45 protein-coding genes and 1 pseudogene (2 of these 46 cut by a window edge) are annotated in these 57671 nt (G+C 38.7%); 6 read left to right on the top strand and 40 right to left on the bottom strand.

Going from position 1 to position 57671, the window contains the following annotated elements:
* From GCWU000282_RS15330 to GCWU000282_RS15305, 6 genes are all read right to left on the bottom strand, one after another.
* Positions 1 to 731 carry the 5' portion of an ATP-binding protein gene (locus tag GCWU000282_RS15330; protein WP_023356110.1) on the bottom strand. Its footprint begins 658 nt before the window's first position, so the window shows 731 of its 1389 coding nt (coding positions 1–731); its start codon is at positions 729 to 731; the stop codon falls past the left edge of the window.
* 192 nt (positions 732 to 923) lie between these two features.
* On the bottom strand, positions 924 to 1103 hold the full coding sequence (locus tag GCWU000282_RS16745; RefSeq protein WP_156913167.1) for a hypothetical protein: 180 nt from the start codon (positions 1101 to 1103) through the stop codon (positions 924 to 926).
* Positions 1104 to 1236: 133 nt separating this feature from the next.
* Positions 1237 to 1587, bottom strand: a complete 351-nt coding sequence (locus GCWU000282_RS15320; RefSeq protein ID WP_023356108.1) for a hypothetical protein — start codon at positions 1585 to 1587, stop codon at positions 1237 to 1239.
* A 383-nt stretch (positions 1588 to 1970) separates the two neighbouring features.
* Complete coding sequence (locus GCWU000282_RS15315; RefSeq protein ID WP_023356106.1) at positions 1971 to 2282, bottom strand: hypothetical protein; 312 nt, start codon at positions 2280 to 2282, stop codon at positions 1971 to 1973.
* A 269-nt stretch (positions 2283 to 2551) separates the two neighbouring features.
* Positions 2552 to 3277, bottom strand: coding sequence for a hypothetical protein (locus GCWU000282_RS15310; RefSeq protein ID WP_023356104.1), 726 nt, complete (start codon positions 3275 to 3277; stop codon positions 2552 to 2554).
* A gap of 161 nt (positions 3278 to 3438) precedes the next feature.
* A complete protein-coding gene (locus GCWU000282_RS15305; protein WP_023356103.1) occupies positions 3439 to 4077 on the bottom strand; it encodes a hypothetical protein in 639 nt (212 codons plus the stop codon).
* 465 nt (positions 4078 to 4542) lie between these two features.
* Between GCWU000282_RS15305 and GCWU000282_RS16125 the strand changes: the two genes are divergently transcribed.
* The 3 genes from GCWU000282_RS16125 to GCWU000282_RS16740 all read left to right on the top strand — a co-directional run bounded on the left by GCWU000282_RS16125 (position 4543) and on the right by GCWU000282_RS16740 (position 6916).
* Entirely contained in the window at positions 4543 to 4965 is a 423-nt protein-coding gene (locus tag GCWU000282_RS16125) for a DUF4282 domain-containing protein (RefSeq protein ID WP_023356102.1), read from the top strand.
* 134 nt (positions 4966 to 5099) lie between these two features.
* Positions 5100 to 5726, top strand: a complete 627-nt coding sequence (locus tag GCWU000282_RS15295) for a GNAT family N-acetyltransferase (protein WP_023356101.1) — start codon at positions 5100 to 5102, stop codon at positions 5724 to 5726.
* Between the two features lie 347 nt (positions 5727 to 6073).
* Positions 6074 to 6916 (top strand): DUF6892 domain-containing protein, encoded by an 843-nt coding sequence (locus tag GCWU000282_RS16740; RefSeq protein WP_023356100.1) that lies wholly within the window; start codon positions 6074 to 6076, stop codon positions 6914 to 6916.
* 278 nt (positions 6917 to 7194) lie between these two features.
* Here GCWU000282_RS16740 and galE read toward each other — a convergent pair whose 3' ends face one another.
* From galE to GCWU000282_RS15250, 9 genes are all read right to left on the bottom strand, one after another.
* Positions 7195 to 8211 (bottom strand): UDP-glucose 4-epimerase GalE, encoded by a 1017-nt coding sequence (galE, locus tag GCWU000282_RS15285; protein WP_023356098.1) that lies wholly within the window; start codon positions 8209 to 8211, stop codon positions 7195 to 7197.
* 20 nt (positions 8212 to 8231) lie between these two features.
* On the bottom strand, positions 8232 to 8717 hold the full coding sequence (locus GCWU000282_RS15280; protein ID WP_023356097.1) for a DUF5721 family protein: 486 nt from the start codon (positions 8715 to 8717) through the stop codon (positions 8232 to 8234).
* A 226-nt stretch (positions 8718 to 8943) separates the two neighbouring features.
* Positions 8944 to 14721: an endo-alpha-N-acetylgalactosaminidase family protein gene (locus GCWU000282_RS15275; protein ID WP_169730278.1), complete on the bottom strand. Its 5778-nt coding sequence runs from the start codon at positions 14719 to 14721 to the stop codon at positions 8944 to 8946.
* Positions 14722 to 14861: 140 nt separating this feature from the next.
* Positions 14862 to 15914 (bottom strand): phosphotransferase enzyme family protein, encoded by a 1053-nt coding sequence (locus GCWU000282_RS15270; protein WP_035041422.1) that lies wholly within the window; start codon positions 15912 to 15914, stop codon positions 14862 to 14864.
* A gap of 26 nt (positions 15915 to 15940) precedes the next feature.
* On the bottom strand, positions 15941 to 18094 hold the full coding sequence (gene gnpA / locus GCWU000282_RS15265; protein ID WP_035041420.1) for a 1,3-beta-galactosyl-N-acetylhexosamine phosphorylase: 2154 nt from the start codon (positions 18092 to 18094) through the stop codon (positions 15941 to 15943).
* 37 nt (positions 18095 to 18131) lie between these two features.
* Entirely contained in the window at positions 18132 to 18299 is a 168-nt protein-coding gene (locus GCWU000282_RS16865) for a DUF6903 family protein (protein WP_023356093.1), read from the bottom strand.
* A gap of 10 nt (positions 18300 to 18309) precedes the next feature.
* On the bottom strand, positions 18310 to 19176 hold the full coding sequence (locus tag GCWU000282_RS15260; RefSeq protein WP_023356092.1) for a carbohydrate ABC transporter permease: 867 nt from the start codon (positions 19174 to 19176) through the stop codon (positions 18310 to 18312).
* A gap of 17 nt (positions 19177 to 19193) precedes the next feature.
* Positions 19194 to 20084: a carbohydrate ABC transporter permease gene (locus GCWU000282_RS15255; RefSeq protein ID WP_023356091.1), complete on the bottom strand. Its 891-nt coding sequence runs from the start codon at positions 20082 to 20084 to the stop codon at positions 19194 to 19196.
* A 59-nt stretch (positions 20085 to 20143) separates the two neighbouring features.
* Entirely contained in the window at positions 20144 to 21604 is a 1461-nt protein-coding gene (locus tag GCWU000282_RS15250; RefSeq protein WP_023356090.1) for a carbohydrate ABC transporter substrate-binding protein, read from the bottom strand.
* Between the two features lie 204 nt (positions 21605 to 21808).
* On the opposite strand from GCWU000282_RS15250, the gene GCWU000282_RS15245 reads away from it, so the two are divergent.
* Positions 21809 to 22627 (top strand): helix-turn-helix domain-containing protein, encoded by an 819-nt coding sequence (locus GCWU000282_RS15245; RefSeq protein ID WP_023356089.1) that lies wholly within the window; start codon positions 21809 to 21811, stop codon positions 22625 to 22627.
* A gap of 102 nt (positions 22628 to 22729) precedes the next feature.
* On the opposite strand, the gene GCWU000282_RS15240 is transcribed toward GCWU000282_RS15245, so the two are convergent.
* The 6 genes from GCWU000282_RS15240 to GCWU000282_RS15215 all read right to left on the bottom strand — a co-directional run bounded on the left by GCWU000282_RS15240 (position 22730) and on the right by GCWU000282_RS15215 (position 29176).
* A complete protein-coding gene (locus tag GCWU000282_RS15240; RefSeq protein ID WP_023356088.1) occupies positions 22730 to 23332 on the bottom strand; it encodes a hypothetical protein in 603 nt (200 codons plus the stop codon).
* Between the two features lie 108 nt (positions 23333 to 23440).
* Positions 23441 to 24364, bottom strand: coding sequence for a nucleotidyltransferase family protein (locus GCWU000282_RS15235; protein WP_023356087.1), 924 nt, complete (start codon positions 24362 to 24364; stop codon positions 23441 to 23443).
* Between the two features lie 2 nt (positions 24365 to 24366).
* Positions 24367 to 25029, bottom strand: coding sequence for a YigZ family protein (locus GCWU000282_RS15230; RefSeq protein ID WP_035041465.1), 663 nt, complete (start codon positions 25027 to 25029; stop codon positions 24367 to 24369).
* Between the two features lie 19 nt (positions 25030 to 25048).
* Complete coding sequence (locus GCWU000282_RS15225) at positions 25049 to 27706, bottom strand: transglycosylase domain-containing protein (RefSeq protein WP_023356085.1); 2658 nt, start codon at positions 27704 to 27706, stop codon at positions 25049 to 25051.
* A gap of 26 nt (positions 27707 to 27732) precedes the next feature.
* Positions 27733 to 28623 carry a LysR family transcriptional regulator gene (locus tag GCWU000282_RS15220; protein ID WP_023356084.1) on the bottom strand — a complete coding sequence of 297 codons (891 nt, stop codon included), beginning with the start codon at positions 28621 to 28623 and terminating at the stop codon, positions 27733 to 27735.
* Between the two features lie 28 nt (positions 28624 to 28651).
* A complete protein-coding gene (locus tag GCWU000282_RS15215; protein WP_023356083.1) occupies positions 28652 to 29176 on the bottom strand; it encodes a flavodoxin in 525 nt (174 codons plus the stop codon).
* 283 nt (positions 29177 to 29459) lie between these two features.
* Here GCWU000282_RS15215 and GCWU000282_RS15210 point away from each other — a divergent pair, with 283 nt between their 5' ends.
* The gene (locus tag GCWU000282_RS15210) at positions 29460 to 30968 is read left to right on the top strand and encodes a C69 family dipeptidase (RefSeq protein WP_023356082.1); all 1509 of its coding nucleotides are present in this window, start codon (positions 29460 to 29462) and stop codon (positions 30966 to 30968) included.
* 158 nt (positions 30969 to 31126) lie between these two features.
* On the opposite strand, the gene GCWU000282_RS15205 is transcribed toward GCWU000282_RS15210, so the two are convergent.
* From GCWU000282_RS15205 to GCWU000282_RS16735, 18 genes and pseudogenes are all read right to left on the bottom strand, one after another.
* Complete coding sequence (locus GCWU000282_RS15205) at positions 31127 to 32974, bottom strand: sensor histidine kinase (protein ID WP_023356080.1); 1848 nt, start codon at positions 32972 to 32974, stop codon at positions 31127 to 31129.
* Positions 32971 to 34029: a response regulator transcription factor gene (locus GCWU000282_RS15200; RefSeq protein WP_169730277.1), complete on the bottom strand. Its 1059-nt coding sequence runs from the start codon at positions 34027 to 34029 to the stop codon at positions 32971 to 32973. The genes GCWU000282_RS15205 and GCWU000282_RS15200 overlap by 4 nt, the downstream gene beginning before the upstream one ends.
* 188 nt (positions 34030 to 34217) lie before the next feature.
* Entirely contained in the window at positions 34218 to 35789 is a 1572-nt protein-coding gene (locus GCWU000282_RS15195; protein ID WP_035041415.1) for an ABC transporter substrate-binding protein, read from the bottom strand.
* A gap of 43 nt (positions 35790 to 35832) precedes the next feature.
* The gene (locus GCWU000282_RS15190) at positions 35833 to 36720 is read right to left on the bottom strand and encodes a carbohydrate ABC transporter permease (RefSeq protein ID WP_023356077.1); all 888 of its coding nucleotides are present in this window, start codon (positions 36718 to 36720) and stop codon (positions 35833 to 35835) included.
* A 32-nt stretch (positions 36721 to 36752) separates the two neighbouring features.
* A complete protein-coding gene (locus GCWU000282_RS15185) occupies positions 36753 to 37664 on the bottom strand; it encodes an ABC transporter permease (protein WP_023356076.1) in 912 nt (303 codons plus the stop codon).
* Between the two features lie 185 nt (positions 37665 to 37849).
* Complete coding sequence (locus tag GCWU000282_RS15180) at positions 37850 to 41668, bottom strand: phosphoribosylformylglycinamidine synthase (RefSeq protein WP_023356074.1); 3819 nt, start codon at positions 41666 to 41668, stop codon at positions 37850 to 37852.
* A 157-nt stretch (positions 41669 to 41825) separates the two neighbouring features.
* Complete coding sequence (gene rpiB, locus GCWU000282_RS15175; RefSeq protein WP_023356073.1) at positions 41826 to 42281, bottom strand: ribose 5-phosphate isomerase B; 456 nt, start codon at positions 42279 to 42281, stop codon at positions 41826 to 41828.
* Positions 42282 to 42324: 43 nt separating this feature from the next.
* On the bottom strand, positions 42325 to 43251 hold the full coding sequence (alsK, locus tag GCWU000282_RS15170; protein ID WP_035041461.1) for an allose kinase: 927 nt from the start codon (positions 43249 to 43251) through the stop codon (positions 42325 to 42327).
* Positions 43252 to 43267: 16 nt separating this feature from the next.
* Entirely contained in the window at positions 43268 to 43951 is a 684-nt protein-coding gene (gene alsE, locus GCWU000282_RS15165) for a D-allulose 6-phosphate 3-epimerase (protein WP_023356071.1), read from the bottom strand.
* Positions 43952 to 43986: 35 nt separating this feature from the next.
* Positions 43987 to 44967 (bottom strand): D-allose ABC transporter permease, encoded by a 981-nt coding sequence (alsC, locus tag GCWU000282_RS15160; protein WP_023356070.1) that lies wholly within the window; start codon positions 44965 to 44967, stop codon positions 43987 to 43989.
* A 13-nt stretch (positions 44968 to 44980) separates the two neighbouring features.
* The gene (locus GCWU000282_RS15155) at positions 44981 to 46507 is read right to left on the bottom strand and encodes a sugar ABC transporter ATP-binding protein (protein ID WP_023356069.1); all 1527 of its coding nucleotides are present in this window, start codon (positions 46505 to 46507) and stop codon (positions 44981 to 44983) included.
* A 144-nt stretch (positions 46508 to 46651) separates the two neighbouring features.
* The gene (alsB, locus tag GCWU000282_RS15150; RefSeq protein WP_023356068.1) at positions 46652 to 47734 is read right to left on the bottom strand and encodes a D-allose transporter substrate-binding protein; all 1083 of its coding nucleotides are present in this window, start codon (positions 47732 to 47734) and stop codon (positions 46652 to 46654) included.
* A 168-nt stretch (positions 47735 to 47902) separates the two neighbouring features.
* Positions 47903 to 48919 (bottom strand): LacI family DNA-binding transcriptional regulator, encoded by a 1017-nt coding sequence (locus GCWU000282_RS15145; RefSeq protein ID WP_035041412.1) that lies wholly within the window; start codon positions 48917 to 48919, stop codon positions 47903 to 47905.
* A 252-nt stretch (positions 48920 to 49171) separates the two neighbouring features.
* Positions 49172 to 49475 (bottom strand): annotated as a pseudogene (locus GCWU000282_RS16475) (transposase).
* 247 nt (positions 49476 to 49722) lie between these two features.
* Positions 49723 to 49959, bottom strand: a complete 237-nt coding sequence (locus GCWU000282_RS15140) for a hypothetical protein (protein ID WP_035041410.1) — start codon at positions 49957 to 49959, stop codon at positions 49723 to 49725.
* A 101-nt stretch (positions 49960 to 50060) separates the two neighbouring features.
* The gene (locus tag GCWU000282_RS15135; RefSeq protein ID WP_023356065.1) at positions 50061 to 50627 is read right to left on the bottom strand and encodes a YgjV family protein; all 567 of its coding nucleotides are present in this window, start codon (positions 50625 to 50627) and stop codon (positions 50061 to 50063) included.
* A 195-nt stretch (positions 50628 to 50822) separates the two neighbouring features.
* Positions 50823 to 53018 carry a tyrosine-protein phosphatase gene (locus tag GCWU000282_RS16115; protein WP_051384216.1) on the bottom strand — a complete coding sequence of 732 codons (2196 nt, stop codon included), beginning with the start codon at positions 53016 to 53018 and terminating at the stop codon, positions 50823 to 50825.
* Positions 53019 to 53278: 260 nt separating this feature from the next.
* Entirely contained in the window at positions 53279 to 53431 is a 153-nt protein-coding gene (locus tag GCWU000282_RS16735; protein WP_156913166.1) for a hypothetical protein, read from the bottom strand.
* Positions 53432 to 54179: 748 nt separating this feature from the next.
* On the opposite strand from GCWU000282_RS16735, the gene GCWU000282_RS17315 reads away from it, so the two are divergent.
* Positions 54180 to 54302, top strand: coding sequence for a hypothetical protein (locus GCWU000282_RS17315; protein ID WP_023356063.1), 123 nt, complete (start codon positions 54180 to 54182; stop codon positions 54300 to 54302).
* A 124-nt stretch (positions 54303 to 54426) separates the two neighbouring features.
* On the opposite strand, the gene nifJ is transcribed toward GCWU000282_RS17315, so the two are convergent.
* Positions 54427 to 57671, bottom strand: partial view of a pyruvate:ferredoxin (flavodoxin) oxidoreductase gene (gene nifJ, locus GCWU000282_RS15125; RefSeq protein ID WP_023356062.1) — the 3' portion only. 295 nt of this gene lie beyond the right edge of the window; the window shows 3245 of its 3540 coding nt (coding positions 296–3540); its start codon lies off the right edge, out of view; the stop codon is at positions 54427 to 54429.

The raw sequence follows: 57671 nt of genomic DNA, 5'->3' as shown, positions 1-57671 counted from the left end.
ATGCTATTGTATACGTTAGGATCTCTAAGTTCTGCCCTAAGGAGATTTAATGGTTCTTCATTTAAATAAGCTCCTTTTTTTATGATATTTTTTGCAATGTTTTCTTCGATTGACAAATAGTCATCAAAAGCTTCCAGATATCTTGGAACTCCTCCAAGAATACCATATGCAATGAGTTTCTGTTCATAAGAATACTTAGGGTAAAACAGGCTACTCTCATAATAATCAAACGGAAGCACTTCAAGGCTTGATGTCTGCCTGTTGTGCAGAGGGCTCTTGTTTCCCATAATATCTGACTCCATAAAGCTTACAGAAGAACCGCAAAGTATCAAAAATATGTTTTTGTTATTCTTCCAAAAATGATCAATCACATGTTGCAATATTGATTTAATAGTAGGATTTTCTTCTGCTATAAATGGAAATTCATCAATTATTATTAGAGTTCTCACAGTTACCTTTTTGTCAATGTACTCAAATGCAGCCCTCCACCCCTCAAAGGAAGCAATAAAGGTTCCATCAAGTTTTAGCTGTACCATTTTGGAAAAATCCTGCAGGTTTAGTACATCATTTTTCTCCTGTGCAGGAAAAAAAACAGCATTTTTATCTTTTGCAAATTCCTGCAACAATGTTGTCTTTCCAATTCTCCTTCTGCCATACATAACAAGATACTCAAATTTATTACTTTCATACAAAGAATTAAGCATTTCTAACTCATTCCCACGCCCTATCATATAATTACCCCTTGTTTTCTTTAACTACTTATGGGTAGTCTACCTATGGGTAGTCTATCAATATTTTAGGCAAAAGTCAAATAAGTATTTCAATCCGGTATTCTTTTTCTCCTGACTCAGCATAGAGATTGAACTTATCAAAAGAATCCTCTTTCAATTATTGTATTTATAAATATAATTGTCACATTATTCTTATGGAAGAGTGGCATTTTTATCTATTACCTCTCGCCATTTCTTAGACTCTTCTGTTTCTATAATTGATGAAAAAATATCTTTATATGTATTTTCATAACCATCATTCTGACTACGTACTACCTCCCAATAGTTGCTATACAGCTTATTTACAGCTTCTTCATCAATTATAAGTTTCATAGCCTCTTTTCTTTCCTTATCATCCCATAAAACGGAGTAATTAAACTGTTTTACTTCCGGAAAGAATGATACTATTTGATAACTGATGGAGTGCTCACCCATAATGAAACATTATATTTCTTTGATATAAATTTTAATTCCAAGTCCATAAAGAATAATATCCATTCATATTACAAAAAACTTCACTCTTAGTACCGGTTAAATGATTGTAGAATACATACATACTTCCAAGTCGTTCTTCCTCTATCACATCATAACCACTATCTTTCATATATTTTATAAATACATCAGCAGATGGCTTGGCTAGTACAATCTTGGGGTCTTTATTTAATTCTATAATTTCCACATCACTAAATTTAATCTTAATCAACCCCTCAATTACAATAATAGGATTCCAAATTTGGAATTTTATTATACTCACTAATATTAATATAACAACAGGTGCAATTATAATTGGAAATCTCCTAGTTAACTTCTTTAGCATAATATTCCTCCATCCGTGCACTAATTCTTAGTACTGCAGCCCCTTACTTCATTATATTGTGGTTTAATCTTTCTTTTCAATTACAGAAAAAGTGGTTATGGTAATACCTGCAATTCCAATTATAAGAGAAACTACTTCCATTCTCGTAGAGCACAATTGAAACAAAATAGCAAAAAGTAGAACGCTTATTCCTAATAGACTTTTTTTCATGTTTCACCTACCTTATTTAACTAAATCAATCAAAACTATTGCTTCATATGTATTACGGTAGTTTACAACATCATCATTGGAATCACCTCCTTTAAATAGACCACTATTATCCTGTGATCGTTTTAAAGTAACTTTTATATTATGGGTCAGTTCTCAGACTATAAGTAACATCTTCAAAACTTGTTTTCTGATCCTTTTTGAGTACTATTTTTTGCTTCAACCGAAAATTCATCGGAGCTTAAGACTTTCTCTTCTTCCCTAAGCTTTTTGAGGTATTCTTTGTTTCTCTTTACATCTTCAATGTGCAGGCCTAATGCTATACACAAAAAAATTAAACCAAATATAAGAGACCATGTATTAATCCAAAAGAATCCTCTTTCGATTATTGTATTTATAAATATTATTATCAAAAGACAGCCCTGTATAATATAATAAATTATTGAGTCAGGGAGTCTTATACGTTTCAAAAATATACTCATTTTCATATAGTACCACTCCTATCTATTCAAAAATTTCTTATTTTCACAAAGTTAATTCCCACATCACTAAATTAAATCTTAATCAACCCTAAGAGTATTTTCTTTCAATCGGTGTTTTATATTTTTTGAGTCTGTATCCTTAAATGCAATCAACTTATTAAAATATATATTACGCTCTTTTAACCTTTTATTATTTTTCATAGTACTCTCACCCCACCCTATGATAGAAGTATACCCTAAACTTTTATTATTTCTAAGTTTAGGGTATTGATAACTTAAACTTTTATTATTTCTAAGTTTAGGGTATTAATTACTTTTTTACAGGCATCAAGACACTGTGAAACAAAATTAGCAAAATCCGAGATCCAATCAGGATAGTTTTTATTATTTAACTTTGATTCCATATCTATGGGCTCTGTCATTGTATTACCCGTTCCCATATCTTCAATATATAAAGCAGCTCCTATTTTCATCTCTTCCGATAACTCATTCCAACTCTTCTTTAAGATTTCTATATTCTTTTCAGTTGTATTTACCGTTGCGACATAGTCCGGATTAAGGTGTTCATTTATATAAATAGCAATGCTCTCGTACCCATCCGGTTCATTATTATTACACTTTCTGTCTAATTCTGCTTCTTCCTCTTCTGTATAATAAACCATCATTTCCATTTTACATAACACATTGTCTGTAGCTCTTTCTATAAGTTCTTCTTCAGACATATCTACATACATCTCTTTGTACAGCTTATATACATCTAAAAAATCAGATGAAAATTCACTTATTTTCTCCTTATCCAGGCTTGGATCGGAAGCCAGAGCTGTCTCCATAAATTTATCAACCTTATTTTGCAGTTCTAATCGCCCATCTTCTAATTGATTATCAGCATTCTTGTCTACAGTAATATTACCGGGTTTTGCAAATACATCTATGGGGAACATTATTATAGCTGCTGATACTATTAACCCTAAGCATACACCGAACATTTTATTTTTTAACATTCATTTTCCTCACTTTCAATCATAATTTTGTACTACAATTTCTCTTAAGAAATATAACACTCCTCGCTAACTACTTTTTATCAAGTTATCTCTGTTATGCACCTTTAAATTGCTATGCGTGAAAATGCAGCTCCTGTTTAACTTCTTAAAATCACAATATATCAGTGAACATAATCCGTAACCACAGTATCAAAATCATATGATAAATCTTTTTTCTTAAACCATAAATCAGGTACACCGCCTACCATCGACACTCTGACCCAAGCATCTTTTCGCTCTTCAATATCACAAGAAGCACTTACCGCTCCTTGTTCTTTCCCATTAACAGCATCATATCCTACTGCCTCATGAACTACTGCCTGATTTGCATTGTCCACAAAAGAAGATGGTTCAAAATTGAGCTTACTTTTTTCAACGCTTCCCCGAGTACGCGGAATATCACCGGATACTTTAGTAACTCTGCAAATCTCATCTTTCTCATCTATCACTACAACTATATCATTTTTCTTAAGAGAACAATCAACATCTTCATCCATATCCAGACGAACTGTATCTCCATCTGCATTTGTCGTTATCACATAAGGCTGTTTTAAGTTAACATCCTCTGTTAACATAGCGATTTTACCGTTAAACTCTTTGAATTCGGGTTTCTCTTGATTTGCCTGTGAACTCTCATGTGAGCTTAGATGTGAACTCTGATTAATTATGTCCTTCGAGGAAGTCTGTTCTGTATTCTCAGTTTTTGCACAAGCAGTCATGATAACTAACGCTAATACGATTAGACTTAAAATTTTTTTCATACTTAATCACTCCTTTCACATTTTAACTTAAGCAAGTAATCCCTCTTACTTGTCTGTAAATGATTCTGATGTCTCATAAAGCTCCACTCACTTAATATATAGAATATTTTTAATTTATATTATAATATTTATAAAAATAGTCAAAATTATGGTAACATTCTTACAAAATGCTTGTGGCTAATATATTTACCGATTATATATACTGTATCCCATTTCTTTGCATAAACTCAGATCATTAACTTAAATTTCTATTTTCCTAAAATAATAAATAAATATATATACTGTACTATTATCCCATCTTAGTGTATAATTTATTATATATTGATAATATGCTGTGTTTACCTATACTAAAGTACGCTTTTTATATAGGTGGCAAAAGTATACTATCTTATTCGCAACACACATTTATTATATGACCGTGTAATGTGAATAATATTAATTTTTTTGTTACGAGGAGGATTTATAATGGAAGAAAACAACAATCAGAATGAATTGCAGCAGCCAAGTGGGGCAAATCAGTCAAATGCCGGCGGAAACCAAAATAATAACGGTAATGACAATTTTAATCAGGCGTATGAGAAAATAGCTGAAGCTGCCAAGGATGGGGGAAAAACATTTTTCTCAAATATTTTGAATTTTGATGTTATGATTTCCACAAAGCTTATTAAGTTGCTTTATTTCTTAGCTCTTATAGGTGTTGTGATATCAGCTATTACAACTATGCTTTCACGCAACCCTTTTACAGGAACAAGTAACTTTGTTTGGGGACTTCTCATCCTTATATTCGGACCTATAGGTGTGAGAGTTTGGGCAGAGCTTATGGTAGTAATCTTTAATATCAATGACAATCTTGCCAAGATAAAGGATTACTTTTATAATAAAAAATAATTTTAAGGAGAGTGCTGTTTGAGAAAGTACAACACAAAGGAGATTGTAGGCTAACCGGGAGGTTTGTTTATAATCACAAGCCTCCCGCCAAAGTGCAGTTGAAGTCAACAATTTTCAGGAGGAAAAAATAAATAATGAATAAAAATGACTATATCATTCGTTTAGAGGAAAACAAAGACTACAGAGAAGTTGAGAACCTTATCAGGGAATCATTCTGGAACATTTACCGCCCCGGCTGTGGTGAGCATTATCTAATCCATGTACTTAGAGATGATCCTGCCTTTGTAAAGGAACTGGATTTTGTTATGGAAAAAGATGGCATTATCATAGGTCAAAATATGTTTATGAAAACCATAATCAAAGCTGATGACGGTAAGACAACAGAAGTCCTTACAATGGGACCTATTTGTATAGCACCCGGGCTTAAACGCAAGGGCTATGGTAAAATCTTACTGGATTATTCCTTGGAAATGGCCGCAAAACTTGGTTTTGGAGCTGTACTTTTTGAGGGCAATATCGATTTCTACGGTAAAAGCGGATTCGATTACGCAAAAAAGTTTGGAATAAGCTATAATGACCTGCCGGCCGATGCAGATACTTCTTTCTTTCTCTGCAAGGAACTTATTCCCGGATATCTTGATAATGTAACCGGTGCCTACCTTACACCACAGGGGTACGAGGTAGATGAAGCTGATATTGAAGAATTTGATAAAGGCTTTCCACCTAAAGAAAAATTAAAATTACCGGGACAGATATTCTAAATGAAATGGGGCTCCTCACTGTTTTAGTATGGTGGGGAGCTTTTTTAATTTTAACAACATCTAATACAGTAGCCTGAATAAACATAGGAAATGATTATAACCCTATGATTTGGCTCAAAGATAATTATAACTTTATTGTTAAACAGCATTAATAATGATATAGTATCAATAGATATATAATCAGATAAATTTTATACAACTTTATGATGGCAGTTTCGAATGATAAATTCTAAGCGAGCGCATTAGGCGAAGCGAAGCGGATGCCGGAGCGAAATGTTATCATTCGAAGCGTCAACTTAGTTTGAAAATCTAGGGTAACGACTTATAATTTACTAAGGAGGCAGTTTATGACAAAAGAAGAACGCGCTAAGAAATGGTTTTGTAATATACCTGATGCTGAATCCATAAGCTTAGAAACCAAAATGAATATATGTGATAAAGCAGCAAAAAGAATGATTATTATATTTTTCCTATTACTTGCTGCAGAATGTATTTTGTTGTTTATATTAAGTGATGGTAAAATTTTTGATCTCTTAGCAGATTTTCTTAATAGTATTTCAGACGGCAGTCCTACAAGAAATCATTACATAGTTATGGCACTTGCAGGAGGAATTGCCTGCCTACACATTATAGCCTTACCCCTAATTGTTGTTCTTATATACAAAAATAAATGTCTGCAAGCTGAAGCGGCTAAAGCTATAGACATAATGAAAAATACCGATACAGGAGGACAGAATATGACAAACTTTACTCAGAATAGTACGGAAGACTTTCTCCATTTTGACAATTTAAATTTTAAACTGGCTATTGTTCAAACATTGATGTATGACTTAAACCTTTTAGAGCCATCTTTTGACATTTATGATTTTGCCGACCAATACAAAGATGAAGAAATCGATACAGAAAGTTACACCATAATTGAGCCTGCACTCAACTATTTTAGAAACCTGCCAATTCCAAAAAAATTTGCACCGCAGGTAGAAACAATTTATATGGATGGCGGTAATGAGGTGTATATGAATATCATCCCTCAGTGGGATGGAGAAGATGGCTGCTTTGACTTAAATGAAGTAACTTTGACGGAACTGAGGCAATTTCCAAATCTTAAAAATGCAACTATTTTGAGCAGCAATTTTGACAAAATAAAAGAAACTTTTGATGCTGCTAATATTGAGGTAGAATTACTCTAACAGAGAATTCTCATGCTGCGTATTATTTTAAATAAATAGGGCTGTCTCACCAAGAAAAGATATATAAAACCCAAATTATTCACTTCATAGGTCACAGACCTCTTCTTCCGCACAGTCCGGTAGGATGAACTGTTTTCGTTCTGCAACTGTGGGGTGATATTACCAAACATCTGTAAAATATCGTGATTATGCCCTGTGGTTTGATTACGATATTTTACAAGATGTTTTGTGAATAATTCAGGCAAAATAAATTCTTTTACAACCAAAAGTTAAGGTATTTATCCTCTATATCCATCCGGATTCATAGACTGCCATCTCCAAGAGTCAGCACACATTCTCTCTATTCCGTACTCTGCCTTAAATCCCAGCTCCCTTTCAGCCTTAGAGCTGTCTGCATAACAAACAGGCACATCTCCGTCTCTTCTTGGCTTTATCTCATAAGCAAGCTCTTTGCCGCAAGCCTTCTCGAAAGCATGGAAAACTTCAAGTACGGAAATGCCGTTGCCGGTACCAAGGTTATATATTCTTACCGCAGGTTCTTCCTCAAACTTTTTAAGAGCAAGTACATGTCCCCTTGCAAGGTCTACTACATGGATATAATCTCTTAAGCAGGTTCCGTCCGCAGTATCATAATCATCTCCGAATATACCGAGCTTTGGAAGTTTTCCCACCGCTACCTGAGCTATATATGGCACAAGGTTATTAGGTATTCCCTTAGGATCCTCACCTATGAGTCCGCTTTCATGCGCTCCGATAGGATTGAAATATCTTAAAAGTATTACGCTGAAATCTTTGTCCGCAACGTGAAAATCCTTAAACATTTCTTCCTGCATCATCTTTGTTGCCCCATAAGGCGATGAAGCTGCTCCATGTGGCATATCCTCAGTAAGAGGGAGTTTCTCAGGCTCTCCGTATACAGTTGCGGAAGATGAAAATATAATATTCTTTACTCCGTGCTTTTTCATTGCCTCTACAAGTAAAAGTGTTCCCGTAAGGTTGTTATAATAATATTCAAGAGGCTTATGTACTGATTCTCCCACTGCTTTATAACCTGCAAAATGAATAACCGCATCTATCTTATTTTCTGCAAATATCTTATCCATGGCAGCACTGTCAAGCATGTCTGCCTCATAGAACTTGATGCTCTTTCCTGTAATCTTTTCTACTCTTTTGATGGACTCCATACTTGAGTTGTAGAAATTGTCAAAAACCACTACCTCATGTCCTGCATTAAGCAGCTCCACACAGGTATGGCTTCCGATATAACCTGCACCACCTGTAACCAATACTCTCATATTTCCCTCCTGTACTAAGATTACAGCATTTCTACCGCAATCTGATAATATTTCAGAAATTTGAGCAGATCTTCATCCCACAAATTTCCAAGTTCCTTACTTATTAGAAAATCTGTAACTGATACTCCCGTAACTATATTTACTTCATTATTTTCAAATTTAAGGTTAAAAAATAATCCATAATCTTTTTCTGCTGCGTCATTTACTCCAAGTTTAGCGGCTACCTTCTCTGTATTGGTTTCCGAAAGTCTGAACACCGCCTTCATAGTTAGCGGTATCCTGTCTCCCTTTACCAATAGAGAAACCTTATTACGAAGTTCTTTCCAGCTAAGATACCTTCCCGGGCTTTCACTGTCCTCATACCAGGCTTCATTTCTGACTCCGTCTATTGTAACTTTTGCAAAACTGCTTATCTCAAAAGATACAAGCAGAAAATTATCAAATACTTCTCCAATAAGAAGTTTATTCATAAAATTCTTAACATCTACAATCTTAAATGCTACCATTCATAACCCCGAGCTAAAAACAAACACAGCCCTTTCCTAAAATTAATATTCATAAAAACTGCTTAAATACAATTAAAATCTTACTAATCTATATTTTATCACTACAAGAACTTTATGTAAAGGTAGAAATATTGCTGACACATTGGTAGAAAGGAAGCCATACAGAACTTTCCTTAAGCCCCGTATGACTTCCCATAAACCTAAATTCTTAAATCAGGACTGTAACTTATTTCTTAAAAAACTTCTTTGCACCTTCTAAAGAGCTTATTACAGACTTTATATCAGCCATTTCTTTCTGTAACTTTTTAATTTTAGCCTCATTTTCAGCATTCTTGTTTGAAGCCTGTAGTTTCTTAAGCTGTTTATTAAGATTTGCAAGTTTCTTAAGAAGACTGTTAATATTGGTTATCTTATTCTTCTCTAAGAAAGAGATTGCGCGATTAACACTTTTCTTTATAGACAGGAAGGTCTTATCATTCTTAGCAGCTTTTCTGTAGTTCTTTAACTGCTTTACAATGTCAAACTTCTTGAAAGTTCCTTTCAGTAATGCCTTCAGCGCCTTGATCTCTGTCTTCACTTCCTTTAAAGCATTTAAGATACGTTTATCTTTTTTAAGAGTTTTTGCAGACTTGTCTGTATTTGCTGTTCCTTCTGCAGTTTTGTCCTCAGTTACCTCTACAGTATCAGAAGGTTTTTTAACATTTGGTTTTTCTTCATTTCCTTTTGAAGGCCCGGAAGGTCCGGAAGGTACAGAAGGTGTAGAAGGTACAGAAGGTGTTACATTTGTGTTTTTCTTATACTTTCCGTCTTCTAAATCTTTAAGTACCTTCTTAAGATTAGCCTCTGCAAGTAATATATCAAAGTGACTTGAATCTTTTTTGACCAAAACAGCCTTAGCCTCTTTGATTTTTTCCTCAAGAACAGCTACGTTGTTAGTAGTAGCCTTTTTCTTCTTGATATCTTCTGCCTTTGTTACCAGTTCTTCAAGTGCAGTTTTATCAGGCTTAGCTTCCTCTACTTCTTTCTTTGTTAAAATCCTTACTTCAGCAAGGGAAGCAAATCTATTAACTTCATCTGCCTTACCTCCGGTAGTACTCAATGGTTGAATTCTTACATTAGTTACATTTTCTTCGGCTGCAAAAGTCACTATATTCCAACCTGATGTATTAAAGTCAGAAGTTTTTACTGTCTTATAATTCGTTTCACCTTTCTTCTTTACCTGTATTTCAGCTTTTGCTATTCTTCCATTCTGGCTGCCACTTCTCTGTAAAAATCTTACTCCGGTTACAGTATCAGCTTCCTTAAGCTGTATATCAATCCATTTATTGGAAAGTCCTTCACTCTGTGGAGCATACCAATACGTATGCCATATTGTACTTTCATTATTATCTATAGCATACTCTGCCAAGCCTTCACCCGGTTCGCCCTTATGCTCACTTCCGGCAGTTGCTGTCATTCCATCTACTGATAAATCATTTGAGTCATCTTCCGGATCAACTTCAGTACTGCTACCGGATAATTCCTTTAACAGTGTATCTAAGTTATAATAAGCTGCATTTATACTCTTTTGACTCTTTCCGTCTTCCTTTAATGCAACTTCAGCCTTAGCTATTGCAATCTGTGCCCTCTTATAATTTGCAGCAGAAAGAACATCTTTTGTAAGTTCCTTTTTAGCCCTCTCAATAAGAGCTGTTAAGTCACTTTCCTGTATAACATCATCTACTCGTGTTATAACAAGATCATCAAGTACAAAATCCTGATAGCCACCAAAGTTAGCTGCTGCCCCGGATGTTCCTTGCAGGTCTGCTGCCTTACCTGTTGAATATATACCAAACCATGTCTGTCCGGACTCATCACCTACTATATCAGTCTCATATGTACCATCTGCATTCTCACCCATAGCCATAGCCAAAGGTTCAAGCTTTGAGTTTATTTCTCCACCTATTCCCTTTACAACTGCATAGATACCGTCACTTCCTGACTGATACTTAAAACTTACGTGATATTTCACTCCCGGTTCAAATCTAAAGTTCTGAGGTATGGTCTGAAAAGCTATTGCGTTTCTTCCTGTCAATCCATTTATCTTCACTGACCAGTCACCCTCAAGTACATCATCCATCTTCTTCACATCCCAGCCTGCCTGTGTGTAAGGTGCATGAAGCTCAGAAAGGTGGATTCTATTATCTTCTACATTTTCTATACCGCCTACAACAAATGGATATAAGCCTTGCACACTATGTTCAAAATCCTGTGTAAACTTTACCACTTCTCCGTTCTCATCAAAAGTTATATTGTCAGCATCACTTTCTACAACTCTTACATCATCAAAGTATGTATCTCCATCTCCATCAAGCTTTGATAGGGTCAACACAGCTTCACCCGAATTAGGAGCCTTAAAGAACACATACATATGCTGGAAGTAACTGCTTCCAGCTACTGTAGCACTCTTAGTATTATGTGTATATGCCTTTACATAGTTCTTCGCGATTGAGCGTATTGTATAATTCTCTGCAAGCTTCTTCGTTCCATCTGTTATACTTATTACTGCTTTAGAATCACTTCTGTTATCTACTCCAACAAGTACTGCATACTGTCTGCCCGGTGTAAGGTCTGTAAGCTTCTGGCTCATAGCAACTTCACCTGTAAGTTTCATCATAGGATTGCTGTACTGACTCTTTGCGATTTCAGCCTCTCCTGTACCTGCCTTTGTCCAACTATTAAAATTACCACTGTTAAATCCTGCATCTATAATGTGCATACCCTCACTCCATTTAACAGTCATATTGCCTTTGCTACCCTTGTAGATTACATAAGGCTGTTTTTCATCAGCAGTTATAGTTATCTTCCCATCTACTACAGGTATAGTCTGTTCATCTTTCTTGCCAAGGTCTGTAAGCTTATACAGCTTCACATCAGCTAAACCTTTCCAAGAATCAGGAAGCTCCCAGGTAGTCTCCCCTGCCTGATTATTAAAGTGATACAGTTTCTCATCAGCTTCTGCAACTCTCGCTCCTGTTGCCGAATTCCATACCCAAGGAAGCAAATAACTCTCAGTTCCCTTTCCTGTCTTTGTTTCAGGTTCTGCTCCTTTTGCAATTACCTTTCCATTTAATGTAATAGTTCTATTATAAAATTCAGAACTGCCAAAGGTGTCAGAATCCCTTTCAAGTACAAGAACATCACCACTATCATTTTTTAATGTAATTTTCTTATCAGGTTTATATGTGTATTCTACCTTATCATATTTCCGCTTAGAATAATTCCATTCCCATATATATGAATCATATGGCTTGCCATCTTCCCATTTTACTATCTTAAAATGCTGTATAAATTTTGTAGTAAGATTATGCTCATATAGATTCTGTATATAAGCATCATAATCATTTCTTCCCTGCCAGCCTTCAAAGTCCTTCATATTGTAGCCGCCAAGCAGAGGAGCAAATGCCGCACCGCCATACTCATGATAATTGGCTACCCAAGAGTCTTTTTGATGGTTACGAAGGAATCTCATAACCTCTGAGTTCTCACCTTTAGCTTTATAACCTCCGTAAGTAAGGTCAGCCGCCCAGTGCTGGAAGGTAGAATCATATTCATTGGTTGGTCCCCACTCTGTAGTCATTCTCCAGCCACGGTCATTAATTTCCTTAGAAAGCTTTCTGGTCTGCCAGGTATCATCATTTCCACCTGTAAGATTCCCCCAGATATCTACATATATGTAATCTAAGTTATCTCCTACCAAAGCTTTCAGTTTATCAAAACGCTCTTTTCTGTTTCCTGTAGCAAGGTCGTACACACTGTCAAGACCGACACCCTGATCTATCCAGTTCCAACCATAACGTAATCTTCCGTACTGATCTCTTCTTACCGATTCATCATTAAATGCTTTTGCCTCAGGATACATCTCACCACAGTTTATATGAATACCGAATCTTGCACCGAAATCTTTTCCCTTTTCCATAAGGGTATTCATATCCTTTGCACCACCGATACGTCTTCCTATATCGTAGTAATCAGGATGTCCCGAGTCATGTCCTTCATTTGCATATCCCTTTAATATAACGGACTGTCCAAGACCATCTGTATGCATTGCCACTCTCTTTACATTGTCAAGAGTTGTGAGGAAAGGATTCTGTGCCTGTCCGCCGAAATTCATAGCTATTCTGTGTGCCACAAGTTCAGGTACTTCTTCTGACTTAAACGGATTGTTCATAATGCTTCTGAAAGCTATGGCTCCATCCTGCCAGTCTACTGTTTTGTCATCATTCTCATCTCCTGTGATGACAATCTTCGTCTTAGGCATCTCTGTTTCGGTAACAACAAACACTCTTTTATGAGAATCTGTCACTTTTCTGTGGTAGTACCACTTTGTACTTGAAAGTGATAACGTCTTTTTCCCATCTGCCACACCTGATTCAGCCCAGATACGTGTATTGCTTGCTCCTCCTGCACTTATATATGATGCTTTATTTCTGCCATCATTTTCTGAGTTACTCCAAAGTCCTGCACTCATTCCGTCTGCAGAAATAAAGGCATACATAAAATCTCTATTATAACTATCCGGAATCTCTGTGAAGTCTTCATCACCATTGATTGTAGTATTGGATGACATAAGTGCACCCTTAAAGCTTAGATTCTCCTGACCCTCTCTTATGGATATAAGTCCATGGTTAGGTATCTCTATAGTCTCTATAGGGTTATCAGTATCATTCAGATTATTGGTTATCTCTGTAATCTCAAATGCAAGAGTATTCTTCTCTACTTTTAAGAAAGCTTTGATTACGGCATCAACCTCAGTTCCTTTTCTTACTTTTAAGATATAGTTGATGGTATTTCCGTTTATTTCAGAAGTCACATCAGCCTTCTTTACTCTTATATCTTTGCCGTTTATCTTTATTGTTCTTATCGGTTCCTGCTGACCGTAAAATACCTTATCTTTAAGATTTTCTTTTTTCATCAGGTATTTTACCACTCTTGGGAAGGTCTTATCTACTGTAACATCCATATCCTCAGATGATATGATATCTGTCTTTCCCTCGCCCGGATTTTCAAGTTTCACTGTCAAGTCTGAAACAGAACTATCATTTATATCAAGTTCTTTTTCTTCTGACTCATAACCATCCTTTGTAAACTTCAAGGTATATCTACCTTTCTGTAATTTCAGAGAAAATTCACCTGTTCCTGCTGCTGACTCAGTCTGCTTTTCGCCGTCTACAAAAATATTTGCTCCTGCTAAAGGATTATTATCATCATCAAGAACCTTTCCGCTTACTTCGTATTCCTTCAATACTGTAGCTTGCTGCCCTGTATACTTGATGTCTCTGAGAGTTACGTCTGTAACCTCATCATTGAATGAGCCTGCCTTTATTGCAATCTTATTACTTGCCCAAGAAGCGGTACTGCAATCTTCATTGTCAAATACTACGACATCATTTATTTTAACAGTAACCTTTTTATCAGCGGTCCAGCTTATATCTACTTTTGCCTCGCTTCCTTTGTTTGGTGAGGCTGTACGAGGCCATCCCTGGTAGTATTGACCATCTCCGCCTTTATATTTCTGCCAGAACCATCCAAACTGATCATAGCCTATAAACATTGCATTTCCCGGATCAGTGTATCCCAGATATATACCAAACCTTGAATTTTTTCTCTGAGTATTATTTTTAAGCTTAAATGAAAAATTCCCTTCCTCATTAAAGTTAAACTCATGAGGATTTACCGCAACCGCCGGAAAATTTTTATCAGCAGTTGTTCCGTTTCCGTTCTGTGTACCTGAGGCAAAATTAAGCTTATCTTTAACTCTCTCAAGCTTTTCACCGCCTTTTGTACACTGTTCATCTAACTTCCACTCATCATATACCCCGTCAAACACCTTTTTTTCTGAGCCCTGTCCTGCAGGAGTCTCTTCTGCATAAGCTGTATACAGATTTGAATTAAGCGGTGTGGATAAAAACACACCTGCAGCAAGAGCAAAACATAATGCTCTTTTCATCTTTTTAGATCTCATAATTCCAGCTTTCTCCTTTCTGTAATATAACAAAATCATCTCCTCACTGTGATTAACGCGCCTTTTAATTTCCTCCTTTCCTCATGGCAGTTAAACCTGTTACCCAAATTATTTACTCCATATATCAATTTGAGTTATATTTACAACTCCATTACTACCTTCTTCATTTCTTCCCACTTACTTTCCATATCAGCTACCAGCTTAAACTGAGTTCTTGCTCTGTCCAGATTATGTCCTTCTCTGTGAACCGCAAAATAATGATCTCCGTCCAGATAATCAGTCAGAAAACGCATTCCGCATTCAAAAGTCATTGTCTTTGCTCCAAGCGGCAAGTATTCTCTTTCTTCTTTGGTAAGATTAGGAAGTGCACTTACAAATCCCTTTGTATATATCTTAAATAAATCAAGACTCATGCTAACCTTTGACAAATCCTTTTCATCCTCTAAAGCTGTAGAAGCTCCAAACCTTATGGAATCACCATAATCATAAAGGCAGAGCCCCGGCATAACCGTATCAAGATCAATTACACAAAGATTTTTCCTTGTATTTTTATCAAGAAGTACATTATTTAACTTGGTATCATTGTGTGTAACCCTGTCAGGAAGCACCTTCTCATTTCTAAGGCGCTGTAAGGTACCCATTTCCTCTTCTCTGTCCAGACAAAACTTAATTTCTTTCTGAACCGATGCAGCCCTTCCCACAGGATCTTTTTCAAGCACTTCGTGAAATTTTTTAAACCTGCTCGGTGTATTATGAAAATCAGGTATAACCTCAACAAGCTTTTCTACCGGGAAATCCGACAGAGCCTGACCGAAACTTCCAAAAGCAACCGCACTTTCGTAAAAGTCATCATTATTTTCAGGAAGCTGTAAGCAGAGTGAATCTTCCACAAAGTCATAAGCACGCCAGTACTCACCGTCAATTTCAGCAAAAGGCTTGCCGTCAACTGTTTTTATTACACTTAACACTCTTCTTGGGTCTGTATACTTTTTCTTCAGATGCTCTGTTACAAGCATTATATTATTCATAAGCCCTGCTACATCAGGGAATATTTTATTATTAATTTTTTGTAGTATATATCTTTTACCTGTATCTGTAACTACTAAAAAAGTTGAATTGATATGCCCACTGCCATAAGGCTCCTTAGAAACTGCTTCTCCGTCAAACTTAAAAGCTTTTAAAACATCACTCATATTTTTTCCCTTTCCTAATTCTAATCTTAGATTTCGTACCATATTATCCGGTTTGCATCCATTTTTAGCTCAAATGACGAGCCATCTCCTTTGTAGACAGTTGTAGTCTGTGGTTCGTAAGTATTATTAACTACACAGTACTTTCCGCTGTTAAGGTAGGCATGTACTTCCACATTGTAATTTGAAGAAAACCATCTCTTAAGCTCAGTTTCAGCTCCTGCACTCCACATAATCGCCCTGTAAAGCAGTCTGCTGTTTTCAAAACTGTATTTCAAGCCGCTTATGTACACTGACCTGCCTTTCCCGAAACTATTTACCGCAAGCTGTACTTCTTTTTCTCTCTGCACAAGGATGTCTGTTCCCTCTAATGCATAAATATTCTTCTTACCCTCGCCAAAGTCTATCTCTTTTGTAACATCTTCAAGAATAAAATGCTTATGTTCTTCCCAGTTATACTTATCATATCCTAAGGTAAAGCCTCTTTCCTCTTCCACACCTAAAATATTAGCAAGCTGGAAAAAGCGTCCGTTTGCCTGATGCGCACTAGGCTCACCTACTCCGATAAAGCCTCCTCCGTTATATACAAACTCCGTAACAGCAGTGATTATATCAGGATTGGTCCAGTACTCACCACCGCCATGAGCAGTATCCGCATCACCTACATTTATAATAACATCTATACCAGAAAGAATATTTTTATCCTTAAGTATGTCTTCAAAACTGATGAATTTAACATCAAAAGGTGCACCGGATAATGCTTCTATTATTCCGTAATAAGAATAGTTCTGTTTCTGGTACAGTGCATGATGCACCATATGATTGCCCCATGCTCTCATCTTGCCCCAGCAGTTAAGTACAGCCACTCTTTTTAAGGAATGAGCCTTGCAACCCTTTATATTATCATAAAGTACTCTGAATTCGTCACATACGCTTTCCACATAGTCTACAAAGTCAGGGAACTGCATGGCAAGCTTTAAATAACCGCCATAGCCTATTCTATCTATCGGTTTTCTAAGTATTGCCCTTCTTGCTGTTACCCAGTTTTCTTTAGCTTCTTTGACCGGATTACCGCCCTCGTGGAAGGTGTCAGGGAAGAAATATGGAAGGAAACGCCCCTCAGTATATTTTACTCCCTCTATATCACTTATAAGTCTTAAAGTACAGCCGTTTCCCACACTTCCAACCACTGCGTCAAGCCCTATGGACTTAAATTCATCCATAAAAGGCTCAGTTCCGATCCAATGGTCACCAAGGAACATCATTGCCTCTTTACCGCACTCATGACAGATATCTACCATTTCTTTTGCAATCTTTGCTACTTCTCTTCTCTGAAATGCCTGAAAATCACTGAATTCCTTACTTGGTATCCTGTACTGATTATTGTAGTAACCCTGATCTATGATAAATTCAGGCCTGAAGCTGTATCCTGCTTCCTTTTCAAACTGTTCTAAAATATAAGGGCTTACCGAAGCTGAGTATCCGTACCAGTCCACATATCTCTCTCTTGCCATTTCATCAAAAATCAAGGTGAACTGGTGAAAAAACGTAGTAAATCTAAGCACATTTACATAAGGATGGTCTTCAATAAACTTACGAAGTCTGGTCATTGTGAATGCATGTGTTTTTGGTTGACGTACATCAAAAGTTATCTGATGCTCCACATCCTTCCAGTCATTTACCACTGCATTGTACATATGCACCGGATCCCACATTATGTATGCTAGGAAGCTGACTGTATATTCATGAAATTTAACTGTATTTACTTCTACGGTTGTAGTACTTTCATCATAGCTCCATTCATTAACCGGAACAACTTCTCCAGTAGTCCTGTCTATTACTTCCCACCATCTTTTAATATCATCCCTGCTGTTTGGAGTAAGCATATCAGGGTAAAGTCCCTTCATAAGATTTACCTTGAGCATCTCCTCTGTAGCAGTGTATCTCGGTGTCATCACATAGAGCTGCTGAATTTCATCGGGATTTGCCTTTGCCCAGGCATTATCTTTTCTGGTTGTGTAATATGTAGAATATACCTTTAATCCCTCATCCTTAAGTTCCTCGGGAAAATCCGTACCATCACAATCTCTTACCGCATCTGCCCCCCATTTTTTCGCAAGTTCTTTAGTTCCTTCAATTACATCCATGTCTGTAGGTATAGTCACCCTGCCCTTACCGTTCATTACTTTCTCCTTAAACTTATTTTTAATTAAACCCAAATTACCTGTATTTTCTGTTATATACAAACAGAACTGCAAGCAAACCTGCAAGTCCTATGATTTCATTTGTAAAGCCCACTATAGAAACATTTTTCTGCCCCGCTATAATCAAACTGACTGACAGAATAAAGCATATTACAAGAACTAAATTTATTATTTTTTCTTTCATTCTGTCCTCCTTAGCCTTTAAGTCCGCCTAAAGTCATACCCTCTGTAAGCCTTCTCTGAACCAGAATATAAAGTATCAGAGTAGGAAGCATAACTATAACCAAACCTGCATACATAATTCCATAGTTAGTAGCTGTCTTTTCTACCGCCATCAGATTCTTAAGTCCCATTGCCAGAGTTTCATGCTTATCCATAAGGGTGTAGGCTATGATATATTCATTCCAAAATGAAAGGAAGTTAAATAAAATAACCGTAATTATGCTTGGCTTGGCCATAGGTATCATTATCTTAAGCATTGTCTTAAAATGACTGCAACCGTCTATATAAGCCGCTTCCTCAAATCCTTTTGGCAAAGTTTTGAAATATGAACTTAACAGGTAGATTGTAAAAGGCAGAGCACTGGTAGCATAGATAAGTGCCAATATAAATCTGTTGTCTAAGAAAAATGTCACCTTCAGTGCCTTGTTGGCATCGCTTAGCATAAGAAAGATAGGTACAACTATATAGTTTATATTTACAAAAAGTCCTGCCATAAAGCCTATTTCAAGAACTTTCTTACCTTTGAAGAAGAATCTTGCCAGTACATAAGCAGCAGGAAGTGCAAGCACTAATAAAAGAACTATTCCTATAGCTGTTACAATAACCGAGTTAGCAAAAAACTCTCCCATTCCCGCATCATTAAAGGCTGTAATAAAGTTATCAAGATTAAGTGATTTAGGAAGAGCCCAAGGACTGATATCACCACCTAAGAACTCGGAATTTTTCTTAAAACTCGCCATAAAAACCCAGCCTACCGGAATAATAATCGAAACAGCAAGGCTTATAAGTGCTACATACACAAAAATCTGATATAAGGTTTTTGTTCCTATTCGTTTCATAGTTTCGCCCTCCTTTCCTAAAATTGATATACTTTTCTTTCAGTAATTTTATTCACAGTTCCCGCAAGCACAAATGAGAATATAAATACAGTAACACCTATAGCCATACCATATCCGTAAGCTCCGTTTCCGTAAGCCTGCTTATACATGTAGTTGAGGAATACCTCTGTCTTACCGTTTGGACCACCATCAGACATAATCTGTACAAAGAGAAAACTTAAGTTTATTGTACTTATTATATAGAAAGTAAGAGTAGTTCTTATACTTGTCCAGATAAGAGGAAGGGTAATCTGAAAAAACATACGGAATTCAGATGCACCGTCAAGGGAAGCCGCCTCATAAAAATCAGGCGGAATAGCTGCCATACTTGCCATATACATAACCATGTAATAGCCGATTGCCTGCCATACCAAGGCAAATATAACTGAATATATAACTATTCCCGGCTCTGCCATCCACTGTCTTGCAAGCCCGTCAAGATGAATGGCTTTAAGAAATGTATTTAAAAGTCCGCTTGAAGGATCATAGATAGCACCAAAAATACCGGCTATTACTACTATACTTAAGATATTAGGTATATAAAAAATTACCCTGAAAAAATTCTGTCCTATAAATTTTCCTCTCTGAAGTAGGGTAGCAAAAAGTACTGCCAAGAATACCGTACACAGAGTAACTATAACTATTATTAAGATGGAGTTCTGCATAGCCTGTATAAAGCTCTTGTCTCCAAATAAATCCTTAAAATTATCAAAACCTACAAAGGTCTGTTTATTGGTAATTCCTCCCATCCTGTACAGCGACATACGAAATACATTAAAAGTAGGAATAAATATAAATAAAATAACTAAAATCACAGCCGGCGTAAGACAAGCAGCTATAAACCGTCCCTCTGATTTTTTTCTGTTCATAAATCTCTCCCTAATAAAAAGCGGCAGGCTGTCACAGCCCGCCGTTAAATTCTAATTGGTTATCTGTCAAGATTTTCAAGTAATTTAGCCCAAGCTTCTACAAGCTGTGCCTGGTATTTCTCGGCTGTAAGCTCTCCTGTATTTAATGAATCAATAGCACCATAAACAGTAGCCTTCATATCAAAGCCGTTGATTGGCTTTGTTGTTGCCCATACACCGGCAACAGCCTCTGTACCGTCAGCACTTGTAAGTGTATAAGAATCTTTAACCGGACCTGCCTCAAGCTTATCGGAAGCACCCTTTACAGGGGAAATGATAGGAGCAGGAGTTTCTTCCTTGGTTTCTTTGTTTACGCTCTTGTTTGCAAGCATAAGTTCAACAACTTTATCTGAATACATAAATTTAATGAACTGCTTAGCAAGATCCATATTAGCAGCATCCTTTGGAATCCAAATCTGCTCTGTATATGTATATACGTGAGTTTTCTGATCTGCCGAGAACTTTGGCTGAGCCATCATAGCCCAGTGGAAATCCTTAGGTGTGGAAGCTGCCATCTCACCGATTACCCAGTTACCGTTTGGCATAAATAATGCTTTTCCGTCTATAACTGCCTGCTGGTTTTTCTTAAATCCGCCATCAGCATTTGCATTTGCTACTGTATCTGACCAGGTATAATCTTTAGAAGCAAGCTTAGCTATTGTATCAACCACCTGCTTACCTTCTTTGGATGTCCAAGTTGCGGGATCGTAATTAACTGCCTTATTGTAATACTCCATTCCGCCCGACTGAGCTAACATCTGATACATTGAGCAGTCAAAATATCCTGACGTAGGATAGGTGAAAAGCGCAATACCATCCTTCTTTGCCTGATCTCCGAGTGCAAAGAATTCGTCCCAGGTTGTCGGAAGTTTATATTTCTTACCTTCTCCGATAAGATCTGCATTATACCAAAAACCTGTAGGAACATAAGTCCAAGGTGCAAGATAAATCTTTCCGTCTGCATAAGGCTGAGCTGTAGCATTTTCTGTGATGCCCCCAACTAATCTGCTCTTAAGCTCATCATCAAATACATCTGTTATATCTGCAATCGCCTTCTCCTTTAACATGGTCTCTGTAAAACCGCTCTTCTGTCCCATGTTATAGTAGACTACGTCAGGAATATCTCCGTTCTGGAAGGACTTTGTAAGATCCTTGTCAAGCTCTGATGAAAGGTGAAGGTCAACAGTTGCTCCTGTTTCCGCTTCAAAAGCTGCTTTAATCTGATTCCAGATTTCTGCTCCGTTACCGCCTTCAAAAGCTGCAAGTTTGAGTGTGCCGCCTGTCTTTGTTTCAGACGCTGTTGAAGCTGACTTGGCAGATGAAGTTGTTGAAGCTGTAGATGCCTTCATAGATGAGGTTGAAGCAGCCTTACTTCCCGCTGACTTGCTTCCTGTACCCTCGGTCTTTGTGCCACAACCTGCAAGTGATGCACCAACCATTGTTAAACTTAGTGCTAATGCTAACATTCTTTTTATTTTCATATTTCCTCTCCTTTGTGAAATTTATTCAACTTATGCTGTAATTATATATATTGTTTTGTTTCTTTTCCACATTTATGTTGCTCATTTTTTTATATATATTGCTTTTTATTAAAAAATACCTTAAAATATATTATATGAATTTTTGAATTGTTGTAAATTCAGTACAGAGCTAATATAAAAAATATACCAAAAGAAAGAGAAACTATGGGATTTTCAAATTATAAAATAACTGATAAACCTTCAGATACTACTAAGAGCAACCTAATATATATAACTTATACAAAATACGAGAATGACTGGCCAAGCTTTATGCATACCCATCCTTTCACCGAACTTTTTTTAGTTACGGGAGGAGTGGGAGAATTCTATGTGGAAAATAATATCTATCCTCTAAAAAAGGGCGATTTTATTCTGGTAAATCCAAATGCCTCACATACAGAAAAGTCTGATGAGAAGAATCCTCTTGAATACATAGCGGTTGCCGTTGATAATTTTAGCCTAAATCTTACAGATACTAACCATCTTATGTTTAATTGTATAAGCAAGAATCCTAATATTATAAAATACATGGACTCAATGCTTGCTGAGCAGGAAGGCAACAAGGCATATTCAGACCACATTTGTCAAAATATACTGGAAATAATACTTATAGAAATCCTCAGAATAACCAAGTCGGATATAGATACCGAGCCTACCGTAAATGCCAGCAAAGAATGTTTCAAGTTAAAAAAATACATGGACTCAAACTATGCATCCAAAATAACCATAGATGACCTGGCGAAGCTGTCAAACCTTAATAAATACTATTTGATTCATTCTTTTAACAAATATTTCGGTTCCTCTCCTATTAATTACCTTTGCGGAATCCGTATCAGAGCCGCAAAGGAACTGCTTGAAAACAGCGATTACAGCATTTCACAAATATCTCAGTCTACCGGTTTCTCCTCACAGAGTTATTTTACCCAGTGTTTTATAAAAAGCTGCGGTTTATCACCAAAAGCATATCGCAACCGGACAAAATAGTGTATAAAGCACTAAGAGGCTGTCACACGCGATGGTGTTCAGCCTCTTTTGCCTTTGATGAGTTTTGAGATTTTAATGCTCTAATGCTTTTAATTTAAATCACTAAAATGCTCCCAGCTCTTTTAATTTCTTAAGGATCTCCTTACTGATTAAAACTGCCTCTTTTTTATCCCAGTTATAATACACATAATCTTTACCGTCAAAAATTATGCCTCCACAATATTTACCTACAGGGTCATTATAATACTTTATATATACCCTTTTTTCTCCGTTCCCCCCTGACATTAGCAAATCATTGTCAATATCCACCTTTTCTTTGCTTTCTGACAGTGTTTTCATTATATCAATTATTTCTTTTCCACTAATAAAATCGCCATAACCCGGTTCAAAAAAATAACCTTCTATTGCTGTTTTATCTACTGCATAATTTTTTTTCACATGTAGATAATTGTCCAAAAATGATCGTGCAACTACATAGTTATGTTCCGGATCCCCAACTACTTCATATATGGTAAAACCATTATCCGTACGACTTATGACTGTATTGGATTCTTTGTAAAACCCAGCTGTTTCTTCATATTCCTCACCATCTATATATAAAATTTGTCCTTGAAAATATGCATGTTTTCTACCAATACAGGTCACTAGCTTTATACACAATAGTATACACACAAAGATGATTCCAAACATAAGCATTTTCTTCATACACACCTCTTAGCCCTCGGCAGACTTTATTTTTGTAACATTTCCTTCAAATAAGGCTGAGGCACATCATTCTTATGCCTCAGCCTTATAAAATAATACATACAGATTTTAGCTCCAGAGTTTTTCAGAATAAACTCCGTCCTTTGTCAGCTTCTCTATAGCAGCCTTTACAGTAGGCTTATCTTCCTGATAGGTTACTCCGAACCATTTTGCATTAGTGCCGAAAACCTTCATATCAGCCTTATTTGCTGCAATCATATCGCTTATTACCTTTATATGGAAGAACTCTGCTTTGAGCGGATTGGATGAAATATTTCCGAGGAAATCCACAAAGCCTTTCTCAAGAGCTTCAAACACCTTAGGTGTGAGTCCCATCATATTCATAGAAGTTACTGCTTCAAGACTGAGCTCATGCTTTTCACCGCTTGCTGTAAAGCCTATGGCTCCTTCTCCGGACTTTTCCACATCAAGATGTTCCTCTATGGAAACCAGATAATTATTTTCATCTACGCTGCAGATACCTCTCGATACAGAGCCGTTGTCACTTAAGGTATTCTTAAGTAAATAACCTGCCATGCCAAAATGCGCCTTTCCATCGCTCTCATCAACATTAGCAAGGAAATCATGCATTATCTTGTAAGGCTCACTTCCATAGAAGTCATCAGCGTTGATTGCAAGGAATGGTTCATGTACAAATTCCTTTGCCGCAAGCAGAGCCTGACCTGTGCCCCAAGGTTTGGTACGTCCCTCAGGAACAGTGAAGCCTTCAGGAAGATTATCCATTTCCTGATATACATAGTGAACCGGAACTCCTGCTTTTTCTTCCAGCCTGTTGCCGATGATTTCCATAAAATCATCTTTAATGTCTTTTCTTATAATAATGACAACCTTGTTAAATCCTGCCTTTATAGCATCAAACACGCTATAATCCATGATTACTTCACCTTCGGGACCGAAAGCATCAAGCTGCTTAATGCCTCCATATCTGCTGCCCATTCCTGCTGCCATTACTACTAAAGTTACATCTTTCATAACTACCCCCTAGAATCTAAAATTACCTTTCCTGCTTCAGTATAAAAATTAACCTGTTCTTCTCTAACTACTGAAGATTCAGTAAGTGCTCCTGCTGTCATTTCGATTAATTCCTTATAAAATTTTCCCGAAACTTCTTCTGTGATTAAAACAGATATTTTTACCTTCTCCAAGTACTCAGTTTCATATATTATTATTCCAAGCTCCGCCAAAAGATGCTGAAGCTTTGGTAATAATCCGTAATCTATAACAAATTCGGTCAACTTTGCAGACACTACATCTACTACTGTAGAATTTTTCAGAACCTCTGCAGTTACTCCCGAATATGCTCTTACAAGTCCTCCCGTTCCAAGCTCAGTTCCGCCAAAATATCTTGTAACTATTACTATTACATCCGATAGACCTGCACCCGAAATCACATCAAGTATCGGTTTGCCCGCTGTTCCCGAAGGCTCTCCGTCATCGCTTGAATGTCTGATACCCTTGTCTGAATTTAGAATATAGGCCGAACAGCTATGCGAGGCATCATAATACTTTTTCTTGGTTTCCTTTATAAGTGCCTCCGCCTCCGCTTCAGACCTTACCTCAGCTATGTGGGCAATAAATCTCGATTTTTTTATTTCTGTTTCTGCAAAAGCATCTTTTTTTACTGTCTTATACGACACTTTCCACCTCTTTCCCTGCTTAGCCATCCGCACCGTCATCTGACGTTTCATCAGGATTACCCGGTTCAACAACAGGAGGTGTTTCCTCGGAACCGCCGGGTTCAACAGCAGACGGTGTTGCCACCCCCGGTGCAATATGCAGGCTGCACTTTGTCTGTGCTTTGCGGGTTAGAATATATGGTGTGTCAGCAGTATAATAATGCCTCTTCACCGTCTTTCCGTAAGCATCATTTTGGGTTACTGTCTCATTTTTAATAAGAAATACCTTGCTTATTACATTCGGACAATAAGGTCCTGCAGCCTCTCCCGTATCTTTACAAATATTTAATTTTACATGAACATCACAGCTTTCAGTAGGGACCGTTCCGGTTGCAAAATACTCCCGTCTTACGGTAGACCCTCCCGGCGCACTGTCACAAAGCCCGGGTACTGCCAGTTTTCCACATTTTGTACATATGGTTGCTGTTGTAATTGAATCAGGTATCTCAAAAGGCTTGGATTTTAATTTTTTCTTTAAATTTATCTGATCCATTATTGCCTTCCATATAGGATGATGTCTCAGTTCATAGCCCATCTGAGATGACTGCTCATCATATCCCATCCAAAGCGTGCAGGTGTAATATGGTGTAAAACCTGAAATCCACAAATCATAATCCCAACTTGAACTTCCTGTCTTGGCCGCCTGTCCCATATTTACATCGGCAAGCTTTGCCCTGTAAGCAGTTGCATCGGGACGAACAAGGGTATCATGCATTGCATCGGTAAGAAGGAAGGCTGTAGAATCTTTCATTACCTGTCTGGATGCCTTCTTATTCTCAAGCACCACATTTCCGTCATGGTCTAGTACCTTACTGTAAAAACTTGGCTTTATATATATTCCTTTGTTAGCTATGGCTGCATAAGCGCCGGTTATCTCAAGATTGGTCGCACCCTTGGACAATCCGCCCAAAGCCACAGCATAGCCGTTATCGGACTCTGTAAGTGTTGTTATTCCAAGCGCCTTAAGGTAAGCAAATGCCGGCTGCATTCCCATTGCTTCAAGAGCCTTAACCGTAACTATATTCATAGAGCGATATATTCCTCTTCTATAGGTGCTCAGGCCTTCATAGCTCTTGCCCCACCAGTTACGTACCTCTTTATTGGAATTCGGATAAAAATATTCTCCGTCATCCTGTACGCTGGCAAGGGTGTAACCTGCTGTATCAAGTGCAGGAAGATAAGTGGACAATACCTTAAATAACGAGCCCGGCTGTCTGGTTGAATCTGTTGCCCTATTAAGGGTGAGGTTACCCGTTTTTTGACCTCTGCCGCCTACTATGGCTGTTACCGCACCGGTCTTTTGATTCATAACAGTTACAGATACCTGAGGTTCTATGGTGTATTCAATCCTTTCACCTATTACCTCGCCTCCGTCTTTAAGCTTTTTCTTCTTAAACTTCTTTACATACTGGTCAGCACCTCCTTTTTGATTGAACATCATGCTGTCCAGTCCGAACATTTTCTGTACATGCCCCTCTGAATAGTTAATTGTCTTTCCTTCTTTATCCTGAATTGAAAGTGCGTAGGTAAGCTTCCATTTGTTAGGCATACCCGCAAACATTCTTTCATCAGCAATTACATCATTGCAGATTTTTTGGATGGTCGGATCCTGATAAGTGTATATTTTAAGACCGCCGGAATATAGATAATTATATGCCTGAGTAACAGTGTAGCCTTTTTCATTGCATAAGTCTTCGACCACCTGATTAATGGTAGCATCCACATAGTAGGAATTTACTGAGGTATCTACCTTTATTTCTTTATTTACAGCCTTTATTCTTGCATATACATCATCATTCTCGGCTTCTTTAAGTTCGTTTTCGGTAATGTATCCAAGCCTCAGCATATTGCTAAGAACCGCCTTACGTCTTGCTGCGTTTTCCTCCGGATGGGTAATAGGGTTATTACCTGTAGGATTCTTCGTAATTGCGGCTATTACGGAAGCTTCTGACAGTGTAAGTTCGTCAACATTTTTATTAAAATACCTGAGTGCGGCAGTCTGTACTCCGAGTGTATTCTGTCCGAGATTTATTGTATTCAGATAATATTCCAAAATCTGTTCCTTACTATAGATATTCTCAAGCTGAATCGCAAGATACTGCTCCTGTATCTTTCTTTCCACCGCAGCTACTAATGTTTCCTCTTCACCGCCCGCAAAGACCTGATTTTTTAATAACTGCTGTGTAAGCGTACTTGCACCCTGTTTTTTTGCACCCTTAGATAAAAGTGCAACAAAGCCCGCTCTGAACGCACCTCTGACATCTATACCTCCATGTTCATAAAAACGCTCATCTTCTATGGCTATGAAGGCCTCCTGAACAATTTTAGGTATATCTTCTAATTTCTTGTATATACGGTTTGCACCCGCACCGACAACTGTCCTTACTTTCTTTCCCTTCGCATTATATATATAGGTCTGAAAGCCCGTAGGGATAATATTTACTGAGTTTATTTCAGGTGCTTTATCAATTATGCCCTTAACAGTTCCGTAAACTATATATCCACCTGTTATAGCTACCGCTACTATCGCAACCATAAAAATTCTGACAACCCAGATAAGGACTTTTGACGTCAATTTTTTAGGAATTGAACCGTATTTTCTTCGTTTTTCTTCTATATCAAATCTGCTATAACTCATATATCTCCTTTTAAAAGCTCTTAAACCTACTCACTTTTCAAAAGATTTAAAAACTGAAATACCGACTCCGCAGTCTGCCCCATATCATTATAGCAGGCAGCTATACCGCGTTCAGGCAATGAGTCTTTCATCTTCAATACAAAAAGTTCCGCTTCATTTTCTTCATCTATGCAATAATCCGGAATACAAGCTATACCAAGTCCTATTCTTGCAAGGTCTATAAGAAGATCGTTGCTGGCTAACTCAATTTCCGGCAGTAGTTCCAAATGATTTTCTAAGAAAAGTTTATGTAAAAACTCACTTGTGGTTGAAGTCTTATCAAGCATCATCATAGGATGTTTCTGCAATTCAGAAAGTTCATGTACCCCATTGATGAGCTTAGGAAAAGCCTTCTTATCGGCTACAAATATATCTCTGAATTCCTTAACAGGTACTACCTTACCAACCTGCCCCAAGGCACTGTTAGGTGTATTTACAACTATAAGGTCTGCAACACCGTTTTTTAGGTACTCCACACATTTTAAAGAAGTACCGTTTACTACCTTAATATGAACATTCGGATATCTTTCGTGAAATTCCTTCAAGAACGGTTTCAAATAATACCTGCAAATAGTATCGCTTGCTCCGATACTAAGCTGTCCTCCGTTTAAGGATTTTGACTCCAGTATTCTCGTTTCCCCAAGACTGATAAGATTGATAGCCGGTTCTACATGATTAAAAAGAATCTCTCCTTCTTTTGTAAGCCTTACTCTTTTTGTGCTTCTTATAAAAAGTTTTTGTCCAAGCCTTTTTTCCAATACTTTAATAGATTGGCTGACTGCTGACTGTGATATAAACAGTTCTTTGGATGCCTCCGAAAAACTCAATGTTTTTGCCACATGATAAAATACCTTATATAACTCGTGGTTTATGTCCATTTTCTACCCCTTTAACTTTATTAACAAACTAATTCTTAACTTTTAAGCTTTCATCTACCCATTGTTTGATTTCTTCGTCATGTTTTCGGGCTTCCGAGCCTGTTACAGCCAAGCCTTTTTCTACCTTTGCTCCCTTACAGACAGCTGTTAATTCCTCGATACTGTTGCCAAAACCGCTGCCTTCATGAGTACAGAAGGGGCGGATAGTCTTTCCCGTAAAATCAAATTTTTCAAGAAAGGTAAACACGCACATAGGCAGTGAACCCCAGTAATTGGGATATCCCAAATAAATAACATCATAATTATCTATACTATTTAAGCAGTTAACAATCTCAGGCCTCACATTCTTAGCCTTATCCTCTTTACTTTCTTCAACACAAATGTCATATTGAAGAGAATACGGAACTGCCTGCTCAATCTTAAAAACATCTCCTCCTGTCAGTGCAGAAATTTTATTTGCCACAACCTCAGTATTTCCCTCTTCTATTGAAATAACACCACCGTTACAATAATTCTCTCCCGCTCTTGAAAAATAAGCTATAAGTGTATTCATAAAGTACGAGCACCTCCGCCATAAGCATTTTATAAGAAATAATTCTAGTTACAAATTTATTCGCAGTCTATATTATCTCATTATTTTTGCTACAAATCAACAGAATTTATTATATTTTTATTTTTTCTTAATGTTCTTATTAGTAATTCTTATTATTATACTTTAGAGGTTTCAAAAGAATTTGATGATTTTTATTGCGTAATAGATTATAATAATAGCATATTAACGATATCAGTGTCAAAATACGGACAGATCGTATTTTTGAATTTGAAAGGAGTATTTTATGCCTTGTACAACAATACTTGTCGGAAAAAAAGCCAGTTATGACGGTTCTACACTTGTTGCCAGAAATGATGATTCACCTTCGGGAAGCTTTATGCCCAAAAAATTTACGGTGATTCATCCCGATTCACAGCCTAAAAAATACCGCTCGGTTATTTCACATGTAGAAATAGAACTCCCTGACAATCCGCTTCGTTATACCGCTCTTCCAAACGCAGTAAGCGGAGAAGGTGTGTGGGCTGCCTGCGGTGTAAATGAGCTGAATGTATCAATGACTGCTACAGAAACCATAGCTTCAAATGAAAGAGTGCTCGGGGCAGATCCTCTGGTTGAGTATGCGCCTGCAAAAGGAAGAAAAAATACTAACAGTTATGTTCCTGAAAAAGCAGGCGGAATCGGTGAAGAGGATATAGTTACCATAGTTCTTCCTTATATAAAGAGTGCGCGTGAAGGTGTGTTCAGACTGGGTGAATTACTCAAAATATACGGAACCTACGAAATGAATGCAATAGCTTTTCAGGATGAAAATGAAATATGGTGGCTTGAAAGCATAGGCGGACATCACTGGATGGCAAGACGTGTACCTGATGACTGCTATGTGGTTGCACCAAATCAGCTGGGACTTGATACCTTTGACTTTGATGATGCTTTCGGTGAAAAGAAAGAATATCTCTGCTCTGAGGATTTAAGAGAGTTTATAGAGGATAACCATTTAGATCTCACTCTCTGCAAAGCCTTTAGTCCAAGAGATACTTTCGGAACTCATTCAGACCTCGACCACATTTACAATACTCCCCGTGCCTGGGTTGCTCAAAAGTATTTCAACCCTACTACAAGCAGGTGGACAGGTGATAATGCCGACTATACTCCGCTTTCGGACAACATTCCATGGTGCAGGGTTCCGGAGAAGAAAATAACTGTTGAGGATATTAAATGGGCGCTCTCAAATCATTATCAGAATACTCCTTATGATCCATACACTAACGGGGTCAAGGAACTTTACCGTCCAATCGGTATCAGCCGCACAGATGTGCTTGCACTCGTACAGATTCGCCCTTATATGCCTAAAGAGCTAAAAGCCATAGAATGGGTAGCTTTCGGAAGCAATGTATTTAACACCTTTGTAGGTTTCTATGCAAATATTACAAAGACACCGAAATACCTGTCAAATACAACGGGCGATGTTGACAGCCATAATTTCTACTGGGCAAGCAGGTTGCTCGGAGTAATCGCAGATGCACATTTTAAACGCTGTCTGCCTAATATAGACCATTATCAGACTGCAGTAATGGCTAAAAATCATGCTCTTATAAATAAGTTTGATAAGGAATTTGCCGATTATATGAAAGATGCAGAAAATGACAGCGAAAAGTCTGATACTCTTTTCTGTGAGAAGGCAAATGAAGAAATTACCAAAATGCTTATAGAACAGACTACCAAAGCTTTAAATAAGGTGGTTTACAATGCAAGCTGTGTAATGAAAAACAGTTTTTCAAGGTCGGATGCGTAGAATACATCAAGGATCCGATTATTCACGCCACAGATTCAGATCTCTCAATTTATGCGTCAAAGCCGGTTTCACCGGCTTTTTATCTGTGGTCTGTGGCGTGAACGTTTTAATATTTATTTTATTATTTTCTCTGAGACAGCAAAGCTTGCGGATAATAATCACAGCGGAATTCTGACTATTGCCTCGGTACAGCCGTTTTCATCTTTCTGAAGTGTAAGTTCCGCCTCTTCTCCATATCGGCTTTTCAGACGCATCCTGATATTATAAATACCCAAACCTCCGCCATTTTCATCTGAACTTCGCTCTCCGTTCAAATATCGCTGCACTTCTTTTGTATCCAGCCCCGTGCCGTTGTCCCATACTGTGATCAATACAAATCCGTTCTTTTTTACTGCGCTGATTTCTACAATTCCGTTTCTGTTATCCTTATTCATTCCATGAAAAATTGCATTTTCCACCAAAGGCTGGATCAGCAATTTAGGAACAGTCAACTCCGCCACCGCTTCCTCCAATTCATAGAAAAATCCCAAATGGTTTACCGAACAGTTCTGCTGAATTTTTTCATACTCTTTGACAATTGCGATTTCCTCACGCAGTGTAGCAGGTTCCTGCGGATTATGGATACTGTAGCGCATAATCTGTGCCAGCGACTTCAGAAGATCCGCGATGCGTATCTGTCCGTTGAGCATGGCAAGGCAGCTGATAGAATCCAAAGTATTATATAAGAAATGAGGGTTTATCTGTGCCTGCAGCATTCTGTATTCCATCCTCCGCTTTTCGGCTTCAACAGAATAAATGCTGTCTATATATGATTTTGACTGCTCAATGAAGCTGTTAAATCTCCGGTAAAGAATTTGCGTTTCTCTGGTACTGTTAACGGAACGATCGGCTTCAATCTTCAAAAGTTCTCCCTTTTCCATATGCTTTGTAAGCCTTACAACAGGGCGGATAAGATGCCAGTTAAAATAAAAAAGTACACCGATAAAAGCCGTTAAAAGCAGAATTAGTACAGACAACAATGTGAGTACATTTTTAATCACCGGTTCTCTTATAACTTCCTGCGGCATTACTATCACAAGCAGTATATTTCCGGAGAGATTGCTCTTTTTCACAAACAGTCCGTCCTTACTGCCGTTATAATCACCCTCCCCTATAATTTTCTTAAGTTCTCCGCTTTCAACCTCATGACCGCTCTCATAAGATGCCCACAATTCACCTTTTTTATCCAAAACGTAAGCAGACATGCTTCCGTACTCCGTTCCGCCAAGCAGTCCCTTAATCATATCTGAACTAAATTCACATACCACATAGCCCAGACATTGCTTGTTGACCTGCCACTGATGCTCCGCAACATTACAAATCAGAAGCTGCCCCATGTACAGAACATCTTCATAATTACCGTCATTCGTTTTTCTCCGGGTTCTGAAGCAGATCCTTTCTCCCCCTGCCTCGTGCAATACAGAATAAACCGGATTCTCCTTTGTCATAACCGCTTTATAAATGCCGTCTCCTTTTACATCCTTACCTTCCGACATATAACCGGTAACTGCAAATCTATTGTCAAGGTAAATACGAATCCGATAATCTGAATTCTCCGTGCCCAGGCCATCCCTGAATATCTGCTTAAGTGTTTCATTTAAAGATTTCAGTTCCCTGACAGCCTTTACCCCTCTCCTGTCTCCAAATGAAATATCTCTGTATTCCGATATTAAATGATAAAGTGGCGTATTCGAGGCTTCTGCTGTTTTCAACATAATACCGTTTGTACCTACCGCCGCCTGAAAGCATCTGTTCGCATCATCAAGCATATTATTCAGCAGACGTGCTGTACTATCCAGCTTCAAGCTGATGGTTTCCTTTGCCATTTTTTCCATATCGGCATAAACAGAACGGTACACTACCTCTTTGCTAATCAGAATTAGCAGTACTATGGTCACCGCATACACTCTCGCTGTTTTTGAAAGAATTCTTGAAGCAGTCTCTGTTTTCCCCCTTATACTTTTCATTCGGAGCCTCCCCTTTTACTGATGTTTGGTAATATCACCTCACTCTCCCTAAATTCCTTAGGAGAACTTCCGCATCGTTTTCGAAATACCTTTGAAAAATAATTTGCATCCGAGAAGCCGCACCTGTTTGCAATTACCGCCACAGTGTCCCGTGTTTCCCGAAGCAGGCGCTTTGCCTCATGCATCCGTGTCTGAATAATAAATTCCTGTAAAGATACTCCGACATCCCGGGCAAAAATTCTTCCGATATATCCTGCCGAAAAGCCCATCTCTGCCGCGAGTGTCTCTACACCAAGATTTTCGTCCGAATAATTTCTGAGTACATACTCTTTTACCGATTCGGTAAAAGAAACTGCGTTTTCTTCCATGCGTTCCTGTCTTTCCATCAGTTTGGTACATTCCCGCAGCAAAAAATCTGCCTTTCCGTCAGGCATCTGAGACATTTTTTCCAAATACTGTTTTACAATAATATCTGCCGCCTCTGGCGGAATCAAGGCTTCGCGTCCCAGATAATCACCTATCCAGTCAGCTATCAACGGTGCAGGACTGTCACCATCGACAAAAAGCCGTACAATAAAATTCTCCAACCATTCGTTATCCTTTTTTCTTATTGCAGCATGAAAGCTCTGCTTATTATCGGGCAAAAAGAGGCATTTGCGAAGTTTCCTGCTTTCCCTGTGTAAAATCAGCGATTTTAAAAGCAATTCCAGCTCATCCAAAGTCTGTTGATTAATAGGTTTTAAAATGTAACTTTTAACGCCGCATCTGAGAGCTTCCTGTGCAGTATTAAAGTCCTCATACCCACTGATGAAGATCACATCCGTATCCGGACTTTTTTCATATATATTATGCATCAGAGTCAGACCATCCATTCCCGGCATTTTCAGATCACAAATCAAAAAGTCGATTTTTTCTTCGACAAAAAACGCCAGTGCATCTCTCCCGTCATAGGCCAGATAAGGAATATCACAGCCAAGCCTCTCCCAGTCCACCAGATTTTTCAAACACTTGCAGACATTCTGATCATCATCTGTTACAACTACTTTCCATCCCATTCCATCACCATTCATTAACGTTTAACCACAGAAAGACCACCTTTAATGGCAGCCTTTCCATAACTTATATCAAGATTATCCTCTAATTATTTACCAAATATATCACATACATCTTATTATGTGCAACATGGCAGTGTAAGACGCTTCGTGAGTAATTATGGCTATACATGCCTATCCCGAATTGGGGTCTATTTGGTTGCAAGCCACTCGTCATACTGCTTCTGTACCTCAGCTATCAACTCATCAATACCGGCTTCCTTAAGGCGCTCCCGATACTCCGGCAGTGCTTTCTTAGGATCCAGAAATCCCTGATTCAACAATGTCCAGTATTCATCATTCACCGCAGCTACCGCCGCCACAACTGCATCCACCGGGGTTTGATCAAATCGGAAACCGGCAAAAGGATATGTCTTAGCAGAATTGTTAAAATCCAGATATTCCTGTACCTTATTGTCAGGTTCCGACGCCAGCAGGCTGCAGGTAGCTATACTTGATGACAGCCAGGTTCCGAAGTTCCAGTCGTCATTTTCAACACGTACAACCTTACCGGTTTTATCCCGATTATAATTAACTCCGTCTAAGCCGTAGCAGGCCAGATCGGCCACAACGGGATCTGTCATCAGCACCTCAAGAAACTTGAGGCAGGCATCCGCTTTTTTCGACTTCTGGTTGATACCATACACAGAACCAATCGCACTGTCGGAATGTATCCAGTTTTCCGTCATTTTAATTGCAACTACCGGTCCGCAGTTATAATTCTTTGGGAAAGTCACTTCCATCAGAGGTGTTGTTGTCTGAATCATAAACCCCCAATCTTCTTTGTTGGCAAAATCCCCGATAACCTGATATTCCCTGGTTGCTTCACCTTCAGGAATATATCCTGCCTTATTCCATTTGTATACAGTGTCTAAATATTCTTTAAAATCATCTGTTTCCGCAAGATTGATTACTTTTTTGGTATCGCCTTTAAGATCCACGACACATACCCTTCCGATATTTAAAGGTGCAAATCTATCCATGGAAAAATTCTGATAACCAAAATCCGCATGGAAAAGAAACGGCATTCCTATTCCCTTTTTCTTAGCTTCTGCAAGGTAAGGTTCAAGATCCTTATATGACTTAATCTTTTCCTGCAAATCCTTCCATCCCATTTTATCAATTACCGACTGAGGTACTACAACACTATACCCCTCTGCAGACTCCTTGTAAACAGGAATCCAATAATATTTCCCATTAAATTTTGAACTGTCCCAGATAGACTCCGGCATAGCTCCCCAGAGTCCCGGATAATTCTTAATCTTGTCGCTTAAATCCATCGCTGCGTTATTCTGAATGAGATTCTTGCAGGCTGCCGCCAGATCCCAGCTGGCTGTCCAGAACAAGTCAATATCCTCGTCACTTGCAAGTCCCAGGGTAAGCAGGGATTCATAATCACCGCTGATCGCTTTCATATCCACATTCACACCGATTTTCGGACCTATATAATCATTGATTGCCTTCTCTACAGCATCGATTTCCGATTCCTGTACATCGTTGTAAATCTTACGCCACCAGCTGATGGTGACTATCCCTCCGTCCTGTGCGGCGGATTTGTTGTCTCCTACCGAGCTGTCAGTATGTTTATCCTCTGCACTCTTTTCTACTGTCGTCTTCTCCCCCGATGACTTATCCCCTTCTTTGGCTTGTGTTCCCGAGCAGGCTGATAACAATGTCGTCAGACTCAGTGCCATCGCAAGTATCATTGCAATTTTCTTTTTCATTTTCTTCTCCTCCTTGTCCAAGTTTTCTTTAATACACTTTTTATTAACCTTTCACCGATCCTACTGTCAGTCCTTTCACAAAATATTTCTGGAAGAACGGATAGGCAATAATGACCGGACCAAGTACTACCATAAGTATAGCCATTCGCGCACTTTCTTTAGGAAGGTTCTGCATCATTGAGGTTACATTTCCCGCTCCCAAAGCTCCTGAGGTATTCAGCAGAAAATCCAGGTTTTTCTGAATCCTCACCAGTAACAGCTGAAGAGGTGTTTTCGATGATGAGCGTATATAAAGCAACGCATTCTGCCATTCATTCCAATATCTTACCGCTACCATGAAGCCTACTGCCGCAACCGAAGGCTTTGAAACCGGAAAAACTATCTGCCAAAATGTCCTGAATTCTCCGGCTCCGTCTATTTTAGCAGCCTCAATCAGTGCATCCGGCACGTTGCTCTGAATATAAGTCCTAAGTATAATAATATGCATTGCTGTGATACATTCAGGCAGAATCAGCGCCAACAGGCTATCTCCCAGGCCATAGACTTTGGTATTAATCATATAGCAGGAAAGCTGGCCTCCCGAGAACAGCATGCTTATCAGCACCAAGAAAGAAAATGGTTTACGAAGCCTGAAACATTTCCGGCTCAGTGCATAAGCAAACATATTCATAGTAATCAGGGCTATAAGCGTTCCCAATACAGTAATTAATATTGTTACTCCATAGGATACGGCAATTTGTCTGCCAAAGGTCAACACATACCGGTAGCCTTCCAATGACCACGCATCGGGAAAAAAGCTGAATCCCTTTTCCGTAATAGAGTTGTCATCACTTAAGGAGATAATCACTACCAGAATAAGCGGCAGCAGACATACTGCCGTCAGAATAAGAAGTATAAGCCCCAACAGATTTTGTCTATGTTTCTCACTCATCCCAAGCCTCCCTAAAAAACTAATAATACGTTCTAAAACAATGCATAATCCTCATTTATTTTTTTGACTGCATAGTTTACGACTATCACCAACAGAAATCCGATTAATGACTGATATAGGGTAACAGCCGCCGTAGTACTGAAGTTTGAAGATTCCATTATGGAATTAAGAACATAACTGTCAATAACCTGGGTAGTGGAATATATTGCTCCGGTATTCTTTGTTACCTGATAAAAAAGTCCGGTATCGGATCTCATAATATAGCCTATTGATAAAAGGGTCATGGTTACCACCATAGGCAGCAGCATAGGCAATGTCACATAGCGGATTCTCTGCCCTTTTGTTGCACCGTCAAGTTCGGCCGCTTCATACAGTTCAGTGTCAATACCGCTCAGTACGGAAAGGTACAGGACGGAACCGTATCCCGTTCCTTGCCACATTTTGACTAAAATCAATATCAACGGCCATGCCTTTGCCTCCATGTACCATCTGACAGGATCCTTACCCAGCGAAATCAATAGCTGATTAAGCATTCCGTTGCTTGTATCCAATACAGCATTAACAACATAGGTAATGGCCATAGCAGAGATAAAGGCAGGTACGATCATTATGCTCTGACAGATTTTTCCCAGTTTTTTATAGCTGAGTTCATGAATCAATACAGCCAATGACACATTACATATTGTGCCTATTGCCGTAAAAGCTATGAAATAGAAAACAGTATTCCTTGTAATACGTACAAATGAAGTCTTTGATTTAAACAGGAATAACAGATTATCCAAACCGCACCATGGAGAATCAAAGCCTAATTTATAGTCAAATTTTTTAAATGCCAAAACCAGCCCGTACAAAGGCGCAAAGCTGAATAATGCAAAAAGTATAAGTGCGGGCAGACTCATGAACAACAAAGTCTTATTTTTCCATGTATTTTTCAGTAAAGACATATTCTCCCTCCTCTGTTCAAGTTAAGTATATCCCGTATTCCCTTACTTTCACAGAGGAAATATCCGACTATGAAGGGTAAAAATCCGCTCTTTATTTTGTGAATTCGTTGCCTCACAGAATAAAAATAAGGCGGCAGAATCAAAATACTTTCTGCCGCCATTCATTCCTGAGCCCTGATTATTCACTATCTATAATACTCCACACCACTCTCAAATATCCCCTGATTTTTCTCTCCGGTTATATTGACAGCTACATTTTCACCAATTCTCTCAGAATGACACATCTTACCCAGCACTCTTCCATCAGGACTTATGATGCCTTCAACCGCCATATAAGAGCCGTTTGGATTAAAGCTTTCATCCATGGTTACATTGCCATCTGCATCTGCATACCTAAAAGCTATCTGACCATTTTCAGAAAGTTTCTTAAGCCATTCTTCATTTGCCACAAATCTTCCCTCACCATGTGAAGCAGGGATGGAATAGGTCTTTCCGAGTTCAATATTCATAAGCCATGGAGATTTGTTTGTAACTGCCTTTGTATAAACAGACTGCGAAATATGCCTGCCTATCTTATTGGTAGTAAGAGTAGGTGAGGTTTCCTCTATCTTTGTTATCTCTCCGTAAGGCACAAGTCCAAGCTTGATAAGTGCCTGAAAACCGTTACAAATACCAAGTATAAGACCATCTCTCTCTTTAAGCAGCCTATTGGTTTCCTCAGCAATCTGCGGATTTCTAAATACGGAGGCTATAAACTTGGCTGAACCGTCAGGCTCGTCACCTGCTGAGAAACCGCCTGGGAACATTATTATCTGAGAATTCTTTATAGCCTTTACATACTCCGATACAGAATCCTTTATGTTCTGTGCATTAAGGTTCTTAAATACCACTGTCTGAACTTCTGCACCTGCTTTCTGGAAGGCTTTGGTTAAATCATATTCACAGTTTGTTCCCGGAAATACAGGTATAAATACCCTAGGCTTTGCTATCTTTTCTTTGGCTATATAAAGCTTTGCCTCATTCTTTCTTGCAAAGTCTGCCTCATTTCTTACATCATAAAGCTTCTCTGTTAGCTTTTCTACTTCCTCACCTGTCTTTGTAGGATATACCTTTTCAAGCTTACCCATCCAGTTTCCCAGCATTTCTTCTATGTCTATAGTTACATTTGCAAATTCAAATTTTCCACACTCAGTAACTTCACCCAGCCTGATTACATCCAGTCCTGATTTCATCACCTCATCCAAATCGTCTGCATTTACTTCTGCAACTATACCTGTAAAATCAGGCTTAAAGAAATCTTCATCTGTAAGCTTTTCATCAAATTTAACGCCGAGCTTATTACCGAAAGCCATCTTGCTGACTGCTTCAGCCACACCGTATCTTCCGAGTGCATAGGCTGAAACTATGGATTTTTTATGAATAAGTTCGGTAATTTTTTTATAAGCAGATATCAGCTTCTCAAATACAGGAAGCCTAAACTCATTTTCTTCTATATTAAATTTTACAAGCACATTTCCGGACTTTTTAAGCTCAGGGCTGATAATTTCATCTGCCTTACCCATATCGACCGCAAAACTTACTAAAGTAGGAGGTACATCTATATCGTTAAAGCTGCCCGACATACTGTCCTTACCACCTATTGAGGCAAGTCCAAGCTGCATCTGTGCTTCATAGGCTCCGAGCAGGGCTGCAAGAGGCTCTCCCCAACGCACTGCCTTGTCTCCAAGCCTCTTAAAATACTCCTGGAAGGTGAAATGAATCTTAGTCAGTTCTCCACCGGCAGCAACTATCTTTGCCACAGAGTTAATAACCGCATAAACAGCACCATGATAAGGGCTTTCCTTTGAAATATACGGATCAAAGCCATAGCTCATAAGAGTGACTGCGTCACTTTCGCCAAGGTCATTCGGAAGCTTTGCTGTCATAGTCTGAATAGGGCTTAACTGATATTTACCGCCAAACGGCATGGTCACTGTAGCTGCTCCGATTGAGCTGTCAAATCTCTCAACCAATCCCTTTTTACCGCATACATTTAAATCACTAAGCATAACAAGCCAAGCCTCTTTAAGACTCTTGCCTTCAAATTCCTTATTGTGGTTTTCGTAAAATTTGTCCGGATTAGGAGCTGATACGCTGGCTTTAGCTTCACTTCTGGCTCCATTTGTGTCAATAAAGGCTCTGCTTATATTTACTATCTCCTTACCGCGCCATTCCATCACAAGACGAGGCTCTTTTGTAACTTCCGCTACAACCACAGCTTCAAGGTTCTCCTCATCAGCGAACTTAAGCATAGCTTCTACATCTTTACTGTCCACAACTATAGCCATTCTTTCCTGTGACTCGGAAATAGCTATCTCCGTACCATCAAGTCCCGCATATTTCTTAGGTACTTTATCAAGATTGATATGAAGCCCTGCCGCCAATTCTCCGATTGCAACAGAAACACCGCCGGCTCCAAAATCATTACATTTCTTTATAAGCTTTGTTATCTCAGGCCTTCTGAAAAATCTCTGAATCTTACGCTCTGTAGGAGCATTTCCCTTCTGCACCTCAGCTCCGCAGGTATCTATGGACTTGGTTGTATGTGACTTGGATGAGCCTGTAGCCCCTCCTATACCATCACGTCCCGTACGGCCTCCAAGCAAGATAATCCGGTCGCCAGGATCTGAAGTTTCCCTGATTACATTTTTTCTTCTGGCTGCTCCCATAACCGCACCGATTTCAAGACGCTTAGCCACATAATCAGGATGATAAATTTCATCTACAAGTCCGGTTGCAAGACCAATCTGGTTGCCGTAAGAGCTATAACCTGCCGCCGCCCCTGTAACTATCTTTCTCTGTGGCAGCTTGCCTTTTATAGTTTCTGAAAGCGGCAAAGTAGGATCAGCAGCTCCTGTAACACGCATAGCCTGATATACATAGCCCCTGCCAGAAAGCGGATCTCTGATGGCTCCGCCAAGACAGGTAGCCGCCCCACCAAAAGGCTCAATCTCTGTAGGATGGTTATGTGTTTCATTCTTAAAGAAAATCAGCCATTCTTCTGTATTCTTGGTTCCATCTGCCAAAGTTTCTTCCACAGGCACAACTATGGAGCAGGCATTTATCTCGTCTGAAACCTCCATATCCGTAAGCTTGCCAAGAGCCTTTAGCTTCTTCATTCCCATAAGTGCTATATCCATAAGACAGATATACTTATCATCCCTGTCCTTGTAAAGCTCTGCAAAATTTTCCTTATAACTGTTGTAGCTGTCCACCAAAGGCTTGGAATACTTGCCTTCTTCAAAGTCTATCTCTGTAAGCTCTGTAAGGAAGGTAGTGTGACGGCAATGGTCTGACCAGTAGGTATCAAGCATTCTGATTTCAGTTACACTCGGATCTCTTTTTTCTTCTTCTGCAAAATATTTTCTTATAAATAAAAAGTCCTTAAATGTCATAGCAAGATTGAGCGAAGCATAAAGCTCCTTAAGCTCGTCTTCGGACATAGTTCTAAAGCCTTCAAAGATTTTCACATCCGGAGGCTCAGGGAAATTCTGAACTATGGTTTCAGGCTTATCCTTGTATGCTTCTCTTGAATCAACAGGGTTTATAAGATAAGCTTTAATTTTTTCAAATTCTTTATCTGTAATTTCACCCTTTACTACATATGTAGTAGCAGACTGAATAACAGACTCAGCTTCTTCATTTAAGAGCTTCACGCATTGAACGGCACTATCTGCCCTCTGGTCAAACTGCCCCGGCAGATATTCTACCGAAAACTCTCTTTCAGAAGCCTCAAGCGGAAAGTTCTCCTCATAAAGCAAGTCTACAGGCGGTTCGGAGAATACAATGCCAAGAGCCTTTTTATAGGTAGCTTCATCCAGATTTTCAATATCATATCTGATAAGCACCCTTACAGCTTCAAGCTTCTTAAGAGAAAGATAGTCTGCAAATTCCTCTTTAAGCTCCCTCGCCCTTACAGCATAATCAGTTTTCTTTTCAACATATATTCTTCTAATATTTCCCATAGTCCCACTCCTTATTTATAGGTTTTGGTTACAATTATATTTAGTATAGCATGGATATATTTATTAGTAAAATGAATATATGTGATTTTATTTATATTTTATTCTTATATACAAATGAACCATGCGCGGGTAGCGTACGGTTCATTTGTATATGTTATCATACCATAAGTTCTCCGGTGTTTTCTATCTCAGCAATCATTTCAACCCTTTTTCCATGTCTGCCGCCCTCATATTTTGCTTCAAGCCAGGCATCCACTATCATCTTCGCAAGCTCTATGCCTACTACTCTTGACCCAAAGGCTATTATATTTGTGTTATTATGACACTTGGAAAGTCCCGCGGAATAAGGTTCACTGCATACACAAGCTCTTATGCCCTTAACTTTGTTTGCAGCCAGAGATATACCAACCCCCGTACCGCATATTAATACACCTCCGTCCGCTTCCCCAGCCACAATTATTTTTGCCGCCTTATATCCGCTTATTGGATAGTCAAACCTTTCCGTACTGTCGGTACCCACATCTGTTACGTCTATTCCTTTTTCTTTTAAATACAGCTTGATTATCTCTTTATAATCATACCCGACATGATCGCTTCCTATTACAAGTTTCATACAGTACCTCCGATGTATTTTCCTCACATTCATTTTGTTTCGTTTACAGATAATTTTGATTTTTCATACGCTTAAATGCGTAAATTGCAGCGCCTATAACACCATTTATCTGCGCAGGACGGGAATATTTTATTTTCATATTCTTTTCAGGATAGGGCTTTCTTGTAAAATAATGTATATCTTTTTCGAATTCATCAAAAGGAAAGAATCCATTCATAAGAAGTCCTCCTCCAAGCACAATGCATTCAGGATCAAAAAGATTTTCCTGCGTAGCAACAGCCTGAGCCATTCCTCTGACAAATGTCTTAATTTCTTTCGTTTCTCCCTTTTGAGCAAATATATCTTTTATTTCAATATCCGGAAAAAATTCATTCCTCAAATTTTCAAGAGCAATCCCCGATACTACAGTCTCGAGACAGCTCTCGTTTCCGCAGGTACATTTTTTCATATTCCCGTAAATAGGCATATGACCGAGTTCGGAAGCAACTCCGTTATGTCCTGAAAGTATTTTCCCATCAATCATTACGGCATTTCCCACCCCGGTTCCGAAATAAATTCCGCACACGCTGTCGCAATCTTCTATCCCCAGCTCTTTCATATCATAGAACAAAAGGTTATTTGTATCTTTATTTATAAAGATCGGAAAATCAAAAATTTCTTCAAGTGCATCCACTATCAAAAAGTCATCGGGAATGGCCTCGATATTAGGTGTTTGTATGACTGTTCTCCTGTCGCGGCTTACGGTGGACGGAAAGCCTGCCGATACGGCTTTTAAAACCCTGTCATTCAGATTTTTCTCAATGTATCCCTTTACAAGCCCTCCAAATTTTTCGACAGCATCACTTTCTTTTGTGAAAACGCTTTCTGTCGGCCGTATCTCGAATCCTTCCAACTTATAGCTTTCGTTCACCAAACCAAGACGAATATTGGTTCCTCCTATATCGATTCCTAAAACAACAGGCTCCGCCACGGTTAATTCCTCCCTCTTACAGTTTAACACCGGTTTCTTCCTCAAAGATTTTTTTTGCTTTGGCACAAGCCACCCTTAAATCATCATCTAAAGAAAAAAGTCCCGAACTTCCCAGTATAAAACATTCGGCACCCGCTGCATAAAGATCCTTAAATGTTTTTTTGTTACAGGAACCGTCTATCATTATCTGATAATGCCAACCGTTTTCTTCCCTGAGTTTCTTCGCTTCCTTTATCTTATCGAGCATTTCTCTTATAAAAGGCTGTCCTGCAAAACCTACATCTACGGTCATAATGGTGAGTACATCTATACGACCTAAGTACTCTTTGCAATAAGCCAGCGGGGTTGCAGGATTGAGCGTAACTCCTGTTTTGCAACCCAAATCCTTTATACGATTAATGGTACGAAAAGCATTCGTATTTATAGTTTCGGCATGGGGACTTATAAGTTCAGCCCCCGCTTCGGCACACGACTTTATCCAATCATTGGGCTCAGTCGTCATAAGATGCACATCCATAGGCTTTTTGGCCGCTTTTCCCACTGCTTTTATGATATCCGGACTTAAGGTTATATTTTTGCAAAAATGTCCATCCATAACATCCATGTGATAGCCATCAAATTCCTCATTCAATACATCTATCTGGTTTTTCATATCCAGAAAATCCATACACATAAGACTGACTGTAAATAAAGGCTTCATATAATAATCCTTTCAATTAAAAATATATACAACAGTTATGAACTCTTACGGCTTGCTCCGAAAAATCTGTCAAGAGTGACTGCTATAATAAGCAGACATCCCATAGCAAGCTGCTGATAATAGCTTGAAACTCCGCACATGTTAAGTCCGTTGTTTATAACACCTATGATTAGACCTCCGATTATTACCTTGGGTATCTTGCCTACTCCTCCAAAGAACGAAGCACCTCCGATTATTACCGCCTCTATCGCAAATGTTTCATAACCGGTTCCCGCATTAGGCTCCGCCGCCGCAAGTCTCGCTATATTTACCATTCCCGCAAGAGAAGCACATAATCCGGATATCATAAATGCTATTATTGTATGTTTTTTCACTGTAATTCCTGCATACCACGCTGCTTGAGGATTTCCTCCTATTGCATACAGATTCCTTCCGCATTGTGTCTTTTTGCCAAAATAAGCCAGAAGAGCGGCTGTTACAAGAGCAATTATTACCGGCATTGGGAAAATGCCTATGCTTCCTCCTATGGTTTTATTGAAGGAGACAGGAAGTCCCGACGCCGCCCTGGCATTGGTTATTATATAGACCATACTTCTCAAAATAGCCTGAGTACCTAAAGTAATTATAAAAGGCGGAAGCCCGGTTGCCGTAACCAGTAATCCATTAATAAAGCCTACAGCTATACCTAAAATGACAACCCCTATCATTACGGCAGCTATCGGCGGCATCCCCGCTTCTGTCATGAGCTTTGCACTTACCGCCCCTGATAAGGCCATTATTGAACTTACACTGAGGTCAATCCCTCCGAGAAGAATAGCAAAAAATTCTCCCAGTCCCAGCAAAATTGTTATTGAACTCTGTTCAAGGATTTTTAACATGTTTCCGCTTGTTAAAAAACTCTTGTAGCGGAGGAGACCGAACACAAGTATCATAATAACCAGAATGGAAATTGTACTGTATTTATCCCAAAAATCTCCAAAAGACTTCTTTCTCTTTACGACATTTTTTGTATCCACCGTTTCATCCTCCTCACATTTCCTCTTTTGTAGCCGCCTTAACCAGTCTCTCCTCAGTAGCTTCTCTTACTTCAAATTCTCCGGTTATTTTTCCGCCCGCCATAACTGTTATACGATCACAAAGCCCCAAAAGCTCCGGCATTTCGCTCGAAACAACTATTATTCCTATGCCTTCATCGGAAAGTTTTCTCATAAGTTTGTATATTTCACTTTTGGTCCCTACATCTATTCCTTTGGTCGGCTCATCAAAAATAATAACTTTCATCCCTGCCGCCATCCATTTGCCCAAAATTACTTTCTGTTGATTACCTCCCGAAAGATTAAGTGTGAGCTGTTCTTCATCCACCCACTTAATCTGCAGAGCCTTGTGTTGATCTTCAGCCATTTTACGTTCATCTTTTTCATCGATTGTGCCCACTATCCCGTCAACTTTTGATTTTTTTAGCTGATTAACAATGGAAATATTCTTTTTATTACTGAAATTGCCAAAAAATCCGGTTTCTCTCCTATTTTCCGTAAGCATTCCTACACCTGTCTTTAACGCCGAATAAGGATTTTTTATGACAATCTTTTTTCCGTTTAGATATATCTCTCCCGCTTTAATGGGACTTGCACCGAATATTGCATCCATCAGTTCACTTCTTCCGGCTCCCACCAATCCTGAAAACCCCAGAATTTCCCCTTTTTTTAGGCTAAATGAAATATTTTTTACCTTTTCGTCTTTGCGCGTAAGACCCCTTACCTCAAATATTGTCTCTCCGAAACTAAATCCGTCTCCTTCCGGATGTTGATAGCTTCCCTGTATCTCTCTTCCGACCATAAGTTTTACCATATCATCGGTTGTAAGGTCTTTCACATTATAAGTTCCGACATAGCCCCCATCCTTCATTATTGTTATTCTGTCACCGATTTCAGCAATCTCCGAAAGCTTATGTGAAATAAAAACTATAGCTTTCCCTTCACTTTTCAGACGTCTTATTATAGCGAACAGTTTTTTAACCTCCTCATCGGTGAGCGACGAGGTTGGCTCATCCATGACTATAACCTTTGCATTAAAAGAAACCGACTTGGCTATTTCTACCATCTGCTTTTCACTTATACCTAATTCGCCCACACTTACCGTCGGCTTATATGCCTGTAAGTTTACCTGTTCCAAAAGCTTTTCCGTATCTCTGTCAAGCTTCTCGTAATCTATCTGATATATCGGGCCAAATTTTTTCTTTGGGAGTCTTCCCATAAATATATTTTCTCTAATGTCAAGCCAGTTCACGACACTCAATTCCTGGTAAATAATGCTTATGCCACCCTCCGCGGATATATGAGGGGTAAGCCTTTCATAAGTTTTTCCGTCAAGCGTTATACTGCCACTGTCCGGTTGATAAACTCCGCTCAATACCTTCATCAGGGTAGATTTCCCGGCACCGTTTTCTCCCAAAAGTACATGTACTTCCCCGGCCTTGACATCAAAACTTATTTTGTTTAACGCGACTACTCCCGGAAAAGTTTTTATTATATCCTTCATTGAAACAACAGTTTCCATGTGCCCTCTCCTTCATTACGGGATAAGATTACTCCAAATTATTCATGTGACGTGTTATATATAAACTAACCCAAATTATTCACAAAATATCCCGTGAATAATTTGGGATTAATACGTCCGATTCTATGATAGGCTGTATGTTAATTATTTCAGATACTCCTTAGCATTATCCTTTGTTATAAGGACAGCTGCAATACCTGTCTGAGTGACTTCGGCCCCTGCTTCCGGTTTAGCATTTTCTTTAACCGCTTTTACCATTAGATTAAGTGCGGTGGCTCCTACCAACTTAGGATTCTGGGCTACTGTAGCAGCAAGTTCTCCGTCCGCTACTGCCTTTATGGCATCGTCATTTCCGTCAGTTCCGCAAACCTTTATATCTTTTCCCGATTTTTTTACGGCCTCTACGGCTCCCATTGCCATTGTGTCATTACAGCAGTATATAGCTTTAAGGTTAGGATTCGCACTTATCATGTTCGTAGCCACATCCATAGCTTTTGTTCGGTCCCAGTCCGCCGGCTGGCTATCCACCAACTTAGCCCCTGCTGCTTCAAAAGCCGCCTTTGCTCCGTCACGACGCTGTTCTCCCGATAAAGCTCCGGCCTTTCCTTCAATTATAGCTACTTCCGCATTATTTCCCACCTGTTTCAACAATTCTCCGGCACCCGTCTCTCCGACTTCTTTATTGTCGGTAGCAACATAAGCATAGAGTCCGCCTCCGAGTTCTCCGAGAGCCTTGGCATCTATTTTTTCATCGATATCAATGAAGACTATCCCTTTTGAACAGCCTTCCGCAATAGCGTTATTCAGATTTACATCTGAAATAGGTGCCACACCGATTGCCTTATATTCACCCGTACTAACGAAGTTCTCAAGTACCTGCACCTGTCCCTCTACGTCGTCCTCCGTATTTCCGGACTGTACGTCTACCTTTACTCCGAGCTTTGCGGCCTCCTCCTCGATACCTGCTTTCATGTCCTGCCAGAACTGGCTCGACTGTGTCTTCAAAACTATCGCATACTTTTCTTCACCGGCTACAGATGCAGTACTGCCTGTTCCGCTTTTAGAAGCTGATGAAGTCTCGGATGTAACTGCTCCACTTGAACTTTTAGCTGACGACATATCTTTCTTTGCGGATGAAGTCGGTTTACTTTCTCCTCCGCAGGCCGTAAGTGATACTGCCATCATAACTGCAAGTGCTACCGCCAAAAAACCTTTTAACTTTTTCATAATCTACCTCCCTGTTATTTTGAGTAATATTTGAGTAAATTTTACTCAAATTTCTTTCATGATAATTCAATCATGTGTATTCTGTCAATATTTTCTTTCTTTTTCTACATTTTGCTGAGAAAATATTAGGGTAAATTGTGCAATTTCACCTTACTGGTATCTTTTCTTTCAATTTTTCTCAGAAGCCCCCATATCCGTAGATGCTCTCCTTGATAGAGTTACTCTCATCTGCCTTTTGGTAGTGGGTATCTTTTCTCCGTTTATCTGCCGTATAAGCATATCAACAGCCACACTTGCCATTCCCGCAACATCCTGCCTAATACTTGTAATTCCCACCCCGCATATATCCGCTATAATACAATCGTCAAAGCCAACAATTTTCACCTGCTTCGGCACCTGTATTCCGTATTCTCTGAGAGCCAGGTATGCTCCTGCAGCAAGGGTGTCTGTAGTGGCCACTATTCCGTCAAACTCAAGTCCGCTCTGAATAAGGGAAGTAATTGATGCCTTTCCCGAGTAAACGGAAACATTTTCATTATTTTTTATATACTCTGGTCTTTCGGGTATCCCTTTTTCCATAAGAGCTCTTAAGCAGCCGTTATATCTTGATATTTGGTTCACATCAGTTCCTCTCGACATCAGAAACACTATATTTTTACAACCTGCCCCGAGAATCTCGTTAGCCGCCATATAACCACCGCTTTCATTATCCGACTCAATTATGACGGCATTATCGTCTTCGCCTACATGTGGTCTGTCAACGTACACCACCGGATATTTTCTTAAAGCCTCATGGTACCTGTTTCCTGAAATTATCATTACTCCGGCAACATTCTTCGCCCTTAATATCTCCACATGCTTTTTTTCAAGCACCTCTGATTCGTTTGTGTTGAAAATTATAGTTGAATATCCACCATAAAAGAGTGCCATCTGTATCTGAAGTATCAACGCCGAAAAATGAGGGTTAGTTATATCCGGAACAATAATTCCTATGTTGCTGTTCTTATTTTTCCATATCCCTTTTGAAGAGTTATCAAGACTATAATTGTTCTCTTCGATTATTTTTCTCACACGATCCTCGGTTTCTTTGGAAAATCTTCCGTTTTGATTTATAACCCGAGAAACAGTAGCTATGGACACACCTGAAAGTTTAGCAATTTCTTTCATATTTATGGTTTTTGCCATACTTGTATATCTCCTTATCTGGCCATCCGTTGGTTTTCTGTTTTTATTATATGCCATATGCCATAAAATTCAACTTAAAATCATATACGATACGTTATCTTGATTACCGTAGTTAAGACCACCCACCAAACTGATGGATTTCTAGGCCATGTTACTAGACTGGCGGCTCGAGGTGATGTCTTTGACTCGTCACTCCCCATCAAGCGTGGATGATCTTACTAAATAAATATAACTCTTAAATATATCATCAAATTATATTGCACTTAATTTATTCAGTGCAATATAATGTTTTTTCTGATTTTGAATGTACTTTATTTATAGTTGCTTCATTAAAGTCTACTGTACTGACATAATACCCTTAAATCCCAAAAATTACAATTCATAAATTTATACTTTAAATCTGCATGTTTGTCAAATATCATAGCTGCTTAATTATATCCCTAATATCTGTTTTGTATTGATTATAAATTATTTTTCGTCTATACTCTGGTTTGAAGACGATATGATATTTGATCATCCGCTTTATATATGCGAGTGAATATTCTTTCTTCACCATAATTACCTTTTCTTTCTACAATATAGCCTTAACAACTTTATTGTACACAGAAAGATAATTTCAGTATAACATCCGTTGCGCACCTGCATAGCGGACGGTTCATTATTATGCTCATTTTCATTTTTGGAACAACAAAAAACTTCAATTTGAGAAACAGACTAAAGTTATTTAAAAAAGAACCCAAAAGCCACACTTTCAGATTCTCTTTATTCATAAGGTAATATCCTTACCTTTACAATTTCCACATTCAGCCACCGCTGCATTTTTCTTGCCCGTTTTCATCATTTCCGTCACCCTCAGCTTTACCAAGAAGTCTTCTAAAACCATTAATTCCAAAGTAAAAGCCAAATAATGTCAGTATTACCGTAAAGAGAAGATTCGCAGAATAATTATTTTCCATTACGCTTCTAATCAGAGTAACTGCTCCTAAAATCCCCATCAAAAGCTGCATTAATGATAAAACAAATAAATACACTTTACTCATAGCACACCTCCAAATTCATTTGTTTACAATTAAATTGTGTCCTACGATTTATTATAGCATATTTTTTAATATATGCAAGCACCTATCAATGATATTTTTATTTAAGAAATCTCCGCTCCCTTTCTTTCCCTATCATTTTTCATAACTCTTAAAACACCTATTGTACAACTGATAATTGTAAATATATCAAAGGCAGTTCCAACATAGTTACCACAGCTAAAGTCATATATAGCCCAGCCTATTTCCGCTACTCCGATTACTATCTTAAACCCGAGCGCCCCTCCTATGCCCAAAAAATAGGTAAAGGCTACCATTGTAAGAGCAGGAAACCAACCAATTAAGCCTCTGTTATTAAAGATTAATGTCATAACTACCGCTACCAGCATAATTACAGCTTTCGCCACCTGATTAAGCTTCTTGGCAATGTAAATTTCATTTTTTACTAAAGCAAGTAAATTTATAATAAAACCGGAATACCCCTTCAGCAAAAAATTTCCTATTGCCAAAAATATAAGCTGTCCATCCTGTACTCTTAACATCTTTTTTTCATCTTTGACATAACCGGTTATTACCATCAGAGTACAGCCTATAAATATAACTATATTTGCAATAAATAAAGTCAGGTTATTTCCCGAAAATAAATCTGCAATCATCTTACCTATATCCATATTCATATCCCCCTCATATCTAAACAAGACGACAAATGTCCTTTTTATGCCCTATATTTTTGATTATAACAATTATAATAATATCATTTCAATGACAGATGGCGTAATTCAAAGAAAAGAGCTCCGTTGCCGGAACTCTTTTCCTGTATAACTAATTTCAACTTTTGAGTTAATCCCCAATTATTCGGATTAAACTTATGCCGCAATTTTAACACTATTTGCTAAAGCTGTTTTATTTCCACTAAGCTTCTCTTTAAGTAAGGTTATGGTTTCAGCTTTTACACCATTTGCAAGAAGGATATCTTCAGCTCCCTTTGTAAGCTTTTCTACTGATAAATCCTTGCCTCCGGCTATAGATTCCATCATTGTAATTACATCATTTTTGATATACTCATACTGTTTGGAATTCTTTGTTACCTTATAATAATTCTCATAGCTCTTCATATAGTCATCTATAATTTCTTCCTTTGTAGCTCCCATAAGTGACTCTAAGAATACCGCCATATAGCCTGCTCTGTCCTTACCTTCCAAGCAGTGGAAATGGTAAGGTGCCGCATTATCTGCCATAAACTGTACACCCTTGGCTATTCCTGCCTTAAACTCATTTGATGTAAATGCAAGTCCGAGGTTAAGCGTAATTACTTTTCCGTTCTTAAAAAGGTCTGCATAATAAGGAGACTTGAAGTCTTCTTTTGCCATAAATCCTTCTACCTTTTCTTTAGAATCAGCAAGGTTTACTACTGTAGCTACCTTAGCGGCCGCCAAAAGCTTATCCGCGTAAGCAGCTCTTCCTATTTCGTTATTTACAGGGCTCGAGCTTCTGTAAAGTGTGCCTGCGGCTATCTTTCCTAATTTTATCTCTCTGAAATTAGCAAAAACATCATCACTTGCATAGTCAGCTCTGTTGTTTGTTCTTTCAAGCTTTCTTACACTGTAGGCATCTGCATATCCCTGCTTTTTGCTCATAAATACAGTGAACTTATCTCCAACATCTATACCTGCTATTTCATTTAACTTACCGTAATTTATGCAAATCGCAATATTAGTATGTCCCTTATATGCTCTTACGAGAGGCATTCCGTTATTTACCAGATAGTTATCAAGATAAGGTGCTTCAAGCACATAACCGTTATCAAATACAACAGCAAGGTTATCAGCTAACTTAAAACCTTTTTTGTTGAATTTATCTATGGTTATATTGGTTACTGCGTGACCGTATTTCTCAATTTCAGTTACCTTACCGTTAATATAAGGTTTCTTATATGCAGGCTTTCCTGCAAGATTTTTCTTTAACTGAGCAATGGTCTTTTTAGATACTCCTATTTTCCTAAGATATTTTTCAGTAGCTGCCTGTATGTCTACCTGTGATATATCGCTTCCCTTTGGCATACCGAATACAACCTCAGTCATAGCGTTTACTATGTTAGATTCTGCTATTTTATCGTACTGCTCACTGTCCTTTACTACCTTATAATAATTCTCATAAGTAATCATATAATCAGCTACTATCTCGTCCATTTCAGCTCCCATAAGAGCCTCAAGTACTGCTGATACAAAACCTGCTCTGTCTTTACCCTCAGTACAGTGTACCATGTAAGGTGCCTTCTTTCCTGCCATAAACTTTAAGCCTTTAGCAAGTTTCTTAGAGAAGTCCTTGCCCGCAATATCTACATTCATATTGAGGAGCTTTACGCTTTTGTTGTCTACAAGCTTCTTATAATAAGCTGAATTAAAATCCTCTGCTGCCACATATTTTTTAATATTTTCTGCATTGTCTGCAAGATTAAGTACTGTCTTAACTCCAACCGCCTCAGCAAGTGCATTTGAGTAAGCCGCTCTTCCTATTTCGTTGTTGATAGGACTTGAGCCTCTGTAAAGCACTCCAGGCTTAATTCCCGTAGTTACCACGCTTCTGAAGTTTGCAAATATAGAATCACTTGCATAATCAGAACGCTCATTGGTTCTTTTAAGCTGTCTTAAAAGATACTCAGAAAGATACGCCTTCGCTTCCTTAAGTGAGAACTTAATACTGTCACCCACCTTTGCGTTGTACTTGGTAGAGAAATTACCTAAGTTAATAGCAACTATGAGTAAATCGTTCTTCTCATCATTTCTTACCAGCAAGCTTCCTGTATCTACATCACTGTAAGAAGTGCAAAATGGCATGGTAAGAGTGGTATCTCCAATTTGTACATTTAACAGGTCACCTGCTTCAAAGCCTGCATCCAACAAAGCCTTTGGCTTGATATCCATAACCACATTACCATATTTTTGAACCTCTGTAATAATTCCTGTCACCTCTGTCGCTGCCTTAGCATAGTTATTAGGCATAAGCCCAAATACCAGCATAAAGACTAACAAAAATGAAATCGTTCTTTTCAGTGTCCTCATAAAATTTCTCCTTTTTTATTGATAATTATTACTAATAAAATTTTACTTTTAAAAGCAATTATAGTCAAGTATTGACAAAGGATATTTTTAGTCTTATGCGACAGCTGTCCACTTTTTTTCAGAAGGATAAATAATTTGCTAACTTTTAATTAATCAAATAGCTTTTTCGAGTAAACATTGGTCATTTAAGTAGCTTTTAGACGATTTCATAGTTAATATCCTCATAGGATACTCTTTTTATATTTACTTGTAGTTTTTCGTCATTTTTTTATAATATTCTTGTTGTCATCTCCTACACTGACATCAGGAAGGGGGTGTGTTAAAATGTGGCTCATAGAGCTCTTAGTTTCTGTCACAGCAGGTGTTGCTATCTTCATCATCTGCAAATGGCTAGACAGAAATAATAATGACAACTAGCCTGCCACGCTTTGCATGGGAAAAGCCTAGAAGATGACGCTTCTAGGCTTTTTTGTGTTAAATGTGGACTCGCTCTGAAATTATTATACTACACTATTTATAATTTTGCAAGCAAGTCATTTTATGATACAAACGTCAAAAATATAAAAAATATAAAATTATTCACAAGCTTACTTGCAAAAGAATTTACCTAAATTGGGGATTTCTTATTATTTGACACCCACATCATTTTATATTTACTTGTAGTTTTTCATCATTTCATTACAATGTTATTGTTGTCATCTCCTACACTGACATCAGGAAGGGGGGATACTTACGCATGTGGGTTATAGACCTTTTAATTTCTGTCACAGCAGGTGTTGCTATTTTCATCATCTGCAAATGGCTAGACAGAAATAATAATGACAACTAGCCTGCCACGCTTTGCATGGGAAAAGCCTAGAAGATGACGCTTCTAGGCTTTTTTACTTACACATGTGGTTTTACACTTCTGATTCTACACTATCCGGGCTGTATTTGTCAAGTAAATGCAGACCAAATAGCAACTTCAGATTAGCCTTCATATTAGCCTCAAAAAATAAAAATTATTCACAAGCTTACTTGCAAAAGAATTTACCCAAATTAGGAATTTCTTATTTTTTGACACCCACATCATTTTATATTTACTTGTAGTTTTTCATCATTTCATTACAATGTTATTGTTGTCATCTCCTACACTGACATCAGGAAGGAGGTGTGTTATCTATGTGGCTGTTAGACCTGATGGTTTCTGTCACAGCAGGTGTTGCTACTTTTATCATCTGCAAATGGCTAGACAGAAATAGTAATGACAACCAGCCTGCCACGCTTTGCATGGGAAAAGCCTAGAGTTTGCCGACTCTAGGCTTTTTTGTGTTTATCTATGTGGTTTTACAATTTTAATTTTACACTATCAAGGCTGTATCTGTCAAGTAAATGTAAGCTAAATAGCCGCTTCATATTCACCTTCACATTACTCCCCAACATTCCACACAGTTCTTCTCTTGAAGGTCTCAAGTCTAAACTTAGCTTCTGCCTCGGAACGTTTGAATAATTCTTCAGCCTTCTCAGGATTGCTTCTAAGAAGTCTGTTGTAACGAACCTCTGTCTCAATGAACTCTCTGTAGCTGATTGTAGGCTCTTTTGAATCCATGGTGAATGGGTTCTTTCCTTCTTCTGCAAGAAGTGGGTTGTAACGGAAGAGACTCCAGTAACCTGACTGAACCGCCTTCTTCTCCTGAGTCATAGAAACTCTCATGCCACCTTTTATACCATGTGCTATACAAGGAGCATAACCTATAATGAGTGATGGACCAGGATAAGCCTCAGCCTCAGCTATGGCCTTAACACACTGGTTGTAATCAGCACCCATAGCTACCATAGCTACATAGATGTATCCATAACCCATAGCTATCTCAGCAAGATTCTTCTTTCTTACTTCCTTACCGCCTGCAGCAAACTGTGCAATAGCACCGGTAGGAGTAGACTTAGAAGCCTGTCCGCCTGTATTTGAGTAAACCTCTGTATCGAATACAAATACATTTACATCTCTGTTAGATGCAAGTACGTGGTCAAGACCGCCGTAACCGATATCGTAAGCCCAACCGTCTCCACCGAAGATCCACTGGCTCTTCTTTCCGGCAAAGTCAGCATTAGCTATGATGTAGTCTTTCTCCTCAGCCTCTACACCGCAAGCTGAAAGTGCCTGAACCATTCTTCTTGCTGCCTCAGTATTCTCGCCTGAGTTCTTTCTTGTATCAAGATACTTCTGAATAATTTCCTTAGTATCTCCATCTACCTTATCCATAAGCTTCTCAGCACTGTCAATAACTCTCATTCTAAGAGCCTCTGTTCCAAGTGCCATACCATAGCCATACTCAGCATTGTCCTCGAAAAGCGAGTTAGCCCAGGCAGGACCTCTTCCTCTCTTGTCAACTGTATATGGGTTGGCAGGTGAAGAACCGCCCCAGATTGAAGAACAACCTGTAGCATTTGCAATAAGCATTCTATCACCGAACATCTGAGTAATAAGCTTAGCATAAGGAGTCTCACCACAGCCTGCACAAGCGCCCGAGAACTCAAGGTAAGGCTGTCTGAACTGACTTCCCTTTGGTGTAACTGCATTGAACTTAGCAAGTACATCTTCGTGAAGCTCAAGTGTTCTACCGTAATCGAAACTCTTCTGTTCTACCATCTGTGTATCAAGAGGTGAAAGTGAAAGTGTCTTATTTCCTTTAACCTCAGGGCAGACATTTACACAAGAACCGCAGCCTGTACAGTCAAGTACGGAAACAGTAATTGCAAACTTCTTACCCGGCATACCCTTCATATCTACCATCTTCATAGACTCAGGAGCCTTAGCTGCCTCTTCCTCATCCATAACAGCAGGACGAATTGCTGCATGAGGACATACATAAGAGCAAAGGTTACACTGTAAACAGGTATCCTTATTCCAAACAGGAACTTCAACTGCTATACCTCTCTTCTCATATGCAGCAGAACCTAAAGGTGTAGTACCATCTGCATACTCAACGAAAGCTGATACAGGAAGAGTATTACCTGCCTGTGCATTTATCTTATTCTGAATTGTATTTACATAGTGAACAACATCCTTAAGACCTGAACCTGCCTTCTCGGAGATATCCTCTTCTGTGGCATTCTTCCAGTCAGCAGGAACCTGTACTTCAACAACCCCGGACACACCGGCATCTATGGCATTGTAGTTCATCTGTACAACATCGTCACCCTTCTTCTGGTAAGAAGCCTTAGCTGCTGCCTTCATATATTCTACAGCGTCCTCGATAGGGATGATATTTGCAAGTTTGAAGAAAGCTGCCTGAAGCACTGTATTGATACGTCCGCCAAGACCGATTTCCTTACCAATCTTGATACCATCTATTGTGTAAAGCTTAATGCCATGCTCAGCTATATACTTCTTAGCCTGACCGGGGAGACGCTCTGAAAGCTCATTTACATCCCAAGGACAGTTAAGCAGGAAGGTACCGCCATCCTTTATATCCTGAACCATATCATACTTATGTATATATGAAGGATTGTGACAGGCAACAAAATCTGCTTTATTGATAAGATAGGTAGAGTTAATCTTCTTATCACCGAAACGAAGGTGAGAAATAGTTACACCGCCTGATTTCTTTGAATCATAGTCAAAATAAGCCTGTGCATATTTATCTGTATGGTCACCGATAATCTTAACAGAGTTCTTGTTGGCACCAACAGTACCGTCTGCACCAAGTCCCCAGAACTTACAGGAAGTAGTTCCCTCTGGAGCTGTCGCAGGGTTCTCTGTGATATCGAGCGAAAGATTAGTTACATCATCCTTGATACCGATAGTAAATCTTGGCTTTTCTGTATTCTTATAAGCTGCAATAATCTGAGCAGGAGTTGTATCCTTAGAACCAAGACCGTAACGACCTGTGGTAACAAGGCAAGACTCAAACTTAGTTCCGCGAAGTGAAGCCACAACATCAAGGTAAAGAGGCTCACCGAGAGAACCGGGTTCTTTTGTACGGTCAAGTACGATGATGTTTTTAACAGTCTCAGGAAGAGCAGCAAGAAGATGCTTAGCTGAGAATGGTCTGTAAAGACGAACCTTAACAACACCAACCTTGTGTCCATTAGCATTCATATAATCAATAGTCTCATCTATAGTCTCACAAACTGAACCCATAGCTATAATTACTCTGTCAGCATCCTCTGCTCCGTAATAATTGAAAAGCTTGTAGTTAGTGCCAATCTTAGCATTAACCTTATCCATATAATTCTGTACAACTTCAGGCACAACATCATAGAAACGGTTAGACGCTTCTCTTGCCTGGAAGAAGATGTCAGGGTTCTGAGCTGTACCGCGCTGTAATGGACGGTTAGGGTTAAGTGATTTATTTCTGAATGCAGCAACAGCATCCATATTGCACATGTCTTTTAAATCATCATAATCCCAAGCCTCGATTTTCTGAATCTCGTGTGAAGTTCTGAAACCATCGAAGAAGTGAAGGAAAGGCACACGGCTCTCAATTGTACTAAGATGTGCAACTGCACCAAGATCCATAACCTCCTGTACACTGTTTGCACAGAGCATAGCAAAACCTGACTGACGACAGGCGTAAACATCTGAATGATCTCCAAATATAGAAAGTGCGTGGCTTGCAAGCGCACGGGCTGACACATGGAATACTGCAGGAAGTAATTCGCCCGCAATCT

Source organism: Catonella morbi ATCC 51271 (assembly GCF_000160035.2).
GTDB classification, from domain to species: Bacteria; Bacillota; Clostridia; order Lachnospirales; family Lachnospiraceae; genus Catonella; species Catonella morbi.
Note: the sequence above shows the minus strand (reverse complement) of the source record. Positions and strands in the feature narration are given on the sequence as shown.

Excerpts from the sequence above, each read along its gene's own strand:
- GCWU000282_RS15210 (WP_023356082.1), top strand. The coding sequence starts at position 29,460 with ATGCCTTGTACAACAATACTTGTCGGAAAAAAAGCCAGTTATGACGGT.
- GCWU000282_RS15255 (WP_023356091.1), bottom strand. The coding sequence starts at position 20,084 with ATGAACAGAAAAAAATCAGAGGGACGGTTTATAGCTGCTTGTCTTACG.
- GCWU000282_RS15250 (WP_023356090.1), bottom strand. The coding sequence starts at position 21,604 with ATGAAAATAAAAAGAATGTTAGCATTAGCACTAAGTTTAACAATGGTT.
- GCWU000282_RS15145 (WP_035041412.1), bottom strand. The coding sequence starts at position 48,919 with ATGGCAAAAACCATAAATATGAAAGAAATTGCTAAACTTTCAGGTGTG.
- GCWU000282_RS16745 (WP_156913167.1), bottom strand. The coding sequence starts at position 1,103 with ATGAAACTTATAATTGATGAAGAAGCTGTAAATAAGCTGTATAGCAAC.
- GCWU000282_RS16115 (WP_051384216.1), bottom strand. The coding sequence starts at position 53,018 with ATGAGGACACTGAAAAGAACGATTTCATTTTTGTTAGTCTTTATGCTG.
- GCWU000282_RS15225 (WP_023356085.1), bottom strand. The coding sequence starts at position 27,706 with ATGAGTTATAGCAGATTTGATATAGAAGAAAAACGAAGAAAATACGGT.
- GCWU000282_RS15245 (WP_023356089.1), top strand. The coding sequence starts at position 21,809 with ATGGGATTTTCAAATTATAAAATAACTGATAAACCTTCAGATACTACT.
- GCWU000282_RS15235 (WP_023356087.1), bottom strand. The coding sequence starts at position 24,364 with ATGAAAGATGTAACTTTAGTAGTAATGGCAGCAGGAATGGGCAGCAGA.
- GCWU000282_RS15280 (WP_023356097.1), bottom strand. The coding sequence starts at position 8,717 with ATGGTAGCATTTAAGATTGTAGATGTTAAGAATTTTATGAATAAACTT.
- GCWU000282_RS16125 (WP_023356102.1), top strand. The coding sequence starts at position 4,543 with ATGGAAGAAAACAACAATCAGAATGAATTGCAGCAGCCAAGTGGGGCA.
- GCWU000282_RS16740 (WP_023356100.1), top strand. The coding sequence starts at position 6,074 with ATGACAAAAGAAGAACGCGCTAAGAAATGGTTTTGTAATATACCTGAT.
- alsB (WP_023356068.1), bottom strand. The coding sequence starts at position 47,734 with ATGAAAAAGTTAAAAGGTTTTTTGGCGGTAGCACTTGCAGTTATGATG.
- GCWU000282_RS16865 (WP_023356093.1), bottom strand. The coding sequence starts at position 18,299 with ATGAAAGAAAAAATAATAAATTTAGTTCTTGTAATATGCTTTATTCTG.
- GCWU000282_RS15240 (WP_023356088.1), bottom strand. The coding sequence starts at position 23,332 with ATGAAGAAAATGCTTATGTTTGGAATCATCTTTGTGTGTATACTATTG.
- GCWU000282_RS15320 (WP_023356108.1), bottom strand. The coding sequence starts at position 1,587 with ATGCTAAAGAAGTTAACTAGGAGATTTCCAATTATAATTGCACCTGTT.
- GCWU000282_RS15305 (WP_023356103.1), bottom strand. The coding sequence starts at position 4,077 with ATGAAAAAAATTTTAAGTCTAATCGTATTAGCGTTAGTTATCATGACT.
- GCWU000282_RS17315 (WP_023356063.1), top strand. The coding sequence starts at position 54,180 with ATGTGGCTGTTAGACCTGATGGTTTCTGTCACAGCAGGTGTTGCTACT.
- GCWU000282_RS15205 (WP_023356080.1), bottom strand. The coding sequence starts at position 32,974 with ATGAAAAGTATAAGGGGGAAAACAGAGACTGCTTCAAGAATTCTTTCA.
- GCWU000282_RS15140 (WP_035041410.1), bottom strand. The coding sequence starts at position 49,959 with ATGAGTAAAGTGTATTTATTTGTTTTATCATTAATGCAGCTTTTGATG.
- gnpA (WP_035041420.1), bottom strand. The coding sequence starts at position 18,094 with ATGAACGGTAAGGGCAGGGTGACTATACCTACAGACATGGATGTAATT.
- alsE (WP_023356071.1), bottom strand. The coding sequence starts at position 43,951 with ATGAAGCCTTTATTTACAGTCAGTCTTATGTGTATGGATTTTCTGGAT.
- GCWU000282_RS15180 (WP_023356074.1), bottom strand. The coding sequence starts at position 41,668 with ATGGGAAATATTAGAAGAATATATGTTGAAAAGAAAACTGATTATGCT.
- GCWU000282_RS15215 (WP_023356083.1), bottom strand. The coding sequence starts at position 29,176 with ATGAATACACTTATAGCTTATTTTTCAAGAGCGGGAGAGAATTATTGT.
- rpiB (WP_023356073.1), bottom strand. The coding sequence starts at position 42,281 with ATGAAACTTGTAATAGGAAGCGATCATGTCGGGTATGATTATAAAGAG.
- GCWU000282_RS15185 (WP_023356076.1), bottom strand. The coding sequence starts at position 37,664 with ATGTCTTTACTGAAAAATACATGGAAAAATAAGACTTTGTTGTTCATG.
- GCWU000282_RS15260 (WP_023356092.1), bottom strand. The coding sequence starts at position 19,176 with ATGAAACGAATAGGAACAAAAACCTTATATCAGATTTTTGTGTATGTA.
- GCWU000282_RS15220 (WP_023356084.1), bottom strand. The coding sequence starts at position 28,623 with ATGGACATAAACCACGAGTTATATAAGGTATTTTATCATGTGGCAAAA.
- GCWU000282_RS15195 (WP_035041415.1), bottom strand. The coding sequence starts at position 35,789 with ATGAAAAAGAAAATTGCAATGATACTTGCGATGGCACTGAGTCTGACG.
- GCWU000282_RS15295 (WP_023356101.1), top strand. The coding sequence starts at position 5,100 with ATGAATAAAAATGACTATATCATTCGTTTAGAGGAAAACAAAGACTAC.
- GCWU000282_RS15270 (WP_035041422.1), bottom strand. The coding sequence starts at position 15,914 with ATGAGTGATGTTTTAAAAGCTTTTAAGTTTGACGGAGAAGCAGTTTCT.
- GCWU000282_RS15190 (WP_023356077.1), bottom strand. The coding sequence starts at position 36,720 with ATGAGTGAGAAACATAGACAAAATCTGTTGGGGCTTATACTTCTTATT.
- GCWU000282_RS15135 (WP_023356065.1), bottom strand. The coding sequence starts at position 50,627 with ATGGATATAGGTAAGATGATTGCAGATTTATTTTCGGGAAATAACCTG.
- GCWU000282_RS15310 (WP_023356104.1), bottom strand. The coding sequence starts at position 3,277 with ATGTTAAAAAATAAAATGTTCGGTGTATGCTTAGGGTTAATAGTATCA.
- GCWU000282_RS15155 (WP_023356069.1), bottom strand. The coding sequence starts at position 46,507 with ATGGAAACTGTTGTTTCAATGAAGGATATAATAAAAACTTTTCCGGGA.
- GCWU000282_RS15315 (WP_023356106.1), bottom strand. The coding sequence starts at position 2,282 with ATGAAAATGAGTATATTTTTGAAACGTATAAGACTCCCTGACTCAATA.
- GCWU000282_RS15200 (WP_169730277.1), bottom strand. The coding sequence starts at position 34,029 with ATGGGATGGAAAGTAGTTGTAACAGATGATGATCAGAATGTCTGCAAG.
- galE (WP_023356098.1), bottom strand. The coding sequence starts at position 8,211 with ATGAGAGTATTGGTTACAGGTGGTGCAGGTTATATCGGAAGCCATACC.
- GCWU000282_RS15275 (WP_169730278.1), bottom strand. The coding sequence starts at position 14,721 with ATGAGATCTAAAAAGATGAAAAGAGCATTATGTTTTGCTCTTGCTGCA.